The sequence below is a fragment of the Microcoleus sp. Pol10D4 genome (genome assembly GCF_036701555.1).
Taxonomy (GTDB): domain Bacteria; phylum Cyanobacteriota; class Cyanobacteriia; order Cyanobacteriales; family Microcoleaceae; genus Microcoleus.
In genome coordinates, this window is sequence record NZ_JAUBRA010000002.1 from 173,015 (window position 1) to 230,685 (window position 57,671).

The 57,671-nt window shown below is 44.6% G+C and carries 52 protein-coding genes and 2 pseudogenes (2 of these 54 running past the window's edge); 36 read left to right on the forward strand and 18 right to left on the reverse strand.

The genetic code is table 11. The features are described from left to right. Window positions 1–227: the start of a proline--tRNA ligase gene (gene proS, locus QUA36_RS02160; protein ID WP_333455272.1), read on the reverse strand. 1,579 nt of this gene lie to the left of the window's left edge; the window shows 227 of its 1,806 coding nt (coding positions 1–227); its start codon is at window positions 225–227; the stop codon falls past the left edge of the window. On the opposite strand from proS, the gene QUA36_RS02165 reads away from it, so the two are divergent. Continuing rightward, a complete protein-coding gene (locus QUA36_RS02165) occupies window positions 226–618 on the forward strand; it encodes a hypothetical protein (protein WP_333455274.1) in 393 nt (130 codons plus the stop codon). The two genes, proS and QUA36_RS02165, sit on opposite strands and share 2 nt — an antisense overlap. A 514-nt stretch (window positions 619–1,132) precedes the next feature. Continuing rightward, window positions 1,133–4,264, forward strand: a complete 3,132-nt coding sequence (locus QUA36_RS02170) for an MFS transporter (RefSeq protein ID WP_333455275.1) — start codon at window positions 1,133–1,135, stop codon at window positions 4,262–4,264. 98 nt (window positions 4,265–4,362) lie between these two features. On the opposite strand, the pseudogene QUA36_RS02175 reads toward QUA36_RS02170, so the two are convergent. Next, window positions 4,363–4,509 (reverse strand): annotated as a pseudogene (locus QUA36_RS02175) (Uma2 family endonuclease); the annotation flags it as partial. A 279-nt stretch (window positions 4,510–4,788) separates the two neighbouring features. Here QUA36_RS02175 and QUA36_RS02180 point away from each other — a divergent pair. Further along, window positions 4,789–5,268: an orange carotenoid protein N-terminal domain-containing protein gene (locus QUA36_RS02180; RefSeq protein ID WP_333455277.1), complete on the forward strand. Its 480-nt coding sequence runs from the start codon at window positions 4,789–4,791 to the stop codon at window positions 5,266–5,268. A 228-nt stretch (window positions 5,269–5,496) separates the two neighbouring features. Here QUA36_RS02180 and QUA36_RS02185 read toward each other — a convergent pair whose 3' ends face one another. The 3 genes from QUA36_RS02185 to QUA36_RS02195 form a co-directional block, all read right to left on the reverse strand. Further along, on the reverse strand, window positions 5,497–6,171 hold the full coding sequence (locus QUA36_RS02185; RefSeq protein ID WP_333455279.1) for an acetoacetate decarboxylase family protein: 675 nt from the start codon (window positions 6,169–6,171) through the stop codon (window positions 5,497–5,499). A 279-nt stretch (window positions 6,172–6,450) separates the two neighbouring features. Further along, window positions 6,451–7,932 carry an S-layer homology domain-containing protein gene (locus QUA36_RS02190; RefSeq protein WP_333455281.1) on the reverse strand — a complete coding sequence of 494 codons (1,482 nt, stop codon included), beginning with the start codon at window positions 7,930–7,932 and terminating at the stop codon, window positions 6,451–6,453. Between the two features lie 188 nt (window positions 7,933–8,120). Then, window positions 8,121–8,795: a polysaccharide deacetylase family protein gene (locus QUA36_RS02195; protein ID WP_333159114.1), complete on the reverse strand. Its 675-nt coding sequence runs from the start codon at window positions 8,793–8,795 to the stop codon at window positions 8,121–8,123. An 80-nt stretch (window positions 8,796–8,875) separates the two neighbouring features. Here QUA36_RS02195 and QUA36_RS02200 point away from each other — a divergent pair, with 80 nt between their 5' ends. The 7 genes from QUA36_RS02200 to QUA36_RS02230 all read left to right on the forward strand — a co-directional run bounded on the left by QUA36_RS02200 (window position 8,876) and on the right by QUA36_RS02230 (window position 13,925). Then, the gene (locus QUA36_RS02200; RefSeq protein WP_333455284.1) at window positions 8,876–9,169 is read left to right on the forward strand and encodes a DUF433 domain-containing protein; all 294 of its coding nucleotides are present in this window, start codon (window positions 8,876–8,878) and stop codon (window positions 9,167–9,169) included. Then, complete coding sequence (locus QUA36_RS02205; protein ID WP_333455286.1) at window positions 9,166–9,456, forward strand: DUF5615 family PIN-like protein; 291 nt, start codon at window positions 9,166–9,168, stop codon at window positions 9,454–9,456. The genes QUA36_RS02200 and QUA36_RS02205 overlap by 4 nt, the downstream gene beginning before the upstream one ends. Window positions 9,457–9,708: 252 nt before the next feature. Continuing rightward, entirely contained in the window at window positions 9,709–10,476 is a 768-nt protein-coding gene (locus QUA36_RS02210; RefSeq protein WP_333455288.1) for a ChaB family protein, read from the forward strand. Window positions 10,477–10,756: 280 nt separating this feature from the next. Further along, window positions 10,757–10,915, forward strand: coding sequence for a rubredoxin (gene rd / locus QUA36_RS02215; protein WP_333106888.1), 159 nt, complete (start codon window positions 10,757–10,759; stop codon window positions 10,913–10,915). Window positions 10,916–10,939: 24 nt separating this feature from the next. Continuing rightward, window positions 10,940–12,187, forward strand: a complete 1,248-nt coding sequence (locus tag QUA36_RS02220; protein WP_333455290.1) for an NAD(P)/FAD-dependent oxidoreductase — start codon at window positions 10,940–10,942, stop codon at window positions 12,185–12,187. 184 nt (window positions 12,188–12,371) lie between these two features. Beyond that, window positions 12,372–13,049 carry a hypothetical protein gene (locus QUA36_RS02225; RefSeq protein ID WP_333455292.1) on the forward strand — a complete coding sequence of 226 codons (678 nt, stop codon included), beginning with the start codon at window positions 12,372–12,374 and terminating at the stop codon, window positions 13,047–13,049. A 102-nt stretch (window positions 13,050–13,151) separates the two neighbouring features. Beyond that, window positions 13,152–13,925, forward strand: coding sequence for a class II aldolase/adducin family protein (locus tag QUA36_RS02230; RefSeq protein ID WP_333116814.1), 774 nt, complete (start codon window positions 13,152–13,154; stop codon window positions 13,923–13,925). A 111-nt stretch (window positions 13,926–14,036) separates the two neighbouring features. Here the strand turns inward: QUA36_RS02230 and QUA36_RS02235 are convergent, their stop codons facing one another. The 4 genes from QUA36_RS02235 to QUA36_RS02250 form a co-directional block, all read right to left on the reverse strand. After that, window positions 14,037–14,939: an Rpn family recombination-promoting nuclease/putative transposase gene (locus tag QUA36_RS02235; RefSeq protein ID WP_333455293.1), complete on the reverse strand. Its 903-nt coding sequence runs from the start codon at window positions 14,937–14,939 to the stop codon at window positions 14,037–14,039. A gap of 37 nt (window positions 14,940–14,976) precedes the next feature. After that, window positions 14,977–15,723 (reverse strand): HEAT repeat domain-containing protein, encoded by a 747-nt coding sequence (locus QUA36_RS02240; protein WP_333453567.1) that lies wholly within the window; start codon window positions 15,721–15,723, stop codon window positions 14,977–14,979. 337 nt (window positions 15,724–16,060) lie between these two features. After that, entirely contained in the window at window positions 16,061–16,597 is a 537-nt protein-coding gene (locus QUA36_RS02245; RefSeq protein WP_333159100.1) for a GNAT family N-acetyltransferase, read from the reverse strand. Between the two features lie 4 nt (window positions 16,598–16,601). After that, window positions 16,602–16,805 carry a hypothetical protein gene (locus QUA36_RS02250; RefSeq protein WP_333159098.1) on the reverse strand — a complete coding sequence of 68 codons (204 nt, stop codon included), beginning with the start codon at window positions 16,803–16,805 and terminating at the stop codon, window positions 16,602–16,604. A gap of 133 nt (window positions 16,806–16,938) precedes the next feature. Here QUA36_RS02250 and QUA36_RS02255 point away from each other — a divergent pair, with 133 nt between their 5' ends. Both QUA36_RS02255 and QUA36_RS02260 read left to right on the forward strand, forming a co-directional pair. Further along, a complete protein-coding gene (locus QUA36_RS02255; protein WP_333455296.1) occupies window positions 16,939–18,300 on the forward strand; it encodes a calcium-binding protein in 1,362 nt (453 codons plus the stop codon). Between the two features lie 215 nt (window positions 18,301–18,515). Then, window positions 18,516–19,874 carry a lipase family protein gene (locus QUA36_RS02260; RefSeq protein ID WP_333159094.1) on the forward strand — a complete coding sequence of 453 codons (1,359 nt, stop codon included), beginning with the start codon at window positions 18,516–18,518 and terminating at the stop codon, window positions 19,872–19,874. A gap of 216 nt (window positions 19,875–20,090) precedes the next feature. Here the strand turns inward: QUA36_RS02260 and QUA36_RS02265 are convergent, their stop codons facing one another. Both QUA36_RS02265 and QUA36_RS02270 read right to left on the reverse strand, forming a co-directional pair. Further along, window positions 20,091–21,455, reverse strand: coding sequence for an MFS transporter (locus QUA36_RS02265; protein ID WP_333455298.1), 1,365 nt, complete (start codon window positions 21,453–21,455; stop codon window positions 20,091–20,093). 134 nt (window positions 21,456–21,589) lie between these two features. After that, on the reverse strand, window positions 21,590–23,653 hold the full coding sequence (locus QUA36_RS02270; protein ID WP_333455300.1) for an Eco57I restriction-modification methylase domain-containing protein: 2,064 nt from the start codon (window positions 23,651–23,653) through the stop codon (window positions 21,590–21,592). 219 nt (window positions 23,654–23,872) lie between these two features. Between QUA36_RS02270 and QUA36_RS02275 the strand changes: the two genes are divergently transcribed. The 5 genes from QUA36_RS02275 to QUA36_RS02295 all read left to right on the forward strand — a co-directional run bounded on the left by QUA36_RS02275 (window position 23,873) and on the right by QUA36_RS02295 (window position 28,658). Beyond that, complete coding sequence (locus QUA36_RS02275; protein ID WP_333455302.1) at window positions 23,873–25,240, forward strand: AAA family ATPase; 1,368 nt, start codon at window positions 23,873–23,875, stop codon at window positions 25,238–25,240. Beyond that, window positions 25,237–26,037: a hypothetical protein gene (locus QUA36_RS02280; protein ID WP_333455303.1), complete on the forward strand. Its 801-nt coding sequence runs from the start codon at window positions 25,237–25,239 to the stop codon at window positions 26,035–26,037. The genes QUA36_RS02275 and QUA36_RS02280 overlap by 4 nt, the downstream gene beginning before the upstream one ends. Before the next feature lie 4 nt (window positions 26,038–26,041). Beyond that, window positions 26,042–26,191, forward strand: coding sequence for an alpha-E domain-containing protein (locus tag QUA36_RS02285; RefSeq protein WP_445243213.1), 150 nt, complete (start codon window positions 26,042–26,044; stop codon window positions 26,189–26,191). A 197-nt stretch (window positions 26,192–26,388) separates the two neighbouring features. Beyond that, on the forward strand, window positions 26,389–27,888 hold the full coding sequence (locus tag QUA36_RS02290; protein WP_333455304.1) for a family 10 glycosylhydrolase: 1,500 nt from the start codon (window positions 26,389–26,391) through the stop codon (window positions 27,886–27,888). A 185-nt stretch (window positions 27,889–28,073) separates the two neighbouring features. Next, entirely contained in the window at window positions 28,074–28,658 is a 585-nt protein-coding gene (locus tag QUA36_RS02295) for a Uma2 family endonuclease (protein ID WP_333455306.1), read from the forward strand. 155 nt (window positions 28,659–28,813) lie between these two features. On the opposite strand, the gene argF is transcribed toward QUA36_RS02295, so the two are convergent. After that, window positions 28,814–29,734 (reverse strand): ornithine carbamoyltransferase, encoded by a 921-nt coding sequence (gene argF, locus QUA36_RS02300; protein ID WP_333159079.1) that lies wholly within the window; start codon window positions 29,732–29,734, stop codon window positions 28,814–28,816. A gap of 99 nt (window positions 29,735–29,833) precedes the next feature. After that, entirely contained in the window at window positions 29,834–30,844 is a 1,011-nt protein-coding gene (dusB, locus tag QUA36_RS02305) for a tRNA dihydrouridine synthase DusB (RefSeq protein WP_333159077.1), read from the reverse strand. Window positions 30,845–31,307: 463 nt separating this feature from the next. Between dusB and QUA36_RS02310 the strand changes: the two genes are divergently transcribed. From QUA36_RS02310 to QUA36_RS02320, 3 genes are all read left to right on the forward strand, one after another. After that, on the forward strand, window positions 31,308–32,900 hold the full coding sequence (locus QUA36_RS02310; RefSeq protein ID WP_333452262.1) for a glucose-6-phosphate isomerase: 1,593 nt from the start codon (window positions 31,308–31,310) through the stop codon (window positions 32,898–32,900). A 63-nt stretch (window positions 32,901–32,963) separates the two neighbouring features. Continuing rightward, complete coding sequence (locus QUA36_RS02315) at window positions 32,964–33,698, forward strand: response regulator transcription factor (protein ID WP_333455308.1); 735 nt, start codon at window positions 32,964–32,966, stop codon at window positions 33,696–33,698. 58 nt (window positions 33,699–33,756) lie between these two features. Then, a complete protein-coding gene (locus tag QUA36_RS02320) occupies window positions 33,757–35,157 on the forward strand; it encodes a hypothetical protein (RefSeq protein WP_333455310.1) in 1,401 nt (466 codons plus the stop codon). Between the two features lies 1 nt (window position 35,158). Here QUA36_RS02320 and QUA36_RS02325 read toward each other — a convergent pair whose 3' ends face one another. The 5 genes from QUA36_RS02325 to QUA36_RS02345 form a co-directional block, all read right to left on the reverse strand. Then, window positions 35,159–35,659, reverse strand: coding sequence for a low molecular weight protein-tyrosine-phosphatase (locus tag QUA36_RS02325; protein ID WP_333455312.1), 501 nt, complete (start codon window positions 35,657–35,659; stop codon window positions 35,159–35,161). A gap of 196 nt (window positions 35,660–35,855) precedes the next feature. Continuing rightward, window positions 35,856–36,206 carry a YbaB/EbfC family nucleoid-associated protein gene (locus tag QUA36_RS02330; protein ID WP_006634273.1) on the reverse strand — a complete coding sequence of 117 codons (351 nt, stop codon included), beginning with the start codon at window positions 36,204–36,206 and terminating at the stop codon, window positions 35,856–35,858. 62 nt (window positions 36,207–36,268) lie between these two features. Continuing rightward, complete coding sequence (murB, locus tag QUA36_RS02335) at window positions 36,269–37,225, reverse strand: UDP-N-acetylmuramate dehydrogenase (RefSeq protein WP_333057143.1); 957 nt, start codon at window positions 37,223–37,225, stop codon at window positions 36,269–36,271. A 150-nt stretch (window positions 37,226–37,375) separates the two neighbouring features. Continuing rightward, on the reverse strand, window positions 37,376–38,932 hold the full coding sequence (gene murC / locus QUA36_RS02340; protein ID WP_333212974.1) for a UDP-N-acetylmuramate--L-alanine ligase: 1,557 nt from the start codon (window positions 38,930–38,932) through the stop codon (window positions 37,376–37,378). Between the two features lie 541 nt (window positions 38,933–39,473). After that, window positions 39,474–39,644 carry a hypothetical protein gene (locus QUA36_RS02345; RefSeq protein ID WP_333455313.1) on the reverse strand — a complete coding sequence of 57 codons (171 nt, stop codon included), beginning with the start codon at window positions 39,642–39,644 and terminating at the stop codon, window positions 39,474–39,476. Between the two features lie 249 nt (window positions 39,645–39,893). On the opposite strand from QUA36_RS02345, the gene nadD reads away from it, so the two are divergent. The 16 genes and pseudogenes from nadD to QUA36_RS02425 form a co-directional block, all read left to right on the forward strand. Next, the gene (gene nadD, locus QUA36_RS02350; RefSeq protein WP_333455315.1) at window positions 39,894–40,610 is read left to right on the forward strand and encodes a nicotinate (nicotinamide) nucleotide adenylyltransferase; all 717 of its coding nucleotides are present in this window, start codon (window positions 39,894–39,896) and stop codon (window positions 40,608–40,610) included. A gap of 191 nt (window positions 40,611–40,801) precedes the next feature. Further along, window positions 40,802–41,821: a type I glyceraldehyde-3-phosphate dehydrogenase gene (locus tag QUA36_RS02355; RefSeq protein WP_333364966.1), complete on the forward strand. Its 1,020-nt coding sequence runs from the start codon at window positions 40,802–40,804 to the stop codon at window positions 41,819–41,821. A gap of 417 nt (window positions 41,822–42,238) precedes the next feature. Beyond that, window positions 42,239–43,192, forward strand: coding sequence for a GDP-mannose 4,6-dehydratase (locus QUA36_RS02360; protein ID WP_333455318.1), 954 nt, complete (start codon window positions 42,239–42,241; stop codon window positions 43,190–43,192). A gap of 247 nt (window positions 43,193–43,439) precedes the next feature. After that, window positions 43,440–43,582, forward strand: a pseudogene (locus QUA36_RS02365) (IS1 family transposase); the annotation flags it as partial. Window positions 43,583–44,130: 548 nt separating this feature from the next. Next, window positions 44,131–45,864 (forward strand): tetratricopeptide repeat protein, encoded by a 1,734-nt coding sequence (locus tag QUA36_RS02370; protein ID WP_333455320.1) that lies wholly within the window; start codon window positions 44,131–44,133, stop codon window positions 45,862–45,864. Between the two features lie 380 nt (window positions 45,865–46,244). Next, on the forward strand, window positions 46,245–47,231 hold the full coding sequence (gene pseB / locus QUA36_RS02375) for a UDP-N-acetylglucosamine 4,6-dehydratase (inverting) (RefSeq protein WP_333455322.1): 987 nt from the start codon (window positions 46,245–46,247) through the stop codon (window positions 47,229–47,231). Then, window positions 47,231–48,397 (forward strand): UDP-4-amino-4,6-dideoxy-N-acetyl-beta-L-altrosamine transaminase, encoded by a 1,167-nt coding sequence (gene pseC / locus QUA36_RS02380; RefSeq protein ID WP_333455323.1) that lies wholly within the window; start codon window positions 47,231–47,233, stop codon window positions 48,395–48,397. The genes pseB and pseC overlap by 1 nt, the downstream gene beginning before the upstream one ends. Window positions 48,398–48,532: 135 nt before the next feature. Beyond that, window positions 48,533–49,018, forward strand: coding sequence for a pseudaminic acid biosynthesis-associated methylase (locus tag QUA36_RS02385; protein ID WP_333455325.1), 486 nt, complete (start codon window positions 48,533–48,535; stop codon window positions 49,016–49,018). 236 nt (window positions 49,019–49,254) lie between these two features. Further along, window positions 49,255–49,944, forward strand: coding sequence for a pseudaminic acid cytidylyltransferase (gene pseF / locus QUA36_RS02390; protein WP_333455327.1), 690 nt, complete (start codon window positions 49,255–49,257; stop codon window positions 49,942–49,944). 17 nt (window positions 49,945–49,961) lie between these two features. Continuing rightward, on the forward strand, window positions 49,962–50,936 hold the full coding sequence (locus tag QUA36_RS02395; protein ID WP_333455329.1) for a Gfo/Idh/MocA family oxidoreductase: 975 nt from the start codon (window positions 49,962–49,964) through the stop codon (window positions 50,934–50,936). A gap of 12 nt (window positions 50,937–50,948) precedes the next feature. Then, window positions 50,949–52,241, forward strand: a complete 1,293-nt coding sequence (locus QUA36_RS02400; RefSeq protein WP_333455331.1) for a DegT/DnrJ/EryC1/StrS family aminotransferase — start codon at window positions 50,949–50,951, stop codon at window positions 52,239–52,241. Continuing rightward, a complete protein-coding gene (locus QUA36_RS02405) occupies window positions 52,238–52,780 on the forward strand; it encodes a GNAT family N-acetyltransferase (protein ID WP_333455333.1) in 543 nt (180 codons plus the stop codon). Before QUA36_RS02400 ends, QUA36_RS02405 begins: the two co-directional genes overlap by 4 nt. Further along, window positions 52,770–53,690 (forward strand): hypothetical protein, encoded by a 921-nt coding sequence (locus QUA36_RS02410; protein ID WP_333455334.1) that lies wholly within the window; start codon window positions 52,770–52,772, stop codon window positions 53,688–53,690. The genes QUA36_RS02405 and QUA36_RS02410 overlap by 11 nt, the downstream gene beginning before the upstream one ends. Beyond that, a complete protein-coding gene (gene pseG, locus QUA36_RS02415; RefSeq protein WP_333455336.1) occupies window positions 53,671–55,158 on the forward strand; it encodes a UDP-2,4-diacetamido-2,4,6-trideoxy-beta-L-altropyranose hydrolase in 1,488 nt (495 codons plus the stop codon). Before QUA36_RS02410 ends, pseG begins: the two co-directional genes overlap by 20 nt. Before the next feature lie 9 nt (window positions 55,159–55,167). Beyond that, the gene (gene pseI / locus QUA36_RS02420; protein ID WP_333455338.1) at window positions 55,168–56,244 is read left to right on the forward strand and encodes a pseudaminic acid synthase; all 1,077 of its coding nucleotides are present in this window, start codon (window positions 55,168–55,170) and stop codon (window positions 56,242–56,244) included. 195 nt (window positions 56,245–56,439) lie between these two features. After that, window positions 56,440–57,671, forward strand: partial view of a hypothetical protein gene (locus QUA36_RS02425; RefSeq protein WP_333455340.1) — the 5' portion only. 283 nt of this gene lie beyond the right edge of the window; the window shows 1,232 of its 1,515 coding nt (coding positions 1–1,232); it begins with the start codon at window positions 56,440–56,442; its stop codon lies beyond the right edge, outside the window.

The following is a 57,671-nucleotide window of genomic DNA, read 5'->3' on the forward strand; positions in this document are numbered from 1 at the left end:
GGTTGCAATTGCGGGAGGAGGCATTCTTGAGCACCGGTAGCGTCCATTTCTTCGCGCACAATTTGAGATACTTTTTTGAGAACTCGCCACATTAAAGGTAGATAAGCGTAAATGCCGCTACCGATGCGCCGGATGTATCCGGCACGGAGTAATAGTTTGTGGCTAGGAATTTCTGCTTCTGCCGGGTCTTCGCGCAGGGTAACAAAAAGCATTTGAGAGAGTCGCATGGCTGATTTCCTTAAAATACCGGATGATTGTAATCTCAGATTAACTTCTGATATTATCAGAACTAAGCCTGATTTGATTAAATATATGAATAAAGTTTGGCAAAACTACGAAAAAGGTATGGCAGTATTTGATAATTGTCACTCTCCTACTGTGCAATCTCAGTGGCTTGCCTTAAAAGATGAAATAGGAGAATTTGTTCAAGAACCTAATTTAAGCGAAATTTGGGATATTGTTCATGCTGCTGGTCGATTGTTGTACAAACTAACCGGAATTCCATTCAATTTACTGGCCTATCCTACTGTTCGCAAACACAGTCAACGTTTCGAGGAGTACGGATGTATTCGCAGCATTCGCAACTGTGAGGGTAAATGCTGCGGCAAAAATCCGTAGGGTACGCTAGGGCGCACCCGATATCATGTTTGTTGAATTGCCTGCAATTAGATTTAGAAAACATCGATCGCACGCAAACGATAGTGCAGATCGAATGATCGCAATTACTAGCGCATTTTGAACCTAAAAATCAAACGGAATCCTCAACTAGGTAGCGCACTCTACGATATGTAGAGTGCAGCACATCACACTTTACTACTATTGAGAATTGGTGGGGAGCGCCCCCACATCCAACTTAAAACTTTTGGCGGACTCGGCTGCTATCAGTCTCAGAAAGACTGATTTCTGACTTTAGACGGATTTATTTTTTAGCTTCCACAAGCATAATAAGTAGTAAGGATGAGATCACTAGAGAACTGATTTACTACTCATCCCAATTTCACTAATAAGGCCTTCCGTAAGATAAAGCCCAACCAAAACAAACCATCATCTAAAGATTACAAAATCCCCTATAAAAAAGTTGGGGACAATTTTCGCTATGCCGAGTTAGGCATAAAAAGTTAGGAGGTAAATTATGTTTGAAAGCGAATTATTAATGTCGCTCTACAGTCCCAAATTCAATATTGCCCAAATGCCAGTAGAAATAGATGTGCCATTTGACCACCCCGATATCGGAGGGCTGATGTTTTTAAGCCCGCAGTTTTTCGTTGCATTAATCGCCGGAGTCATTATGGCTTTCGGGTTCCAATTCCTGTTAACAAATTTCTCGATCGCGGCCAAAATATCAAATTGGGACGAGGCTTTACCCGACGATGACGATGATGAATCTGAAAGTTTGGGGACTAAAGTTCGTAAGACTGAAGGTCTAGTCGGGGGTTGGATTTTAGTCACAGTTAACTTGGCTTTATTTTTGGCTTGTTTTCTAGCAGTCAAACTAACTTCAATTGCCAGCGTAGACGGAGCGGCAATTATTGGTGTGGTCATTTGGTCGGCGTACTTTTTAACGCTGGTGTGGCTCGGTTCTAGCGCCGTCGGTTCTATGATCGGTTCCTTGATAAAAACTGCTTTTTCAGGCGTTCAAGGCGTCATGGGTACTGCTGGTGCAGCGATCGGTGGCAAGATGGCCAGCGACCAAATGGTCAACACTGTAGAGGCATCTGTTGCCGCTGTCCGCCGCGAGTTGAGTTCGGCTGTAGACCCGGAGAGCATTCGCGAAACACTGCAAGATTATGTGGGTTCTTTGCAGTTACCGAAACTAGATGTTAAGGAAATTCGCGGTCAATTTGAAAAGTTGCTGGGCGATGCAGATATCAAATCTTTTGCGGGAAGCGACGTGCTGAAGAATGTTAACCGCCAGACTTTTGTCGATTTAGTTAAGAGTCGCACCGACTTTTCTCAAGAGGAAATAAATCACATTGCTGACCAACTCGAAGGCGTTTGGAAGCAAACTTTCGGCAAGCAGCAAGAGCATAAAGACCCGAATTTAGAGTTGGTTGATTTTCTCAAGTTTGCGGCTCCCGATTTGTTGAAGTCTGACGAACTCAACGCCAAGCTGTCTCAAATTCTGGAAATTAGGGAAAACAAATCAAAATCCGGCTCAGGCGGCATGAACCGAGCGATGCAGTTGGGTGTCGAAGCTCTTGTCGGCACTGTTTTGTCGCGGACTGATTTGTCGGATTTGGATGTTGAAAAAATCTCTGGCCAGTTACAACAACTGACAGCACAAGGGACTCAAAAAGCTAAATCTTTTGCTTCTCAGGTGGGCGATAAAGTGCCTGCACTCCCTTTCAATACAGCTAAGGCTGATGTGGAAAACTACTTGATGAATGCCCAACCGTGGCATCTCAACCGGGAGACAATCAAGCAGGAATTTAGGGATGTGATTTACGACCCGGAAGCTTCTCCTGGGGCTGTCTTGCGCCAGTTAGAGCTATTTAATCCCGATTATTTTGTAGGGATTCTGGGCCGCCGCGAGGGGTTTGCTCCTGAACAGGTGACGGAAATTGCCGAACAGCTTGAAGGTGTCCGACAAGAAGTGTTGGAAATTGTGCAAGCTGCTGCTGGTGAAGAACAGTCTCAAGATTTGCGGAGTCGGATTGAGAATTATTTGCGATCGACCGGCAAGGAGGAATTGAATCCTGAAGGTATCGAGCGGGATTTCCAAGCGCTTTTGGAAGATCGGGATGCTGGTTTTGAGGCTTTGCGCGATCGCCTTTCGCAGTTTAACCGCGATACTTTGGTGCAGTTGCTGGGTCAGCGGGAAGATTTCAGTCCAGAGGAAGCCGATCAGTTAATCGGGCGGCTCGAAAGTTCGCGCGATCGGGTGATTTCTAAAGCTCAAGAATTGCAAGAGCAAGCGCAGTCGAAAGCGCAAGAATTGCGGCAAAAGGTAGAAGAATATCTCCGCAATACTAATAAGGAAGAACTCAATCCTGAAGCGATCGAGCGCGAGTTTCAAACGCTGTTAAACGACCCGGAAGCCGGATTCCAAGCGCTGAGAGAACGCTTATCTCAATTCGACCGCGATACGCTGGTGCAGTTGCTGTCACAGCGCCAAGACCTTAGCGAAGAACAGATCAATCAGGCGATCGACCGGATCGAATCTGTGCGCGACAACATTATCCACGCGCCGCAAATAGTGGCAGATAGAGCTAAGCAACAGTACGAGGAAGTTACTGCAAAAATTGGCGAATACCTGCGGAATACAAACCTCGATGAACTTGATCCAGAAGGCATCAATCGGGATTTGACTAAATTGTTTGAAAATCCCAAAGAGGGTACTTTGGCACTTCGGGAAAGACTTTCTCAGGTCGATCGCGAAACTTTAGTCAAGTTGCTGTCGCAGCGGGAAGATTTGAGCGAAGAACAGATCAATCGGACGATCGATCGGGTGCAAGATTCGATTCGCAGCATCGTGAAATCGCCCCGCCGCTTGGCTTCTCGCGCTCAAAAAAGTGTACGGGATTTCCAAGGCAGTTTGGAAAATTACTTGCGGAATACGGACAAGGAAGAACTCAATCCTGAAAGCATCAAACGGGATTTGCAGTTGCTGTTTAGCGAGCCGGGAATGGGGATGCAAAGTTTGGGCGATCGCCTGAAGCACTTCGATCGATCGACTCTGGTAGCATTGTTGTCGCAGCGGGAAGACATCTCGTTCGATGAAGCTAACAGAATTGCCGACCAAATTGAATCTGTCCGCAACCAAATTGTCGAACAAGTTCAAATGGTTCAGGACAAGTTCCAGTCAACAATTGACGGTATTTTCGGAAAAATTCGGGATTACCTCAATTCGCTGGAGCGACCAGAGCTCAACTACGAGGGAATCAAGCGGGACTTACGCAAAGTGTTTGATGACCCGCAGGCAGGATTTGACGCGATTAAAGAGCGTTTAGGTGAGTTCGATCGCGATACTTTAGTTGCTCTGCTGAGTTCTCGTTCCGATATTTCCGAGACTGACGCTCACCGAATTGTTGACCAAATGGAAGGAGCACGGGACAGCGTTTTATTGCGCTCGGAACGCCTGCAATCTGAAGCCAAAAAACGCATCAAAGAACTCAAGAAAAAGACCAAGCAGCAAGCAGAAGATGCACGTGAAGCGGCAGCAGCCGCAGCTTGGTGGCTGTTCGGTACGGCTCTGACTTCTGTGGTTGTTTCCGCTTTGGCTGGAGCAATAGCAGTCAACGGGATTTCGGGTTTGTTTAGCTAGATTTTCAACGAGTTTGAAATAAAGTTCTCCTGATTCTAGGCTGGCCGTTTGCCAGCCTATTTCCTTTGGAATGATATCAAAGTTTTTTATAATTCAAAGTGAGCGGTACCTTTAGCAGCCCGGTTGACAAGTTCACCCTTGATTAGCTCAACTCGATCGTCCTCACTAAAGAACCCCAGTTCTGTCAGGCGGTGATATTCCGCTATGGTGAAGCGTTTTGCAGTTGCGATCGACTTAACAGCCACCTCAATACAGGTATGTTGCGATTATAGGCGATCGTCGATCGGCTAAACAATGCTAATCATGAGCTCCGGCAACAACAATCTTGTCAAATTTTCCTCATCCTTTGGTTGCAAATTTTCCCAATTTTGGTGAATTTACTCCCCAAACTTATGTCCGGGATCATATCTGCCTTAAGCAAGATTCTAGCATCACTATTTATTAGGTAGTTTAACTTAAGTAGCAAACAAAAGTTTTCTCACAAATAAGAAAACTGAGCAATACATATTATTTTGGAGGCTTGAATGACATTTACTACTACCGGTGCTTACGACCAAGGAAAAGCAGATATTCAGAGCTTGAGTGTAGACGACCAATTAGGTTTGCTGTGGTTTGTTTACACCGAAATGGGCAAGTCAATAACACCAGCGGCTCCCGGTGCTTCCGGTTCCGACATCGCTCAGGGTTTGTTCGATCAAGTCAAAGCGCTGCCCCACGAAGAACAACTACAAGTAATGCGCGACATTGCCTCAAAAGCCAATACTGAAATCAGCCGGATGTACGGCTCGATGAGCCCTGAAACTAAGCTGGCTTTTTGGTATTTCCTAGCAGTAGGAATGGACGAAGGAACTATTATTCCTATGCCTCCCGACTATCAACTTCCCGAAGCAGGAAAAGCTTTATTAGGAAAGATTCAGGGCATGGACTTTCAGCAACAAATTGATTTCCTTCGCGGTACAGTTTTAGTAATGGGTGCTGAAGCCGCTCCGGGGGCTGGCATTTAAAAATAGGACTTACGAAAAACAACCCGGTTTCTCGGAGAACATTGGGGGCGGTAACGACTCATTTAGGAAGAAACCCGGTTTTTAGCCGTTTTTTGATGCGTAAGTCCTCAAAAAGATTAGTAACTCGCTCAAACTAATACGCCGCGCCAGAAACCAGGCTTTTTCAAGAAACCCGGTTTCTGGCTGTTCTGTTTTTTTAGGTTTACGGCGAATACCCGCGCTTTACAGCTAATAACTGAATTCAAGGGATCTGTTTCCCACAACTTCCGGCGCAGCGACTGTTAAACGCATATCTTCGGAGCCAAAAGTTAGCAAGGGCTGGCCTAAGTTTAAACTGGCAAAAGGACTTTCTTCTGCCACTTCTAATTCGCCTTTAATCAAACCGATGCGAGACTGTAATACTCCTTTAAACAACAGCAAATTGCTGCTTTCAGTGCTAAAAACATTTCCGCTAAAAGGCAGCGGTAAAGCTAAAGTTTGCTTGCTGTAATTGAGACTGCACAGTTGACGGTTTCCTTGGCTAACTGTGACGCGGTAGCCTAGCGGTGCTGCCTTTACCGAATCGCTGCCTTCCCAACTAAATGTAGCTAATTCTTTAGGAAGTCCCCAAATTTCCCGCCCGCCGGCTACCGAGTTAGGATTGTCTACGTAAATATGGGAAATCCAAGCGCCCCATTTTCCTGTATAATTGGCGATCGCGCTAACTACAATTAACTCATTGTACTCCATCACCGAACCCAACCCGTAGGAGGATATATAAATGCCACCTAGGGTTTTTCCGGGCAATATAGAGACAATTTCTAACTCAGAGGGAACCAAGGGGCGCACTCGTGCCACATCTACCAATTGTAAAGTCTGAACAGCATAACCTTGCAGACTCCAAGGTGCAGGTGGATATACCATTTTAAGTGATTTAAGGTCTGATATTTTATATTTATTTTAGCTTGGCGCTTCAAAAAGCAACAATTTTTGGTATTTGTTCACAAGTTGTTAGTAATTTACTTTATTTAAACAAATTAATATGTGAGGATAAATTTGATGAATAGTTGACTTGGGTTATCTGTTGTATGGGGGCGGGTTTAGTAATGTTGTTAGTAGGAATTAGATATTATTCGTAAAACCCGCCCCTACAGATATTATTAGCGTTAATCCGCTTTAATCTGCGGTTAAAAACCTCCAAGTCTACTTACTAGCATAACCCGTACTTACCAAAAACTCCCGCAACTTCCCAAAGAATTGAGTGCGATCGCGTCCTTGATAAACCCTTTCCAACAACTGCCAACCTTCCGCCTCCTGACCCATGACATACTTGTTCGCCATGAAGGCTGCCAACACCCCTTTCACATCCCCATCTTCACTCAGACGCTTGTTAGATTCCAGCCAAAGCTCAGCAGAATTCGTGTATACTTCCACCGGATACTGTTTGCTAACATCTTGCATTTTACCTTGGCGGTACTCCCAAATTTGCAGCGGGAAGCGAGAATCAGCGTAATTGGTAAAAGCCTCGGAAAATCTGCCGTCCTGACTTTTGAACTCTGGGATATCATTTTTGCCCAAATCGACAATTTCGTAACTCACATTGCCCCAGAAATGCTTGATATGAGTGTATTTGTTAGCTGCCGAGTCGTAGCGGTAAATAAACGAATAATTGCAGCAGCGGACGCCGCTTTTGATTGAGACTAAATCTGCCAGCACTTCCGGTTCCTTGTCGCCGTCTAAATCACGGATTCGCAGCGATAAAAAACGTCCTTCTGATATGTCTTCGCTGGTTTTCTTGTCGGGATTATCTACTAGAGAACGAGTCGGAATTAGCACTGGTTCTTCTAATAAACTTTTACCGTCGCGGATAATTCTGATGCGGAGATTTTTAGCATTTTCTGCTTCTTTTACGAAAGAAACTTCCGCCCGAACTTTCCCCGCTTCCGAGGTTTCTGTTGTTCTCGGCGGGCCGATATTCGCCGGAACTTGGGCAATATATTGCCCAGGAATTAAGGCAGTTTGGCCGGGTTTGGCGATCGCCTGACAGAAAAAACTTGCGACTTCGGCGCGAGTAGCATTCCGAGTAGGTTCTAGCTGTTTAACAGCCGGATAATTCACCACAAGTTGTTTTTCTGTGGCAGCGGCGATCGCATTTCTTGCCAGTTCGGGAATGTCCGGCGCATCTTCAAAAGTCGCATCCAAAATCTCAGCCGCCGAGCCCGTAGGTGTATATTTCAAGCCGCTGGTTAAAGCTACCAAAACCTGCCAGCGGGTAACATTCAAAGTCGGGTTAAAAATACTGCCGCTGTAACCGGACATAAAACCCGTCTGATAAGCTTCTCGAATTGCTTTAAAACCCCAGTAATTTGTAGGAATATCTGCAAATTCGATCGGAGCTCGAACGGTTTTGGCATCGGGAAAAGCCATGCGAACCATCGCCGCAAACTCAGCACGGCTGACGGGGCGATTCGGGCGAAAAGTGCCGTCTTCGTAGTAGCCACTAATGATTTTTTTCTGTGCTAACTCCTCTATGCAAGCTTGCGCCCAATGGTCGTTAACATCCTTAAATTTGGCTTGAGCAAATGCCGGGGGTACATTCATACCCGGAAACACTAAATTTCCGATGATTATCCCCAGGGCTACCAGTAAACCGATGATAGCTTGCCATCTGTGCGATCGAATCATAGAACAGACTCCTCTACTTACAAATTGGCGATCGAAACCGAAGCAAATTTTATGGAATACCAGGTATTTTAACCTGTTTCTCTTAACATACTCATGACTTGCGCCTTCACAGCCGCGCAGTGATTCCGAGGATTGCAAAGCAATTTCAAACCTTGGCGATTACTGCGCTTGGGATTGCAGTGACACAATCAGGCAGAAACTTGTTCCCACAGTCGATCGACTGTCACGAATTTGTAACCTTTATACAAAAGCAATGGAATTATTTTATCCGCAGAAGCTGCCACATCTTCACCGCCGCAATAGCCGTCGTGCAGTACAATAATTGATCCGTTTTCCGTTTGCTGCACGATGCGACTAATAACTTTCCTCACCCCCGGCCGCACCCAATCTTCCGGGACAACACTCCACATAACAGGGCGGTATTCCCACTGTTGCAATAACTCTAATGTTCGCGGCGTAAAAATGCCGTTGGGCGGGCGCACGTCCAGGATTAATTTTGGGTCTAAATCGCAAGCTTTGGCAATTGCTTTCTGCGTGTCTTCTAAACTTTGTTTGAGTTCGTGGGTTTTGAGTTTGGGAAACGATATATGCTGATAGCCGTGGAGACCGATCCAGTGTCCGCGATCGTACACTTCCTTAGCCGTTTCTGGATGCCTGTCAACGCAAAAACCTAGCCAGAAAAAACTAGCTTTGATGTCGTATTTATCTAAAATTTTTAACAGTTGAGGTGTGTGCTGACGGTGCGGCCCGTCGTCAAATGTGAGGGCAATTTCTCGGCTGTTGATATCTCCCGTCCACAAACATCTGGGAAAAGCCGATTTGAGAATGGGATGAACGACAGGAAACAGGGGTGCTAATGGCATTGGTTAATGTTGCGAAAGTGCGATCGGGTAGAAATGAAGCTGCGTTACAATAGAATAAAGTTAACTCAATCGAGGTAAATATGACAACTGCCGTTGATATAGGAACGCTAATTGTCCACACGCCCGGAACTTGCGGCGGCCGCCCACGAATTGCAGGAACTAGAATTACGGTAGAGAACATTGCTATTGATTTTAATGCGGGATGGACTCCTGAAGTAATTGTTCAAAAGAGAACGCACTTGAATTTAGCACAGGTTTATGCAGCCTTAGCTTACTATTATGCGAACAAAAAGCAAATTGACGCGGAGATAGCAGCAGAAAATGCTGAGTGGGAGCGCTTGGAAGCAGACTCTATGGCAGGTAAGCTATCGTGAGTAAGATTCGTTCATATCTTGATGAGGATATTCACGAACAAGCTCTAATCTTAGCTATGCGAAATTCGGGTGTAGATGTGATAACAACCTCGGAGGCTAACAGGCTGAGTTTTTCAGATGAAGAACAGCTCATTTGGGCAACCGAGCAAGGGCGAGTCGTTTACAGTTTTAATAGGAGAAATTTCAGCCGTTTACACAATATCTGTATTGCAGAAGAGAGAAGTCATACTGGAATCATTCTTGCACAACAGCAGCGGTACTCGGTGCACAGTTGCGGGGACTTTTGAATTTGATTGCTGCTAAGTCAGCGGAGGAAATGATCGACCAACTGGAGTATCTTGGAACTTATATAAGAGATGAATAAAAATATGAAACAAACTTTAGTGATTGCCGAATACTTAATGGTTTAACTCCTTTGATATAGACTCAATCTAGCCACAGTGGATCGACCTCTATCTCGCGGTCGATGCGATCGCCCTGCGGTGTCCTCCTATACTGAAAACCAGCACTACTAATTCAAAAACCATCAAGGAGGAACAATGACCGAGGAATATTTAGCCGAACGAACAGTTTCAGCCGTATTTAAGGAAGAAGAACAATTAGACGGTGTAATTCGGCGGTTGCTCGATCGCGGAGTTTCCCGCGACCACATCTCAGTAATGGGAAAAAACTTTCAATCTAAAACTAAAATTGCCGGCTTTATTACTAAAAAAGATGTGATATTAGGCGGTCTGCGAAGCGGGGCGATTTTTGGTTCATTATTCGGTTCTTTTTTGGGTTTGCTAACAGGCGTCGGCGTGCTGTTTATTCCCTTTGTCGGTGCAGTAGTATCGGCGGGCCCGTTGGGTGCGGTACTTTTGGGTGCAGCTAGCGGCGCGATCGCAGGTTCGGCCGGTGCGGGTCTAGTTTCCGCTTTAGTCGCTTTGGGAATGCCGGAAGACAAAGCAACTATCTATCAAACCCGCGTTGAAGCAGGCGAATTTCTCGTGATGGCAGAAGTTCCCGCAGATAAATCGGGCGAATTTCAACTCTTGCTAGAAAGTGCAGGTGGCGAAGAAGTTTCAGTTAACGAAATGACGCTGCCGCGCGCCGTCAAAGGTCGCTGCAATAGTCCGGCAGACTTGTCTCCAGAAGTACGATCGCACCTGTCGGAAGCTGCTCAAAAAACCTTTATGGAATCCTACAACGCCGCATTTGACGAAAGTAACGACTCGATACAAGCGGAACACACCGCTTGGAACGCCATTCACCAGCAGTACGAAGAAGATGAAAACGGCGTTTGGACTAAGCCTTTAGCGAAAGTGTAGTCTTCCAATCGCAGTAAACTAATAAAAAATACACTCCAGCCTCTAGAACTGCGGTTCTAGAGGCTTTAACGATTTTAGATTTTAGATTTTAGATTTTAGATTTTAGATTTTATAATTGTGCAAGGCTTAATTAGATTTTAGATTTTATAATTGTGCAAAATTGAATTTTTAATAATTTGGGAATGGCAGAAAGTCGCATTACGTTTGGAAATTGGTATTGCACTAGGTTGCGTTGTCCAGTACAATCTAAAAGCTTACAATATAAAATTGAGTTAAGCAAATGCAAAAATACGTTTGTACAGTTTGCAATTACGTCTACGATCCAGAAGTAGGCGACCCCGACGGAGGCATAGATCCCGGTACTGCCTTTGAAGATATCCCCGACGATTGGGTTTGTCCCACTTGCGGGGCGGCAAAATCCGATTTTGAACCAGAATAAGCGAGAAAAAATTTGTCCGATCGAATGCTCAAAATTACAGTTATCGGTGGCGGTGCTGCTGGTTTTTTTAGTGCAATTACCTGTGCCAAAACCTACCCGCAGGCCCGCGTCACTTTACTAGAAGCTGGCCGGCAACTCCTGGCAAAAGTTCGCATCTCTGGCGGCGGGCGCTGCAACGTCACTCACGCTTGTTTTGACCCCGGTGTTTTAGTGCAGAATTACCCCAGAGGAGGGAAAGCTCTGCGCGGTGCTTTTACTCGATTTCAACCCCGCGATACTGTAGAATGGTTTGCAGGTCACGGTGTGAAATTGAAAACAGAAGAAGACGGGCGAATGTTTCCGATTACAGACGATTCGGCGACAATTGTTAACTGTTTGATCCGGGCTGCTGAGGATGCAGGCGTAAAAATTCGCACCGGCGATGCAGTAGTTTCAGTAAAGAAATTAACGGGCAACACCGCAGAGGGCGAAGAGGGGGACACCGGCCCTAGGTTTGAAATTGAGTTGAAGTCGGGGGAGAGTTTTAAGTGCGATCGCATTCTGCTCGCTACAGGCAGCAATCCGTCGGGTTATAAGTGGGCAAAAGAGTTAGGTAATACTGTAGAACTGCCCGTTCCTTCTCTATTTACTTTTAATATTTCCGACACCCGAATCAAAGATTTAGCCGGAATTTCTGTTCCTAATGCTAAGGTGAAATTGTCAGGAGCTAAATTAGAACAAAGCGGGCCTTTGCTAATTACTCACTGGGGTTTAAGCGGGCCTGCTGTACTCAAACTTTCGGCTTGGGGTGCGAGATTTTTGCACGATCGCCATTATAAGACTTCTGTGCTGATTAATTGGCTTCCCCAGTACAATGCGGAAGTTTTGCGGCAGCAACTGCTAGCGGTTAAGTCGCAGTTGTCGCACCGATTGATTGTTTCTAGTTGTCCGTTTCCGGTGCCGCGCCGCCTCTGGGAACGCTTGACAAGTTCGATCGGCATTGATGAGCAAAAACGCTGGGCTGACTTATCTAACAAAACCCTCGATCGCCTCCTGCAAGAACTCGTTCAAGGCGAATATCAGATTGCGGGAAAAGGCGCATTTAAAGAAGAGTTTGTCACCTGCGGCGGTGTCAACCTCAAAGAAGTCGATTTTAAAACAATGGAAAGCCGCCGCTGTCCCGGACTTTTCTTTGCGGGCGAAATCTTGGATATCGACGGCGTGACGGGCGGTTTCAACTTCCAAAGTGCCTGGACTACAGCGTGGTTGGCCGGGATCGCGATCGGCAAATGATACGATTTTAGATTTTAGATTGGGGAATATTTGTTCTGTAAAGGTTTGGGAGTTGCGATCGGGCGATCGGCTTGCCAATATTAAGTTTTGTGTTATTTTTGAATTAAGGCGCACCAAATGTGTGTCCACTTCAGCTTGTAGACACAATTCGCAGTTTTGCGTCCTTCAACATCGGGTGAGATACATGAAAAACTTGAATCTAAAAACCCTAAAGTTCGATCGCAACCTTGACAGCCATCTTGACTCACCTTTCATCGAAAAAAATGGCTTGCTGGAACTCAGCCCCAAATTTATCACTCCCGAATTTTTAACAACCTGGACGTTTGAAACACACCTGTACGACGAACAAGTTGCGATCGACCACTTTGTCATCACATTTCCTAGCCGCACCGAACTCGAAAAATACGCCGCATCTTTTTACCCCTTCGGTGCCAAAACAGTCGAAGGCCCAGACTTATTCCCGATCAACTTTTGTGCGGAAAACATTAATGTTCCCTCCGATTTGTGGCTGCATTTAATGACCTTATTAATGCCAGCGGGCGGCTTAGTAGTATTAGATGCGCCCCACGCAGCCGGCGACCAAAAAAACCGCTTTCAGCAAGAAAGAGGATTAGAAGCAGTTCACCACGTTGCGCTTCGAGTCGACAACGTGCAGAATGCTGCTAAAATATGGCAAAATAAAAACTTTAAACCGCTATCAGAGCGTCCTCTAGACTACGGCTCATTAACCCAGTGGTTTCTGCAAAACCCCGCCGGACAAATTATCGAATTAATCGAGCGCCACCCCGGCAATAACGCCACTTTCGACTGCAAAAACATCGCAGGTTTGCGCCTGAGTGAAGATAAAGTCAGTAGTCATTAGTCAGTAGTCATTAGTCAGTAGTCATTAGTTAACGTTTAACATTTAACAGTCAACAGTCAACAATGCCCAATGCCCAATTCCCAATGCCCAATTCCCAAATCTATGGTTGCAATAAAAATCCCCAAAGTCACCATTCAACCCCCAACATTCAACTCAATTGAAGAAGAACGCCGCCACCGCAAACAACGTTTAGCTGCGGCATTCCGATTATTTGCCCGCTTCGGATTCAGCGAAGGAATTGCCGGACACATCACCGTCCGCGACCCCGAACACCTCGACCATTTCTGGGTCAATTCTTTTGGAATGCACTTTAGTTTAATTCGAGTCAGCGATCTAATTTTAGTCAACCACAAAGGCGAAGTTGTTGAAGGAAATAAACCCGTAAACGAAGCAGCATTTGCCATTCATTCCCAAGTACACAGCGCCCGCCCCGACGTAATCGCAGCAGCCCACGCTCATTCTCCCTACGGCAAAAGTTGGTCGAGTTTGGGTCGTCTGCTTGACCCGCTGACTCAAGATGCTTGTTCTTTTTATGAAGACCAAAGTTTATTTGACGATTACACCGGAGTTGTTTTGGAAATCGAAGAAGCTAAACGCATAGCCAAAACTTTAGGTGAGAAAAAAGCTATTATTTTACAAAATCACGGACTGTTAACAGTAGGTCAAACAGTAGATGAAGCGGCTTGGTGGTTTATTGCAATGGAACGTTCTTGTCAAGCGCAGTTAATGGCCGAAGCAGCAGGAAAACCCATTCTCATCAAGCCAGAATGTGCGCGTTTAACACAGCAGCAAGTAGGGTCTCACCGCATGGGATGGTTTAGCTTTCAACCGCTTTATGACATGATAGTGCGTCGGGAACCCGACTTATTAGATTAGAAACTCGGCGGTTGAAACCGCTATTACACAAACACAGTCCGCCTGCGGCGAATCAAGAATGAAGGGGGTATTAAAGCCGGATTTAGTATCAGGACTGCAAAATTTATAAATTCATCCTGACACGGATTCCAGCCAAGCTATCAAATCCTCTTGACTGGTAAAATCTAACAAGATTTCTCCTAAATCCTCTAATTGTTCGAGAGATAACTGTTGGATGCGAGCTTGAATTTCCGGCGCAATTTCACCAGTGCGCCGCACGAGTAGATGCAGGATTAATGCTATTTGCCCCTCAATTATGCCTTCTTTGCGACTTTTAATAATAGCACCGCGCTGGTCTTCAAAAAACATTTCCCGCTTTTCCACTTCCTCTAATTCCTTAAGGGTTAAATTAGTTCGGCTGGCGATGGAAAAAGCTGTTTTAATTTCGGGAATCGATGCAAATTTTTCAGGCATTTCATCGAAGAGGGGAGCATTTTTGATAAAATAAATCCAGCTTTGAATTAGGTTTTCGACTTGTTCTAGTTCTTTGTTAAACTTGGGAAGTTCGACAAACACTAATTCGATTTCTCTGTTATAATACTCGAAGTTTTCTTCGAGTTCTTTAAATACAAAATGGGTGAGAAATTTTTCTGTATTTTCAAACAGAATAAAATCTGTAATTGTTAAAGCAATCAGAGGATTTAATTTAGAGTATCCTTCCCTGGGTCTGAGTTGAGTTGCGTAGGTTTTGGCGGCATTGTACACTACCCGTTTAGTAAAAGCTTCTACATTTATTACCTGCATTTCAATAATTACAGTTTTGTTGCCTGTAATTTTGGCTTTAACATCCAGGTAAGTGTCTTTTAATCCAGTAACGCTCGGCGCGGCGTAAGGGTCAATAATTTCTAAGTCTTCAATGGTTGGCTGTGCGTCATAGAGCATCGCATTGAGGAAGCTAATCAAAATTTCCTTGCTCTGGGGGGAACCAAAGATTTTTTTGAAACCAAAATCTGTTTTAGCACTGATGAAAGGCATAATTAATAGTGGGTAATTGGTAATGGGGGCGTTTAAATCATAAAAGTCCTTCCATTTCTAAATCTTCAATTATCTGCAATCCGCGCGGGTCGCCAACTCGCAAGAGCGAAGATTTAGCATCTTCCCGCACGCCCATGTCTTCATCTTCTTCTAAAGCTTCAATCAAACCGTCGATCGCCCCAGCGTACACTATATTATTCGGCAATTCGCGGGCCAGTTGCCCGATCGCCCAAGCGGAATTACTTCGCACAGCAGACACAGCATCTCCCCGCAGCGCTTCAATCAACGGCGGAATCGCCGCAATCACCACATAGTAACCAACTTTTGCCATTTGACCCAGAGAACTCGCCGCCCACAAACGCACCGCCGAAATATCTGTTCTCAGAGCATCAATTAAAGATGGCAAAGCGCGGTGATCCCTGCAATTTCCCAGGGCCCAAACTACCCCTTTGCGAACGTAACCGTTCCAGTCGCAGTTAAGCTGAAGAATCAGCGGTTCCACAGCATCGGGACTCGGATTTCGCCCCAACGCATAAGCCGCGCTCACCCGCACCAAGGGGCAACCGTCTCTCAATAAATTAATTAAATGCGAAATTGCTCGATCGTCCTGCAGTTCGCAAAAAGCCCGCGCCGCAATCATCCGGTGCTGAGGTTCCGGGGATTCCAGCAAAGGCAGCATTTCCTCTGGATCTGGCAGCGGGGGTTCGGAGTCATAAATTTGCTCCAAAGGGCTTTCCAGTTCCGTGTCAGTATCAAGGGCGTTGGAGTAGTCGTTATTGTTCATAAAAAAACTTTACCGCACAGAGGATGCTCCTAAGCAACTCAGTCAGCAGTCAGCACTCAGCAGTCAATAATTGTAGGGTGCACGCGCAGTACCTTACTACAAACAAATACCTCTGCTGTCACCTAAGTTGGTAGCGAGGACTTCAGTCCTCATAATTGCTGTCACCTAAGTTTGTAGTGAGGACTTCAGTCCTCATAATTTGGATGAATCAGGACTAAAATCCTTACTACAAACGAATATCTCTGCTGTTACTTAAGTTGGTAGTGAGCACTTCAGTCCTCATAATTGGGATGAATCAGGACTTTAGCCCTGATTCCAAACCAGTAGAATTTATATTTCAAAGGGATTTGAGCATCGAGAGGGAATGAGTTTGATAGCCTAATTTTTGATAGAGATTCACCGCAGGCTGATTGCTCAGAAATACTTGCAAACCAATTTGGCGATCACCTCTTTCCCGCGCCCAATTTTCAGCATGAATAACTAAAGCTGCACCGACTCCTAGACGGCGATGTTCCGGTGCTACGTACAGCAAAAAAATGTGAGCGTAGCGTTCTCCGGTGGTTTGGTCGATCGCATTTCCCAACCACAAACATCCGACAACCGATTGGAGATTTTGCGCCTGAGATTGGGGGTTGAGATACTGCGAGGGAAGCACGGGCAAAATTTCTGCCTCTTCTTGGCTGTTTTTCTGGCACTCTACCCACCAAACCGGCGTCTGGTTAGAAAAATACTGCTCGACAGTTTGAGCCAAATGTCCCAATTCCCCATCCGGGTAAAGCTCTCGGTATGTCCGGTGCATAAACTTTACCAGTTTTGCTCGATCGAGTCCCGATCCTGATCGCAGCCAGTAACCCGGTATCAGTTGAGCAGACATCAGATCACCGGACACCGAAAGCGGAATAATTTAGCCCCAAGAAAATTGGATTCACTACTGCCGCTTGCTTTTGGGGGATCGCTTCCTCAATCGGTGCCGGGGCAGCCATGTCAGCCGGCAAAAAGATGCGAGCGCTGACTGCTACTAGAGCCAGGAAAAATACTAATATCGCTATTAATGGAGCAATGTATTGACGAATGATTGCCATAACCGCAAAAACTTGATTATTGAGTTGATATTATCAAGTGTACCATAGAAATCTTGTCAGCTATAATGGTTGATTGGACACTTAGCTCAAGCCTGAGCGATCGCAAATACCAACAAACACAATATATAATATTATGGCTGCCTCGCCTGCTGTTTATGAAGCTCTGGCTAAATCAATTGTTTTTTTGAATCAAAAGCCGAGCGAGCAAAATGAAGTTTCGAGTTTCCTGGATACTAATGGCTACTATATCGATCGCATATTCGACGACCCAGAAACAAACTTTTATGCGATCGGGTTCGGTTCATCCAATCCCGAAAACCCGCCCGCCCTCGTATTTAAAGGTACAGACTTCATCGACGGCGACGCTATCTTTTCCGACTCGCGAGACATTGGTTTACCTGAATTTGAAAAGAACAAAGATAATATCCAAAATTGGCTCACAGAAATCGGTCAAAATACTGGTAAAAACCCCAACAAATTATTGCCCGATGTCATCGGACACAGTTGGGGCGGAGCAGTCGCTCAAATTGTAGCAACCGAATACACAACTCTGACCGGCGATATCTTTACTTTCAACTCTCCGGGAGTATCAGCGAGTACATTCAACACTTTTCGGAGAAATCTCAGCAGGGCAGGCAACAAAAATGTCACTCACTACATTGTCAGCGGAGATTTCGTCAGCTTGTTTGGGGAAGCATTTATCCCAGGTAAAGTATTTATCCAAAGTTTTACAGATCCGAGTATTAATCCCTTAACTGTTTTGGCAAAACATCGAACTGAAAATTTGTTAACTACGCCGCCCGTGGGTTTTTTGCAGAGGCAAATTTCCGTAGAACAATTAAACAGTCCCGAATTTACTTATAACAACGATTCAGATTTTAACGAGTTTATCGCTGCGATGAATTTCGCCCTGCCCAATGTGTCAGTAGCAATCAGAAGCAGAGGCGGTGCAGAGAGTGTGAGAACAGCACCAGAATTTTCTTTTGTGCAGTTGATCAGAGAAATGCAATACGGTTTAGCTCCCTTACAACCGAATTATTTATTAGGGGACGCTCGCAACAATACTGCTACGGGGGGCCCTGGAGAGGATACAGTTATCGGCAACGGCGGTAACGATACTCTCAGAGGCAATCGAGGTAATGACAGCATCATCGGTGGTGATGGCGACGATTTCTTGTACGGCGGCAGAGATAACGATTATTTCGAGGGTGGCGACGGAAACGATTTGGTTTCCGGCGAGTTTGGCAACGATTTTTTAATTGGCGGCGCGGGGCGCGATCGCTTTGTATTGGAATCAGGTGGCGGAGCCGATGTGATTTTAGATTTTCAAGATGGTGAAGATTTAATTACACTGTCGCGGGGTCTAACTTTTCCTCAAGTTACAGTAACCCAAGGTGTTGACGGAGCTTTAATTAGTATCCCGATTACTGGGGAAATTCTTGCAACTCTCAGAGGCGTAGTTGCCAGCGATATTACTCGGGTAGATTTTGTATAGCTTTAGGGCGAAAAAAATTGGTATTTTTGGTGGCGCGAAACAGGCATTGGTTTTGTAGCGAGATTATTTTTTTGTATAAAAAATTTTTCCTCAATTTTTCCTTAAAAAGCCACTAAAAATGACCAATTAATATGGTCAATAAACTAAGTTTATAGTAAACTGAGTTAAGTAGCTTAAAAACTAATTCCCCATCAAACGACAGGAAATAAAAAAATATGCCTTCCTCCCCCGCCGCTTACGAAACTATAGCCAAGCAAATTGTTTACATAGATAACAACCCCCAGTCTCAAACTTTAGTTCAAACGGGTTTGAGCGCTGCGGGCTACCAAATCGATCGCACTTTTGACGATCCCGGAACTGGATTTCACGCGATCGGCTTAATTTCCACCACTCCAGACAAACCGCCCGTTTTGGTATTTCGTGGCACTGACTCGCCCGTAGACGATATTGCCAACGCAGACCCGCGCGGCACCGGTTTCAACCAATTTGAATCCAACAAACAAGCATTAGGAAATTGGTTGACAGAAATCAGTCAAGATACAGCCAAAAACCCCAGCCGCTTGTCACCAGACCTTCTCGGACACAGCTTGGGGGGCGCCATAACCCAACTAGCCGCCACCGAATTTACATCTACTATCGGAGATGTTGTCACCTTCAATTCTCCGGGAGTTGCTCAGAGTACAGTCAATACATTCAAGCAGAAAGTCGGTCCAGGAAAAAATGTAACTCACTACATAGTTGAGGGCGATTTTGTTAGTTTGGGAGGAGAAGCTTTTCTCCCCGGAAAAGTAGTTCTTCAAACATTTACTAACCCGCTTATCAACCCGCTACTTGTCTTGGAAAAGCACACCCAAGGCGGTTTGTTAAGTTCTCCTCCTCCCGGCTTGACTCAGACCGAAATCTCTGTAGACCAGTTGAACCGCCCTGATTTCACTTTCACAGATTCAGATTATTTAGAACTGTTAGCTGGCTTAGACTTTGCACTGCCTGCCTTGGGAACATCGCTGGAATCGCGCAGCAGTTTAGAGCAATTAAGAACTGCTCCGGGAAGCTCCTTTTTAGCAAACGTTGTGGCAATGCAAACTGCTCTTGCTCCATCCCAAATTAATAATTTAGTAGGCGACGATGGCAACAATACAGCATCAGGTTTTGCAGAGGACGATATTATCACTGGCAATGGGGGAAGTGACACTCTCAGCGGCAACAAAGGCAACGATATTATCAGCGGTGGAAGCGGCAACGACTTGCTATTAGGCGGCAAAGGGGATGACAATTTGAGCGGTGGAGAAGGAGACGATACACTCATTGGCGCAATGGGTGCGGATCTCTTAATTGGTGGCGCTGGACGCGACGTATTGGTGTTAGGAGCAGGTGCCGGTACAGATACACTTGTAGACTTTCAAAAGGGTCAAGATTTAATCGGTTTGAGCGGAGGTTTGACCTTCAACCAAGTGAGAGTTACTGCAGGCGATTTTATAACGACGATTGAACTGGCCCGTAATGGCGAAGTTCTTGCCAGTATTCCGGGCATTCCAAGTAGTCCGCTAACAGCTAGTGATTTTATTGCGATTTAGTTCGCGGCTGGCAATACAGATATTCGGTAGGGACACAACAATGTTGTGTCCTTATTTTATCTTATGAACGCAAGCACACAGAATTTATACTCATTCCCTGATTAAAAACATAAATATTCCTGCAGGGGCGGGTTCACCGCAATCTCGAAAAAGTAGTGGAGACACTGGTAAACCCGCCCCACCCGGCTCTGATAATTATAGCGATGGGACTTGATATTAATCGAAATCGTCCAGTCCAGGCCTGGGCATGGATGCCAATTTTTTCTCATCGTCTAGGGGCAGAAAGAAAATGGTTAGCATACCGGGAATCACAGCCAGCGCGCTCATCAAAAAATAATTTTGATAGCCGAGACTCGCCTGCAAGTAGCCGCTAAAAACACCCGGAATCAGCACTCCTGCGGCCATAAAAGCCGTTGTAATTGCATAGTGAGATGCTTCGTATTCAGGGCGGACAGTCCGCATCAAGAACACTGTATAGGCAGCTACGCCAAGTCCGTAAGTAAATTGCTCGATCGAATTTACAGCATAAGCCCATTCAATCCCCGGTTGATTTATTGCCAACAGCCAATACAGCACGTTAGTCGAATTTTGCAGAATTGCCGTCGGCCACATCCATTTTTTCAATCCTTGTTTAGCAATCAAATAGCCGCCCAGCAAACCTCCTATTAACAGAAACATTACTCCTAAAGTACCGGATAATAAGCCCATATCCGACGTAGAAACTGCTAATCCTCCTTTCTCAACTTCATCCATTAAAAAGGGAGGAGCCATTTTAAACGTCAAGGCATCGCCCAAGCGAAAAATCAAGACGTAAGCCACAATCCAACCTATTTTATCTTGCTGAAAATAGGTTTTGAATGCTTCGATAAAGCTGGTTGTTCGTTGGGGGGCGCTGGATTCCAGAGCGTAATTTCTAGGATAGGGAAGATACCAGCGCTGAAAGAGATATATCAGCACAAACATAATCGCACAAATGCCAAAGGCTGTCGCCCATCCGTAGTTAAGCGCAGACACGCTAAAATCCGAACCTAAAAATGACAGTGGAATGTTTTGATATATTTTGGTGTCGCCTGTATTTCCGGTGACTAAATGCTGTTCTGCCAGTTTCCCCGCTAAGAATACCAATAAACCGCTACCGGCAATGACAGCACCTCTATAAGCCGTGTTGCGAACCCCGACAAATAGTGCTTGTTGGTCTTTATTTAGAGTGTTTAAATAAAATCCGTCAATGGCGATGTCGTGAGTAGCTGACACAAAGGCGATCGCGGTAAAGATAACAAGCGATATAATAATCGGTGCCGGCGTTAATACGCCAAAAGCTAGGAAAGCAAACAGGAAAGCACAAATGATTTCGGTTGTTAAAATCCATTTGCGTTTCGTGGAATACAAATCAACAACGGGCCCCCACAAACCTTTTAAAACCCAAGGAAAAGACAAAAGACTTGTCAAGCCGATGAGTTCGTTGCTGGTTCCCATACCTTTCAAAAAAATCACCGACATTAAATTAACGACGGTGTAAGGGAGACCTTGAGCGAAGTATAATACTGATACCCACAATCCAGCGTTATGCTTTTTTTCCATTGCAGAGATATTTTACCTAGTTACTTATTTGATTTACTGAGTGCGATCGACAATTCCGGTCAATTCAACCCCTGGCCTCACAGTATATGCCATTCCGATGCCAGCGGCTGCCATATAAATAGTGCATTTTAGCATCATTCATACTCAAAACTATTTTTATTTTTTGAATTAGCCTGCAATAATTTTTCTCCGTTAAAATGAACGAGGTAAGCGCGAACATTCTTTTCCCAGTCAGAAGTGTCATAAGTTCGCAGCAATTCCAAAGCTGTTTCTTCTATCTGATATGCAGTTTTTGGACTATTCACCGGACGTTCGGGACTGTCAGGATTAACAACAATTAAACCTGCATCTAGAAACTGATGCACCGTCTGGCGACGCACAGTTTCCCGCGTATTTGGTGCATATTTTTTACTGTACTCCTGATCCATAAATTCCATAATTGGTGTGATTCCCCGAAGTGGAGATTTTGCCAATTCCCAAGCATCCTTTGGCTTGAGGTCAAGCAAAGCCAGAAGAGTTAAGGCGGAACGTTCGTTAAGCTGACCTTTGGGAAAACCCAACGCTGCAAGTATTTCTAGAGATTCATCAATACGGTTCTTGATTGTCATTGGGCTATTTTCTAACGGATTTGTCGCGTTAAGCAGTTGTCTCTCGACAAGTTTATCAATCTCCCGCTGTGTAGGAAATATTTCTGTTATTTGAGCGCCAAGTAAAAGTAATTGCTCTAGATTAGGATACTTCAAATTCCGTAAATCCGTAGCATTAACTTGAGTGTGTCCGTTGAACAGTCGGAAAAACGCATCTACCAAACTCGAATTTAAATAAACGGCCAATCCCCGCGCCAGGGTGAGGTCTAATCCGCGTCCCTGTTGGTGAAAGTAATTCAAATGGTTCTCAAAACCCACGCTAGAACTATTAATTTTATTGGCATCCCAGACAACTGCAACAATTCGCTTTTTCTCTTCCTTTGAGGAGAAGCGCTTGCTCAAAACATAATGTTCGTTAGGTACGAGGAGTGCAGCAGTTTTTTCCGTGACAGCTAAAGCTTGATGCTTTCTCGTTGCTGTGGGATATTCAACACCGCCAGCCGAGAAGTGTGCGGGATAAATCAGCGGGACTGTACCGTTCTCAGGTTTTAGCCGCAAGTCAGAGCGAACACGAAAATCTACAACTTTTCCGGTAGAAACTGTTAAGCATAATCCCTCTAGGGTGCAAGTAAATTGAGCCATTTGCTCGACTACTTTCTGGCTGACAGAATCCGGTAAAATCCGAATAAATTGCTCGGAGTCTTGGGGATTAATTAGGGCGGTATAGGGCAGTTGGTGAGACAAAACCAGGTCGTCGCCCGCGCTGCTGCTTGAGGTAATTAGTACAGTCTCTGGCTGTTCTATTTGTTTGGTGGCTCGCACAATAATAGTTTCTTGCAGCACCGCATCATCGCGAAATGGCAACTGTCGGGATTCAAAGATGTGTAGTTGGCGTAAAGCCATCATTTGAAGGAATACTTTGCGGAAATCTCTAAAGTATAAACCGTTGCAAAAGCTGCGGGGAGTAATCGACACTAATTCACCGTTTAGTTTGAGCAGGTGAGCAGCAGCAACTGTGAAGCCAGCGTAGAGATTGCTGGTTTCTAGTCCTATAGAACGCAGCAAGGTGCGGGCTTGGGATTTAGCGTCTATCTTGGCATAGGGAGGATTGATAATTGCATGGGTAAATTCCCGTTTTACTGGTTGTGTAAATAGATTGGGCTGCAATATATCGGCGCTATCTTGAATAAAATCTATTTCGCGAATCTCACAGGTAAAAGATATCCCGAAGCGCTGACATTCAATACTGCACAATTCTAAAGTTTGCTTGAGGTATTCTATCAAAACAAGGTCAATTTCATAAGCTGTAACGTGCAGGCTGTGCGGTTTGTTTGGGCGCTGGCAAAGCTCGCAAACAACGGCTGCTAACAGGGAACCAATACCAGCCCCGGCATCTAAAAGCGATATATCGGGACAGTTAAATTCAAACATTCCCGCCATCAAACTTGCGACTGAGGAAGGTGTTAAAAATTGTCCCTTTTCTCCTCTCTGGCTTTGCTGCAACTTTCGGGTTGCTTCTTGGCGCCAGCCATCTACTCGATCGAGTAAATTGCTTGCAGTTGAGTAGCTGTTACCCGGAAGGGCTAGCGTTTGAAAGTGCGGTACTATCATTTGTTCAAAAAGTGCGTTAGCGAAACCCTCGAAGAGGATCGCCAGTTCAGTTTATTTTCGCCCAAAATTTCACCGATGTGCGAAAATGTCAAGCGCACTAGAAAATATATAACTTATCCAAAAGTATGTTGACTGTTCATATAGCTAGATCTGGAGGTAGCTAACGATGACACAAACTCAAACCAAGCGTTATGATTTTACTTAAGTATCTAGCTGTAAATGATGACAACTATCAACTGGAATAAAGTTTTAGATGGTATTCCCGACAATGCTAGTGAAGCCATCGTCAACTCTCAATTTGTGTCGGTTCTCATAGAAGCACTTGGATTCACTAAAAATGAAATGCAGTTTCCGCAGTTTCCAACAGGTCGAAGTGCTGATACAGTAGATTTCGCGGCTCGTAAAAATATTGGAACTGATAAGTTTTTGTTTTCTGGTGTCGATCCCTACTTACTTGTTGAAGGCAAGGGACGGGCAATAGCGACCGGGGCTAGAATTAACTTGGCAGAAGGTACTCCCAAATATAACACTACTAGGGAACAGATTAAAAAATATCTGCTATCTCCTAACTGCGAAAGGGCTCAATGGGGCATTATTACTAATGGCATTCATATCCAGTTATTTCGTAGGCATGGGAAAGTTGTAATTCCTGCAACTGCTTGCACTCTGATTAATAAAGGTAATATTAGTGCTATTGTCCAACATATCAAATCTTTGATTGACAACCCGCCCAAAGCATTGACGGTTTGTATCTATAACAATAAAGGAGGAGTGGGCAAAACGACAACAACGCTCAATTTAGCAGCAATTTTGCGAAAACATAAAAAGAATGTTCTCGTCGTTGATTTTGATTCACAAAGAGATTTAACTAGAAATCTTGGGCTAGACGTAGGAAATATTACTTTATCTGACTGTCTGACTGATACAAAAGCAGATGTCACCAAAACTGTTGTTCCTTTTAATCACAAAGACAAGCGAGGAAAAATTATACATTTTTTTGACGTGATTCCCTCAAGTGATGACATGGAAGAGTTTACAGATCAGCGTCTAGCTGAATCAAAAATTCAAAAAGGTGCAAAAAGATTGCGAGATATCCTTAAACCTTTTGTTTTTCAATATGATTACATATTGATTGATTGCCCTACCCAATGGTTATTTTTTAGCCAGAGCAGTCTTTATGCCTCTGATGTTGTTCTCATCCCTACGAAGCATAATGGATTAGCATCACTACACAATGCAGCTAGAGTGATTACGCAGTTTATTCCTGAAATTAAACAAGTAAGAGGAGATGGTGGGCCAATTGCCCTACCAATCTTTTTCAATGGAGAGAAGATTACAGATCCTGCCCTTCAGACAGCCAATCAGGAAATTGAAAAAATAATCGAGCGAGCTAAAAAAGATGGCTTGGATTTGCAACCGTATTATTGGCCTAAATCTACAACTGGAAAAGAAATTAAAACTATTTGCAGTATTCCCAGTTATGCTACTATTGCTAACGCTGCCTTCTCTCACATTCCCGCTGTATTTCTCAACAATATCGCTTTAGAGCACTATTCTGGTCTAATTAAGGAGTATTTCTTAAAATGAGTAAGTATGATGACATCGGTAAGCTGATGCACCTGCCATTAGCTGATATTGAACCTGGGGAACCATGCTCTGAATCTGAGTTTATCATCACCGCTGCAGCCGAGGCAGTTCTGCAAGCTGGCGGACACAATTGGATTCCTGTGATTGTTCAAGAAACAGGTGATTATCAATATCAAGTAGTCAGCAATTCCTTTATTTATGCAGTCGCTCAACAAGCTGAACTAGAGCGAGTCTGGTGCATAATCATTGAAGCCGAATCTAAAAACATTGAGCAAGCTAAAATTTTGGCAAGGGAAGTAATACCCAAAGTTAACCTTAGCACAGCATCAAGAGATACTATTCTTGCTGCACTTAGATATTTGGCTGCAGAACCCGGAAGTGCATTGAAGGGATTGGATGTCATTGTAGCGACTAATCGCATTTCAGCAGCCAATCGAGAAACCTGGTCAAACTTTAACCCTGTTACCAGCTTAAAATGTTCCATTACTAAGGGTAAAAAGTTAGATGCTTTAGCAAAAGTATTCTATCTCTCGCCGCCTGCTCCACTCGCGCCACCTCCGCCACCGCCTGAAGCAGTTAGTGTGAAACGTGCATCAAGAGATGAAATTTTCGATCGCCTCAATTACTTATCCACTAATAAAATAGGAGGCTTTGAAAATATTGATGCCGAAAAAACAGCAGATGCTATTTTCAACGCGAATAAAGGCAAATGGAAAAGCCTAACTCCAATTTCCAAACTTGAATGCGGCATTGATACAGCCAAAATGAAAATCATTAAAACCGTATTTAGCCTGTAAAACTATGTTAAGTGGTGTAGCGGATTCAATTTACTGGCTCAACCGCTATATTGAAATATCGGAAAATATCGCCCATTTTGGCGAGGTCAATTTTAATCTCATTCTCGACTCTCCCAGCGGTATTACTCAACTATTTACCGATCTGCCCACTTAATGTACCATTGTGCGAAAATGTCAAGCGGACGCTCAAACCAAAAGTCCGTAAAGGACTGTTAAACGCTCTCTCACACAATTCTGATGCGAAATACCAAAACATTCTTTTTGTCAAGCTTGTTCCTGATTGGCTTAACAATTAGTTTTCTGCTGACTCCTGGTTGGTTCTCCAACTTCCCATCCGGGGCAATCGCAACTATGCCCCCACAAACCCAAACCGCCGAATTTCGCGCCTTCTGGGTGGACGCTTTCAACCCCGGCTTCAAAACCCCTCAAGAAGTCACAAAATTGATCGCAGACGCGCAGCGGGCAAATGCCAACGCGATCGTCGCCCAAGTCCGCCGCCGTGGCGATGCTTTTTACACAAGTGCGATCGAACCCCGCACCCTCGATCCCAACGTTCCGGCGGGTTTCGATCCACTGCAAGATGTGATTGACAAAGCCCACGCCGCAGGCATTGAAGTATACGCTTGGATGGTGACGCTGCCAGTGGTTTCGGGCAGCAAACTTCCCGCCGGTCACGTTTGGCAACAACACGGGCCTTCGGCCCCGGGCCGCGACAATTGGGCAATGCTGACTTACGGGGGGGAATCACCCGGTTTCCTCGATCCCGGCCATCCAGACGCGGTAGATTATACTGTTTCCGTCTATTTGGACTTGCTCAAGCGCTACGATGTGGACGGCGTACAGTTGGATTACGTGCGCTACGGCGGGCCGACTTGGGGCTACAATCCGACTGCGATCGCCCGTTTCAATCAGCAAACAGGTCGATCGGGCAAACCCGCACCCAGTGATCCCGCGTGGATGCAGTGGCGGCGCGATCAGGTGACAAATTTAGTGCGGAAGCTTTATGTAGAAAGCCTTGCGATTAAACCGCGTGTTAAAATTACCGCCGCCACGATCGCCTGGGGAGACGGCCCGAAAAACGATGCAGGGTGGTATCAAACGCAGCCTTACAAAGAAGTATTGCAAGATTGGCGCGCTTGGCTGGAAGAAGGGATCGTAGACATGGCGATGCCGATGACTTACCAGCGCGAGTACAAACCATCGCAAAAAGTCGCTTATGACCACTGGATCGAGTACGCCAAAGACCACCAGTACAACCGCCAAATTGCGATCGGCCCCGGCAATTACCTCAACTACATTGAAGACACTCTAGGCCAGATTCGTCGCGCCGAACAGCCGTCTGCGAAAGGAAATCACGTCGCAGGTACGGTGCTCTATTCCTACGCTAGCAGCAACGTGTACACGAATGTGGAACTGCGATCGGGCGGTAGCGGTGATTTGCCCCGCCAGCCTTGGAAATACGTTCCCCAAAGCAACGATTTGTTTTATACCGCGCTTTCTGTGCCGAGTCAATACGTTGATGCTGCGACGGGCAAAACCTATGAAACTCAGCCTGTGTGGGCGACAGCAGCAGCCGTTCCCGATATGCCTTGGAAGTCGCGGCCGACTACAGGTGCGATCGCCGGAAATTTGCAGCGGTGCGCTCAAACTTGCGACGGTGCCAGCTTGACATTGCAGTCGATCGATGCTGCTGCCAAGGTGCGTCAACTGCGCGCCGATGGCAAAGGATGGTTTGGGGCGATCGAGCTTTCTCCTGGAACTTATCAGTTGAAAGTTGACGGTAGTCAAATTCAACAAACAGTTAATGTTGTCCCCGGTGAAGTCACCAAAATCAATTTCGGAGCATCTTAACTGGTCTACTCGTTACCAGGCTCTGCCTGGTAACGCAGATCCGAATGCTCTGCCTCAAATTTCCATAAAAGCTTGCGAGGCAGAGCCTCTAGATATCGGTTTCCAGGCAGAGCCTGGGAACCAGTTAATAGCATAAGCTAAAATAAAATCATCCCACATCAAATTATAAATTTATCAATCGAGATATGCTAACAACAGAAGCTGCTTTCACGCTCCGTAAATGGACAGTTAAAGAGTATCACAAGCTGGGAGAGATGGGATTTTTTCACCCAGAGGAACGAGTCGAATTACTTTCAGGAAATATCATCAAAATGAGTGCAAAAGGAACTGCTCACACTTCAGCCACGAGACGTACTGCCAGCGTGCTGAGCGTTCTTCTGGGAAATCAGGCTGCTGTTTATACCCAAGATCCGATCGCCCTTGATGACAATTCCGAACCCGAACCAGATATCGCCGTAGTCAGAATCGATTCTTTTGACTATGCGACTCACCATCCGACTCCCTCAGAGGTATATCTAATTATCGAAGTGGCAGACAGCAGCTTAACTTTCGATCGCGAAATTAAAGCTAAAATTTACGCGCGATCGGGAATTGCCGATTATTGGGTGCTAAATGTGGGCGATCGACAACTCCACGTTTTTCGAGAACCTACTGAAAATGGGTATCAAAGCGAAGTAATTCTTGGGGAAACTGCGAGCATTTCACCGCTGGAATTTCCCGCTTTCAATATCGCAATTCAGGCAATGTTGCCCCCTCTGGTATCAAATTGAAAACTGTTGTATCAATTGTCTTGATTTGTGAATTATGTTTTTTTTATTAACCGCAGAGGGCGCAGAGGGCGCAGAGAAAGAGAATAGAAGAGATAGAGATAATGGCTTTTCTCTTATTCTTCAGTCGGGCGATTCTTCTCTTCCCTTCTCTATTCCTAATCGCTTTCTAGAATGCTTGCGAGCAAAGCTTGCTGAGCGTGCATCCGATTTTCTGCCTGATCCCAAACGCGGGATTGACTGCCTTCAATCACTGCATCGGTAATCTCTTCATCCCGGTGTGCGGGCAAACAGTGCAATACAATTGCATTCTTATCTGCTAACTTCAGCAATTGTTCATTTACCTGATAGGGTTCAAACAAAGGAATCCTGATTTTTGCTTCCTCTTCCTGTCCCATACTCGCCCAAACATCAGTATAAATCACTTGAGCATTCTTCACAGCAGCTTCTGCGTCCGCCGTCACAGTAACTTCGGTTTTTCCATTAGCAATATTCTTAGCTTTTTTCACTATCTCAGCATTCGGCTGGAAATCTTGAGGGCAAGCAATTCTTACATTCATTCCCGTCATTGCACAGCCCAACATCAGCGAATTTGCCATATTATTGCCATCGCCAAAATAAGTCAAAGTAACCCCTTCCAACTTACCAAAACACTCTTTTACTGTCATTAAATCCGCCAGCACTTGACATGGGTGTTCGTCATCTGTCAGCGCATTAATCACAGGAATTTTCGCATAATTGGCAAAAGTTGCTAAGTCCTTTTGCTCGAAAGTCCGAATCGCCAAAATGTCTAAATATCTGTCTAAAACCCTGGCTGTATCTACCAAAGGTTCGCCGCGGCTGACTTGTGTAACGTTGGGATTGAGGTCAATCACTTGCCCTCCCAATTTATACATTGCCACCGTAAAACTTACCCGCGTTCGCGTTGAAGCTTTGGAAAATAACAAGCCGAGAACTTTATTGCGTTTCAGCTTGACCATTCCCGATTTTAAACTGGTTGCTAGATCCAGCAAATAATTTAATTCGTCAATGCTTAAATCTGCCAGACTTAATAAATCTCGCCCTTTTAAGGAATCCATGCTTTCCCCCACACACAAATTTTTAACTTTGTCTTAAATCTTAGCCCGCAGAGACTGGTTTTGTTTCTGTAATCCCTAGTTGGCCTCTGCGGGTAAGGTTTATGCGGGCAATTGCTCGATCGCGCGATCGATCGAATCGCAACCTTGTTCAACCGTTTCTACCACAGCCAACACGCCCCGCAATTCCCCAGCGCCGGGGAAACCCTTAGCATACCAGGTTAAGTGCTTGCGCGCTTGGCAGACACCGCTTTCACCTTTATATTCCCACAAAGCCCGCAAATGTTCCTTAGCACATTCGAGGCGTTCAATTGGTGTCGGAGCTATCTTTTCCACACCAGTTTTCAAGAAATAATCAACTTCTCCCACCAAAAAAGGATAGCCCAAAGTTCCCCGCGAACACATCACTCCATCAGCGCCGGTTTCTTCCAGACATCGCATCGCTGCTTCCACAGAAAAAATATCCCCGTTAGCAATAACTGGAATCGATAAAACTTCTTTCACGCGGCGAATCCACTCCCATTTGGCCGGGCCGGTGTAACCTTGCGATCGAGTCCGGCCGTGCACGGTAATCATTTTTGCTCCCGCATCTTCCATCCGCTTCGCAAATTCCAAAATATTAATTTCTTTATCAGTCCAACCAATCCTAGTTTTAACTGTGACAGGAACATCTACTGCTTCCACAACAGCCCGCACAATTGCCTCGGCCGTTTCCGGGTCTCGCAGCAGGGAAGAACCGCCGCCGTTTTTAGTAATTTTGTTAACCGGACACCCCATATTAATATCAACAGTATCCGCTCCTTCTGCCACTGCTTTCTGCGCCGCTTCTGCCAAGAAATCCGGCCGGCAGTCAAACAATTGAATGCTAATCGGACGCTCGTTTGGGTCAACTTCCATAATTCTCGGCAGTTGCTTCACGTAGTGCAAACCCGTAGCGTTCACCATTTCCGTGTACATCATCGAATCCGGCGCGTAGCGGCGCACCAGGCGGCGAAATACCAAATCGGTAACGCCGGATAAGGGTGATTGCAGGACGCGGCTTTTAACTTCAAAATCCCCGATTTTGAGGGGAGTTGCTAACCGTTCTTTTAATTCGGAAGATAGAGTAAGCATAGTCGATCGCACTTTTATTCTAATATCTGTATATTATACTACACTTCAGACTGTTGACCGTTGTTAACTATCTTTTTAGCAGATTATTGAGTGACAGTTAAAAGTATATTTAACCTCACCGCAATGCCTATTTTACAGAGCCCGATCGCCCAAATTTGAATATTGTGAAACCAGGGGCCAAACGCCAACGCCGACCACAGTTAAATTTCTGTGGCGCTTCGATCTATCTATGGGGTGTGACCATTAATGAGGGATCTACCTACTAAGAGTGTTGCCCAAGTCATATTTTTATTGTTAAATTCTGCCGGATGCTCTGCCTGCCTTCGGCTCCGGCTGCCTTTAGACGACTAATACTTAAATTTATTGGGATTCTGCAAAAGCCGTACATCAGATCGTTTTAAACTACAATTGGTGGATTCCTGACGACGCCGATCGAACATTAAAAAAATTGTAGAGAATTCCTATGGACGCCGCAGCACTCTGGCAACGCTATCAAGACTGGCTTTACTATCACGAGGGATTGGGACTTTACCTCGATATCAGCCGCATGGGATTCGACGACGCTTTCGCAGCAGCACTGAAGCCCAAATTTGACAAAGCTTTCAAAGACATGGCAGCTTTGGAAGCAGGTGCGATCGCCAATCCCGACGAAAACCGCATGGTGGGCCACTACTGGCTGCGAAACCCCGATTTAGCTCCCACTCCAGAATTAAAACAAGAAATAGTCGAAGGCATAGCACAAGTCGAAGCATTTGTCAAGAAAGTTCAAAACCGCGATATTAAACCGCCCTTTGCTCCGCAATTTACCGACATAATTTCGATCGGCATCGGCGGTTCCGCCCTGGGCCCCCAATTTGTCGCCGAAGCTTTATCCCCAGACATTCCGCCCCTAGCAATTCATTTTATCGACAACACAGATCCGGCTGGGATCGATCGAATTCTCAAAAAAATTAAAGACAAACTCGCCAGCACCCTAGTAATTACAATCTCCAAATCCGGCGGCACCCCCGAACCCCGCAACGGCATGATTGAAGTTCAAAAAGCCTTCGCCGCTCAAAAACTCGACTTCGCCAAACAGGCAGTTGCCATCACCGGAACAGACAGCAAACTAGACAAATTAGCCAAATCCGAAGGCTGGATTGCCAGCTTCCCGATGGCCGACTGGGTGGGAGGACGCACTTCGGAACTCTCAGCAGTAGGACTTTTGCCAGCAGCTTTGCAAGGCATCGACATTCGGGCGATGCTCGACGGCGCTAAAGTCATGGACGAAGCTACCAGAATTCCCGACATTAAAAATAATCCCGCCGCCCTTTTAGCCATGAGTTGGTATTTTGCCTGCAACGGACGGGGCGAAAAAGATATGGTAGTTTTGCCGTATAAAGATTCACTACTATTGTTCAGCCGCTACTTGCAGCAATTAGTCATGGAATCGATCGGCAAACAGGAAGATTTAGACGGCAATACAGTTCATCAAGGAATCGCAGTTTACGGCAACAAAGGCAGCACCGACCAACACGCTTACGTCCAGCAACTGCGTGACGGGGTGCCGAATTTCTTCCTAACATTTATCGAAGTTTTGCAAGACAGGCAAGGCATTTCCCCAGAAGTAGAAACCGGCGTCACTTCAGGAGATTATTTGTCTGGTTTGTTGCAGGGAACTCGACAAGCTTTGTACGAAAATCACCGAGATTCCATTACTGTCACAATTCCCCAAGTCAACCCTCGGACAGTAGGAGCATTAATCGCCCTCTACGAAAGAGCTGTAGGTTTTTACGGTTCCTTGGTAAATGTCAATGCCTATCACCAGCCAGGGGTTGAAGCAGGCAAAAAAGCAGCCGCTGCTGTATTGGACTTGCAGCAACGGGTACTGCAAGTGATCAAAGACGCCCAAAAACCTCTTTCTGTCGCAGAAATAGCCAAAAAAGCAGGAAAGCCAGAGCAAATCGAGACAATTTACAAAACTCTGCGGCATTTGGCAGCCAACGGGCGCGGCGTAGCTTTGGAGGGCAAATTAGGACAACCGGCTACTTTAACTGCAAGTTATCAAGAGAATTAAACAGTAGAATTAAACATTAAAAGTGAAATTAGTCACTTTTAATGTTTAATTTTTAATTCCCCCATGCCATTAACGATTCTGGTTGCTGACGACGATTTCGCGACTCGCTTGTCAATTACCGATTATCTAGAAATTACCGGATACTCTGTAATCGCTGCTGAGAACGGCAAAGAAGCTTTAGGCTTGGTAGATGAATTTCAGCCCCACTTGATTGTTACCGACATTACAATGCCCGAGATGGATGGCTACGAATTTGTGCGGCGAGTTCGGACTCGTCCCGCTTTCCGCTTGCTGCCGGTGATTTTTTTGACGGAACGCACGAGCACGCAAGAACGGATTCGCGGCTATCAGATGGGGTGCGACAATTATCTGGCCAAACCTTTTGAACTCCAGGAATTGGGGGCGGTTATTCGCTCTTTGCTCGATCGCTACGCTCTAATCGCTCAGGCTCCCTCTCGTTCCCCCGAACCCGAACCAACGCCAACAGAGGTACGCAGCAGAACTAATGGCCAGCCAGAAGCAGATTTTTTAACTCAAAAGTCAAACACAGGCGATTCCCTACGGGATAGCTCCGCTTCACGGGCATCTCCCAGCCAAAATGCTCCGAGTTTGACGCAGCGAGAGCGACAAGTGCTAGATTTGCTGACAGAAGGTCTTTCTAATATTCAAATAGGCTCCACACTCCACCTCAGCCCTCGAACGATCGAAAAGCACGTCAGCAGCTTGTTCAGAAAAACTGACAGCAACAACCGAGCAGAACTTGTTCGCTTTGCGATGGAACACCATTTAGTCAGATAACCGCCAACGCTCTGGGCAAGAAAATTACCTGCACTTACTACGCTGAATAAATAACATCATGGTCAACAATTACTTAAAAAATCAGAAAATTCTATATGCTGTAGCATTAGCAGCTTCTATAATTTTCTGTATTGCCATGACCTCCATGGGAATCACCAAGTATTACAGCGTTTTACAGGGTGGAAACAACTATAACGATTTCCCTACCAGCGGTTTCAGCCTCATCCGAGTTCTAATTAACGGTTCCTACTTGATAGCAACAGTTACATATATTATCTGGTTAATTCAAAAAAAACAGACAAGTTCCAGCTTTCTAGACATTTGCAAGTATGCAATCCCCTTTCTGGCACTTGCGCTCATAGCTTATCCCCAAAGCAGTGACATTTATATGTACTTGCATTACGGAGCGATGAGCTTACATAAAATTAATCCTTATCTGAATAATCCCGATACCTTAATTTCTAAGGTATCTCCCTTTCTCCACTGGGGACAAACTTCTACCTACGGCCCGGTTTCTTTATTCTTTTTTGCCCTATCAGCACTTGGTGTACCAATGAGTCCTTTACTAGCAGTTTATCTTTTTAAAATAATCTGCGTGTTGGTACACACACTCAATGCCTACTTAATTTGGCGCTTGCTAACAAATTCTGAGAAGCGTAACCTCATAACACTGGCTTATTTAGTCAATCCCATGCTATTGAATGAGCAAATAGCTAATGCTCACCTTGACGTTCTTCTTGCCAATACATTGATCGTTTTAATAGGATGTATTTATTACCAACGTTATGTTTTTGCAATTTTGGCAATTTGGGTAGGTTTTTTAATAAAAACCTTACCTATAATTTGGCTACCCTTAGTTGTTGCTTTCCTCTACAAGCAGCGTCGGTGGAAAGATTTAGCAGCATCAGTCTTGCTTTCTTTATTAATTATCGCGGTGATCACTTATACATTTATGCCAACCGTTTCAGCTTGGAGAAGTCTTTTAAATCCAGGAACCGCCGGGGCGACGGCTCGATCTTTTCACCATGCAATCAATTTATTTCTGAGTTTTTTGCCAAATATAAGTGTTAAAACTAGGGATAGTCTTCTATCATTACTCAAATATTTTGCGTATTTAAGCTGGATTGTTTACTATGCAGTCACGTTAATTAAAACATTCTTCCGCAAAAAAGATTCGGAAATTAATTTGGTATCAGATATTGGATGGACGACTCTCACTTTGTTTTTGTTTGCTACACCTTGGCTAATGCCTTGGTATCCATCTATTTTGTTGCCAATTGCTGCTTTGAGTATCAATTCTCCCCATTTTGTATTGACCAGTTTAACTTTTTCTTTGTCACCCAGTATCATTTTGGGAGCGGGATCTGGAACAACTGTGATCTCCCTAGTTACGAGTTTTGTTAGCGTTGTCCCCCCTACAGCATTGCTAATATTCGGGCGGAAAAAGACACTTTTTTAATTTAAATTGATTGCTGACCGCCAACTGTTAATTTTTCTTGACTGACAACGTACTCTAACAAACCCGCTTGAGCGTCCAGCAGCAAATCAATTACTCGATCAAATCCCTCCGGGCCACCGTAGTAAGGATCTGGCACTTCTTTAAGGTCGTATTTCTGGCAAAAATCGCACATCAGCCGCACTTTATCTTTATACTTTCCAGCCGCATCCAGGGCAAGAATATTACGATAATTTTCTCTATCCATGGCCAGAATCAAATCAAACTTTTCAAAATCGTTTTTGGAAAATTGGCGGGCTTCGCCTAGCAATTCAATGTCTCGCTTCCTCGCCGCCAATGCCATCCGCCTGTCAGGGGGGCTGCCAATGTGATAGCTAGCAGTTCCGGCAGAATCGCAGGTAATACGATCGCTCAAACCAGCTTCTTTAATTAAGTGATTCATAATGTTTTCTGCTGAGGGCGATCGGCAGATATTTCCGAGGCAGACAAACAATAATTTAGTCATTAGTCATTAGTTATTAGTTATTAGTTATTAGTCAGTCAACAGTCAACTGTGCTAATTTGTAGGGTACGTCGCTTTCAGAGTCAATCTGCAAGTTCCATCGAACATGGAGCAGCGACGCACCTTACTATAGCGGTTTCCAGAAAGTTTAATCAATCAGTCAACAGTCAACAGTCAACAATTGACTGATGACTAATGACTAACCGAAACCGGGGAGATTTAGTCCACCGGTGAGTTCTTCCATTTTCTCCCGCATCGTCATCGTAGACTTAGCGTAAGCATCCTGCATCGCCACCGTGACGAGTTCAGAAACCACATCAGCACCTTCACCGAGGGCATCCGGTGAGATTTCCACGCGGCGGGGTTCTTGGTTGCCGCTGAGAAAAACCTTGACCAAGCCGCCGCCGGCAGTTCCCTCAATTTCCATTACATCCAACTCTTCTTGGAGCTTTTTAGCTCCTTCTTGAACCTGCTGAGCTTTTTTGAAAGCTTCAGTCAGTTCTTTCATTTTTCCCAGGCCGAAGCCAAATCCTTGTCCTGATTTTGTCATAACTACTTTGTGATGGTGTGTGGGCTGGCAGTCTGCCGTTTCCGTATTACTTCAATGATGCCTTAGAAGGGAAACTCTCCCAGTATTCTAACTTCTGGCTCCAACAACAGCGACCACCGCTGCTCGACTTGCTGTTGAACGTGGCGGATCACTTGAAAAATATCATTGGCCGTTGCCGACCCGCAGTTAAGAATAAAATTAGCATGGCGCTGAGCTACTTGTGCGCCGCCGATCTGATATCCCTTCAGTCCCGCTTGTTCGATGAACCAACCGGCCGTCTTGGGGCCAGGGTTACGGAAGACTGAGCCACAGCTCGGTAAGTGGTAAGGTTGAGTTGTCCGCCGCTGGCTGAAATGGTCATTAGTTTCTGCCATTACTTGCGATCGGTCAAATCCCGGCTGTAACTGGAAAGTCGCTTCTGTTACTAGCCGATCGCCCCCTTGCAACACCGAAGTCCGGTAGCGGTACTCCAACTCTTGGGGAGTCAGAATTTCCACCTTGCCGCCGGGGGATAGGACGCGGGCATTGACTAGAATATCAGCAGTACAGCCTCTGTGAGCGCCTGCATTCATCACCACAGCCCCTCCCACCGTACCCGGTATGCCGACTGCCCATTCTAGACCTTTCCAGCCCCGTTTAGCCGCCAACCAAGCGAGGCGGGGAATTGACTCTCCCGCCCCCGCTGTCACTTGACCTGTTTCTGGATTAAAATTCACCTGTTTCAGGTAGCGAGTGCCGACGACCAAACCGGACAAACCCCGATCGCTCACCAACAAATTAGAACCCGCACCCAGCAGAGTCACCGGCACCCCTTCATCGTGTGCCCAGGCAAAACTCGCTTGCAAAGCCTCCATACTGCGGGGAGCCACGTACCACTCGGCGGGGCCGCCGACTCGGAACGAAGTCAGGCCCGCCAGCGAAACTTGGGAGTTAATCTTGCAATCAGTTCCCCGCAAAGAAATAGGAGAATACACTCGCCGATTGTCCTTAACAGAGGAGTCATTCGAGATAGTCACCATCTTGAAAATCCTTAAAAATACCTTCGCTCGAAGACGTGGTTGAAAATTCGTTTAGCTAACTTATGTGGCCGCTTTGAGCGAGCCGTCCGACAGAAGTTTCGGCACAACGTGCCACGCCATAATGTCGATCGACTCTACTCTGTTCGCGAGCTAATCGGGGCGATCGGCTTGTTGATAAAAAGCCATAACCTCTGGAATAATCTGATTCAGATTACCAGCGCCCAAAAACAGAGCCAAATCCCCCGGTTGCAGATTTTTGGTTAAAAACTTAGTGACTGACTCTAGGGAAGGCGCAAACTCAACATCTCGGCCTTCTTTAGCAATCAAATCAGCAACTTGCTGCCCGCTAATTTCTCCTAAATTTGGTTCCCCAGCACTATAAATATCGCAAGCCACAACCAAATCAGCATCCCCAAAAGATTGAGCAAATTCTGGCAAAAATGTCAGAGTCCGGCTGTAACGGTGGGGTTGAAAAATTGCAACCACTCTTCGGGATTTGGGATTTTTTTCGCTACCTTCGATCCGCAAGCGAGCCGCCGCCAAGGTGACACGAATTTCGCTAGGATGGTGAGCGTAGTCGTCCACAAACAGGATGTCATTGTGAAAACCCCGCACCTCAAAACGGCGGCGAGCTCCTTCAAAGCCAGCAATCGCTTTGGCAATGGCCGAAAACTCTAACCCCAACAATCGGCCCACTGCTACCGCAGCTAGTGCATTGCTGAGATTGTGTGTGCCCAGCAACTTCAACTCCATTTCCCCTAGGAAAGTTCCTCGCTCCCAAATCCGGGCCTTGGTGCTTTCTGCTCCGTACTCCACGTCCGAAGCCGTGTAGTCAGCACCGCTGTCCGGCTGCAAGCTGTAGCTGACATGAGGCTGAAGGGAATCTTTGACGATTTGATCGTCAATGCAGCCCACCAAGGTTTGACAGTTTTGGGCAAACACCTTAAATGTGTCTATTACCTGGTCAAGGGTATCGTAATGGTCTGGATGATCCAGTTCCACATTCGTCACTATGCCAATTTTGGCTACCAGCTTAACGAGAGAACCGTCGGATTCATCAGCCTCGGCCACTAAGTAGGGCCCTTCCCCCAAACGGGCATTGCCTTCCCAAGCATTTACCTCGCCTCCTACTACGATCGTCGGGTCTAGACCCGCCGCCATCAGCATGAAGCCGATTAAGCTGCTAGTAGTAGTTTTGCCATGAGTACCGGCTACGGCTATGCTTTGGTAATCTTGAATTAACGCTGCCAACACATCCGATCGATGAAAAATCGGACAGCCCAAATCTAAAGCAGCTCGATATTCGGCATTGGCTGGGTGAATAGCCGTCGAACATACTACTTGAGGCAATCCCGGAATTGCTTGGGCGCTTGAACCGTTGCCGTTCAATTGGAGAGCTTCGGCTGTCGCGACAGAAGTCCCTACCGTACCCCCGACTATCGAGGATACTGCCCTTTCCTGTTGCCCGCAGTCGGGACTGCTACCGTTAAGGGCCGTTTGAAATAGTTCAAAATTGCTGGCGTCTTGACTCCAAAAAATATGAGCTCCCATTCCTTGCAAGCGCTCGGTTATGTGACTCGATTTAATGTCGGAGCCGTACACAGGCAACTTGCGTTTAGCTAGAATGTAGGCAAGGGCTGACATCCCAATCCCACCAATGCCGATGAAATGAAATGGTCTACCGCTAAAATCAACAGAACTCGGCATCTTTGCTCCTCACACACCACACCACGCCAATAACACGCGATATCATATCAAGAATTGTTTTTTCAGGATACAGTTCGCTAGAGATTTTGTACAAAATTCTCTGCGCGTCCCTAGATTTGCGGGACTTGTAGAGATGTTTGTCTTGTATCCTATATGACTTAGTACCGAGTAGTTTTCCGGAACAGTCACAGCTCGAAAATTGCAGGTAACAGAAAACGGGGTCTGGGGTCGGGGTCAATAGACTAATTTTGGGTGATTGCATACTCCTGCATTCTTTCTATTTCGATCCGCCTGCTGTGCTGGGATACGGCAGCAAAAGCCCCACAACCTTTCTACCAAGATTGAGGGTAAAACCCATAAGGATTTACAAACACTACCACGAACAACAAAATTTCGCTCATTTTGTAGTCATTTATCTAGTTGTACGGTCATTTTTTCTTGAAAGTCAGAGATTGACACGAGCGCAGCTATAGTATATATTCTTACTTTATTGTATATATACAAGGTATGCAGTTAGTCGAAATAGTCGCAAAGCCATAGATCAAACCAAATCATTGGTTTGATAGAGAAGCCGATCGACGCTCTTGGCAGCCCTTAAAATTTTTACCACGGCGCTAAGTATATCTACCCTCAAAACTTTTTCGGTCGCCCACAAACGAATGCTCAGGTGGTCGATCGCGCACTCAAAACAAGTTGGGATTAATATTGGCAAGGTTAATCATCCAGTCCCGCACCCAATCCGACGCTGAAACCTGGTTTTTTAAGTCTTATTGAAGGCTTGAACGAATTAAGGGGGTTGAAAAAACCGGTTTCAGCGTCCAGGACGATCGTCGAAACTAGGGTCGTCCAGGGGTTTGTCCCCGATGTGAAGCGAGGGTTTTCTAATAAACGAGCTTATGGTTAAAAGTGTATAAACATAAAATTGGCGCGATGTCTGTATTAATCCTGATTTTGGGGAAATATGGGGAAAATAGCGATTTTGGGGGGGACTTTTGACCCGGTTCACTGGGGTCATGTGTTGGTAGCCGAGACGGCTGCGAGTCAATTTGCTCTCGATCGAGTTATTTGGGTACCGGATCGCTCTCCTCCTCACAAAGAACGCCCGGATTTGGCAAGTTTTGAGCAGCGGCGGGAAATGCTTGCTTTGGCGATCGCCGATCGCCCAGACTTCGTAATTTCGCCACGGTCGGTCAATCCCAGAGGCAGTTGTTTTGCGATCGACACCCTGCTGTATTTGCAAAAATTGTATCCCGGCGATCATCGCTGGTACTGGATTATTGGTAGTGACGCACTCCTTAGTCTTCCCAAATGGCACCGGTGCGCCGAAATTGCCGGGTTGTGCGACTGGTTGGTGGCCCCACGTCCGACTCACGGAGATCGAGTGACAGCAGAAAGCAGGGAGATTGGGGGACTGTCCGAGTGGGGAGATTGTCCTGGTGGAAAACCCCTCGATTGCGGGGGGGACAGGATGCAGGTTCAGACAAATACTGTTGGCCGGCGAGTTGCCGAACAAATGGCTCTTCTGGATGTGGAAATTCGCTGGCAGGTGCTGTCCATGCCTGCGATCGAGATTTCGTCGAGCCACATCCGCCGCTGCTGTGCCGAAAGGATCGACCTCCGCTACTTAGTCCCGGAAGTTGTCGGGACTTATATTGCAGCCCATCAGCTTTACCAGTAACCAGCGGCAGAAAGCCTAATGCCTTCTGCCTTGCAATTTCAGCCTTCTAGAAAAGTTCAAGCTTTTTTGATCGACACAAAAAGTTATAAAGGATCAACCTTTGCGATATGATCTTGTCTCATAAGTCAATTCTTAAATTTTTCCAAAATTTAAGCCTGAGCTAGGGGCTGCCATCATTAGGAGGTACTAAAGTGATTCGAGTCGCGATCAATGGTTTTGGACGTATCGGGCGCAGTTTTGCGCGCTGCTGGTTGGGCAGAGAAAACAGCCAGCTAGAGTTGGTAGCTATTAATGACACTTCCGATCCCAGAAGTAATGCTCACTTACTCAGATACGATTCCATGATGGGAACGTTGAAGAATGTGGACATCAGTGCGGATGAAAATTCCATTACCCTAAATGGGAAGACAGTTAAATGCGTGAGCGATCGCAACCCGCTAAACTTGCCTTGGAAAGATTGGGGTATTGATCTGATTATTGAATCGACCGGTGTCTTCGTTGACCAAGCTGGTGCATCGAAGCATATCACTGCCGGCGCTAAAAAAGTGCTAATTACCGCTCCCGGCAAGGGTTCTGAAGTTGGCACTTATGTGATGGGAGTCAACCACCACAACTACAAGCACAGTGACTACACAGTCATCAGCAATGCTAGCTGTACTACCAACTGTCTGGCTCCTGTACTGAAAGTGCTGCACGAAAATTTTGGCATCGTCAAAGGCATGATGACCACTACCCACAGCTATACTGGCGACCAGCGCTTGCTGGATGCCAGCCACCGCGATTTGCGGCGGGCCCGGGCTGCAGCAATGAATATTGTGCCGACTTCTACCGGAGCAGCCCAAGCTGTGGCTTTGGTGATTCCAGAATTGAAGGGCAAGTTAAATGGTATTGCCATGCGCGTGCCGACTCCCAATGTGTCCGTAGTGGATTTTGTGGCTCAGGTAGAGAAAAAGACTTTTACCGAGCAAGTAAATCAAGTGTTCCAAGAAGCTGCCTCTGGCTCCATGAAAGGGATTTTGGAGTACAACGATTTGCCTTTAGTTTCATCCGACTATCGCGGAAGTGATGCTTCTTCGATTCTGGATTCCAGCTTGACGCTGGTGATGGATGGCGACATGGTGAAGGTTTTGGCTTGGTACGACAATGAGTGGGGCTACAGTCAGCGGGTGGTTGACTTGGCTGAATTGGTCGCCGAACGTTGGGAAGCCTAGTACCCGAAGGCAGAAGGTATTAGTCATTCGGCAGAAGGTAAAAAATGCTGATATTTTTTACTTTTGAGTCGATTTCTAGCTGACTGGTTATTTCTGTTTTCGAGCGCGAGAGACTTTTGGCAGTCGATAGTTGGCGAGTAGAAGATGAAATATCGTAGGGACACGGGACTGCCCTGTCCCTACGATATTGGTAAGCTGCTACTCCCAGCTATCGAACTTTTTGCAATAATACTGCGATCGGGCTTTCGAGTCTGCTTGATGATAAATTTGTTGTTTGTTTGTAGTAACCGCTTAAACTTGCTGTGGTAAGTTTTCGGAAAATCCCAAAGATTAAAAAAATAAAAATACCGACGATAAAAGTTAAACAACTGGAAAAATAGCAACAGCTACGGTGTAGTTTTGCCAACAAAATCTGATATGAAAAAAGCGCTAATTTGTGGTGTATCAGGTCAAGACGGAACTTATTTAGCTAAACTTTTGCTCGATCGAGGTTATGAAGTTTGTGGCACCTCCAGGGACGCCCAAATGTCTAGTTTCGGAAACCTGGCCCGTTTGGGCATCCGAGACAGAGTAAAACTAGAATCCATGTCTCTCAACGATTTTCGCAGCGTCTTGCAAGTGCTTGCTAAAATAGAGCCAGATGAGGTGTACAATCTAGCAGGTCAAAGTTCCGTCGCTCTGTCTTTTGAACAACCCGTAGAAACCCTCGAAAGCATTGCCACAGGCACATTGAATCTCTTAGAAGCAATTAGGTTTACAGGCGGAAAAATCAAACTTTACAACGCCAGTTCCAGCGAATGTTTTGGGGATACCCGAGGCAGCCCAGCCGATGAAAATACGCCTTTTCGCCCCAGAAGTCCTTACGCGGTAGCGAAAGCAACCGCATTTTGGGAAGTAGCGAATTATCGGGAAGCGTACAATTTGTTTGCGTGTTCTGGTATTCTCTTCAATCACGAGTCGCCGCTGCGGCCGGAGAGGTTCGTCACCCAAAAAATTGTATCTGTGGTGTGCCGAATTGCTGCCGGCAGTTCCGAAAAACTGCATTTGGGAAATATTGCAGTGCAGCGGGACTGGGGTTGGGCGCCGGAATATGTGCAGGCGATGTATTTGATGTTGCAGCAGGAAGAACCTGACGATTATGTAATTGCTACGGGTGCAAGTTATCCTTTGGAAGAGTTTGTGCAGACAGCGTTTGTTTCTGCGGGTTTGGATTGGCAGGAACATTTAGTAACCGATGCGAGTCTCTACAGACCGACGGAGATTGCTGTAGGGAGGGGGAATCCGGGTAAGGCAAAAGAAAAATTGGGCTGGGAGGCGAAGTATAAAATGCCCGATGTGGTGCGGATGATGGTGGAAGCGAGGCAGATGTGAGGAAAAAGTATGGGGTGAAAAGATGGAGGCAGGATATCCAACGGCTAATGACTGGTATAAGGCTAATCACCGGGAGTAAAAAAAATATCACATTGTTTTCAAAACTTACATGACACGAGTAGAAGGAGAAAATACGGCTCTCCTGATTTTGAGGTGATAACCAAACCACATATCCTTACTCCGAGGGCATTACAGAATCGCAAACAGTTGTGCTTGATACCGTATACACCATAAACCCAGGAGAGCCGAAAATACTAGACTCAGACATCCGCATAGCTCGCTTAAAAAGAAAAAACCTATGTTATTCTAAGTCAGAACAAATGCTCAAACATTCAATTCGATTACTAATTTACTATTCTTTTGTTTAATAGTGTTCCCGTTCCCTATTAAATTAATCATTACGATTAAGTGAGATGAAGAGCGATCAATCGCGCTTATCATACCTTAATCCAGCCACGCCAATTTTTTGTGTGCAGAGTCCAGTGCTTCACTCTGATGCAGAAGTTGGGCTTTGAGTCAATGGGACGCGGGTAGAGCGCGATCGACCTTTCTAGTTTACCCGATCGCGCGTGTTGGTTGATCGATTGAGTGCGATCGTCTTCCTGTGTTGATTTTTGGGGTAATATCTATTGTTAAGCTCGATGGCTTATGGCTTGGGGGCCATCGCCCATCTATAATACCTGGTGCGTGCGGGAACATCCTCAGAGGGCTGAAGTCTGATATCCTTGGGAAAGCAACGGCTTGAGTTCATTTGAAGTTCATTGAGGGGGATCGGGTAAAATCCCCCCTAAATTTTGGTAAACTCCTGAAAAATCATTGTGGCAGTAGTTTCTCCCATAACGACTAGGAGCCAATAATTGTCGGTTGGTAATTAAAAACTTATTCAACCAACTAACTAGGTCAATTAATCAAAATAATACATTAAATTAGTTAGCTTTATGAAAGTAGTAAATTCTGATTATGAATTGCCCCCAAGTGACATGTATTGTGACAATATTCTATCTCAACTTCATCAAACTCAGGGGGAGTGGGACAATTTTCATCTGCCAGTGGATCAGACTCAAAGCCAATTGCAGAACTTGCAAGATCAGTACCAGCAAATTATAGGAGAACTCCAACAGGCTAAGTCTCAAAATCGCGCTTACCAAAATCAACTACAACAATTTCAAAAGGATACAGTAGTTAAATTAAATCAATTGTCCGAATTCTACGCAGCCCAAGGTCAACTCAATGACGCATCGATGTGTAAAAATTGGGGAAATCTCTTCCAGACTCTCGGCCAAATCGACGATGCAAAGTATTGGTACAACAAAGCCCTAGAAATCAATCCTAATTTTGCGACAGCTTTAGCGAACCTTGGCACTATGTACGCTCAACAGCAGCAGTGGCCAGAAGCGATTACCTGTTATCAAAAAGCGATCGCCATTCAGCCCAACTTACCTGGACTTTATCGTAACTTTGCCAAAGTTTTGTCGCAAACTGGGCAGCCAGAAGAAGCAGCAGAGTGCATATATTTGGCCTTGGCCCTCGAACCGGAAAAAGCTACAGCTTTTGAATACTTCAACTTAGGCAATATTCTGTTAGATAAAAATAAGCCGGAACGGGCAATTATCTGTCACCGTCGCGCCATTCATTTAAACCCGAATTTCGCTGCATCTCACTACAAATTAGGGGAAATATTGAAATCCTGCGGTCAGTGGGAAGAAGCTATAGTCCACTATCAAAAAGCCCTTGTAATCCAGCCAGACTTATCTGATGCTCACAATAAGTTAGGAGATTTATTTCAAGAGAAAGGACGTTTAGATGAAGCCGTAGGCGCTTATCAGTCAGCTTTGAACCACGCTCCTGATTTATTTTTGTATCATTACAATTTAGCCAAGGTTCTGCTAGAACAGGAAAAATGGGAAGAAGCTGCCCTTGCCTACGAACGCGCTACTGAACTAAACCAAAATTTTCCTTGGTCTTACTACAGCCTAGGGGACGTTCGTTTAAAACTAGAACAATGGGAAGAAGCTGCTGTTGCCTACCGCCGTGCTATTGAACTCAACCCCAATTTTTTCAGCTCACACCACAGCTTAGGTGATGCTCTTTTCAAATTAGAACAATGGGAGGAAGCCGCCGCAGCCTACAGTCACGCCAGCGAACTTAACCCAGATTTCTTTTGGTCTGGGTACAATTTAGGCCAAGCTTTTCTCAAGCTAGAAAAATGGGAAGAAGCTGTTGCCACTTATCAGCGCGTTATTGAACTCAACCCAGATTTCCCTTGGTCTTACAACTGTTTAGGGGAAGCTTGCCTCAAACTAGAAAAATGGGAAGAAGCTGTTACCGCTTACCAGCGCGTTATTGAGCTAAACCCTGACACCCCTTGGTGTTACTACCATTTAGGGGAAGCTCTGCTCAAACTGGAAAAATGGGAAGATGCCACCGCTATCTACCGCCAAGGCATTTCCCTAGCTCCTGACTTGCCTTGGCCTTACAGCAATTTAGGGGATGCCTTATTGAAACTGGGTAAATACGATGAAGCGATATCTTGTTACCGCCATGCCGTTGACTTAAACCCTGATATTGCCGAGATTTACTATAACTTAGGGGAAAGTTTAGCAAAACTCGGTCGGCTTGAAGAAGCGATATCTTGTTATCGCCGTGTTGTTGAGTTGACTTCGGACAAATGACAAAAGTAGGATATGTTATTAACTAACCCTACTTTTGTGAAGTAGGGGTAAATCCAGGAGTATGTGGAGGGAATATATCTGATGTTGCAGGAGCAGGAGGCGGAGGATTGTGCGATGGTCCCCACTGGCGTCAGTTCTGCCTTTTAGTAAAGACCTTGTTAAAAGTAGGAGATCAGGAACTGTTTATAGTTTGTTACCGTCCTGAGTTAGAGTTAGTGAACGGGGATGTGTATTATGGTTAAGGAGAACTATTGATGAAATCAGGCTAGCTAAAGAAGGCAATTTCTTCTTATGGTGATGCTCTGGCTCTACTTAGAGAGGAAACTGGCTTGCTGGTGCTGTTGATTAGCTAATTGTCTATAAACCTAAAAAGGAGTTAAATGTTTAACGATAAAACAATTTTGATTACGGGCGGTACAGGTTCATTTGGGAAACAATGTGTTGAAACTCTTCTGAGTCAGTATCAACCTAAAAAAATCATTGTGTATTCACGGGATGAACTAAAGCAGTTTGAGATGGCCCAAAAGTTTGACTCTCTGTTAATGCGTTACTTCATAGGAGATGTCAGGGATGAAAAACGTTTAGCACTGGCTATGCGAGAAGTCGATTATGTCATCCATGCCGCCGCACTTAAGCACATTCCAGTAGCAGAATACAATCCAATGGAGTGCATTAAGACCAACATTAATGGGGCGGATAACGTCATTAATGTGGCTCTGGAACAAGGGGTTGACAAAGTGATTGCTCTATCTACCGATAAAGCCGTTAACCCCATTAACCTCTATGGAGCGACAAAACTAGCCGCAGATAAATTATTTGTTGCAGCCAATAACCTCGCTGGAGATCGGAAAACTCGTTTTTCTGTTGTCCGCTATGGTAATGTTTTGGGTTCAAGGGGTTCCGTTGTTCCTTTTTTTCAGAAATTAATTCGAGAAGGAGCTACTGAAATCCCCATTACAGACCCACGGATGACTCGGTTTTGGATTACCCTCAATCAAGGCATTGATTTTGTCCTCAAGAATTTTACGAGGATGCAGGGGGGAGAAATTTTTGTCCCCAAAATCCCTTCTATGAAAATGACGGATATGGCAGAAGCTCTGGCACCTGGTGTCCCTCATAAAATTGTGGGCATTAGACCGGGTGAAAAACTCCATGAAGTCATGTGTCCCGTTGAGTCCTCCCACTTAACTTTAGAGTTTGATGACCATTATGTAATTAAGCCCACAATAGAATATTCCTACAGCCTTGATTATACTACTAATGCTTTAGGCGAGCAGGGTATTCCTGTGGCTCAAGATTTTGTTTATAGTTCAGATGTAAATCAAGAATGGTTGACTGCTCCCCAGTTATTAGAGATCCTGAAGTAATGAATAAGTTTATCCCATACGGTCGCCAAGATATATCTCAAGCCGATATTGATGCTGTGGTTGAGGTGTTACGGTCGGACTGGATTACTCAAGGCCCAGCGATAGAAAGATTCGAGAAATTAGTCGCCGACTATTGCGGGGCTAAATATGCGGTGGCGGTTTCCAGTGCTACGGCTGCCTTACATATCGCCTGTTTAGCTGCCGGATTGGGGCCCGGAGATATCCTCTGGACTTCTCCTAATACTTTTGTGGCTTCCGCTAACTGTGGGTTATACTGTGGTGCAGATGTCGATTTTGTCGATATTGACCCCCATACTTACAATCTGAGTGTGGAAGTGCTAGAGCAGAAACTCACTCAGGCTGAACAACAGGGAAAACTGCCGAAAGTGGTAGTTCCTGTTCATTTTGCGGGACAGTCTTGCGAGATGGAACGGATTTTTGCCCTGTCACGAAAGTATGGTTTCACTATTCTGGAGGATGCGTCTCATGCTATTGGGGCCAGATATCAGGATAATCCTGTCGGAAGTTGTTTATTTTCCGATATGGCCGTGTTCAGCTTTCATCCTGTGAAAATTATCACCACAGGGGAAGGGGGAATGGTGGTGACAAATCGAGCCGATTTGTACGAAAAGCTGATTCGCTTACGGACTCACGGGATTACCCGCAACCCTGAGTTAATGCAGGGTGAGTCTCACGGGTTGTGGTACTATCAGCAGCTAGAGTTGGGATTTAACTACCGGATGACGGACATTCAGGCAGCATTGGGTGCGAGTCAGATGCAGCGTTTAGATGAGTTTGTGTCACGTCGTCGATTTTTATCGGCACGGTACAATGAATTGCTACAGGATTTTCCTCTGGTTCTGCCTTGGCAACATCCTGATACTGAATCTAGTTGGCATCTTTACATTATTCGGTTAAAATTAGATAAAATTGCTAAAACTCATCGACAAGTCTTTGAGGAATTACGACAGGCTGGGATAGGGGTGAATTTGCACTATATTCCTGTTCATACTCAACCCTATTATCAAAAATTAGGCTTTAAGTGGGGAGACTTTCCTGATGCAGAACAATATTATCGAGAAGCGATGAGTATTCCACTATATTATGGGCTAACTGAGTCTGACCAGGATAGAGTGATTGCCGTATTACGGGAGGCTTTTTCATGAGTATCACTCAAAAACTAGACTCAATCCTAGATAATACTAAAACTGTATGCTGCTGTGACACCAGTGGTTAATGCTGGGTAATAACTTTAGTGTTTATTATGAAAACCTTGACAACTTGAAAACTCAGTATTAACAATGAATACATCTTATCCAAGTAAACTTAAAGTTATGAGTGAAATACAGCAACAAAAATTCCAAACTGAACAAGAAAATTTCTGGGCTGGTGAGTTTGGAACTAACTATATTTCTCGGAATGTAGGGGAGGAGTTACTGGGGTCTAACCTCGGATTCTTTTCCCATGTACTCAAGTCTGCTCAAAAAATAGAATCCTGCCTTGAGTTAGGTGCAAATGTGGGTATGAACCTACAAGCTCTAAGGCTTTTGTTTCCGGGGATGCGTCAATGTGGCATTGAAATCAATCCCGATGCAGCGGAAAAATTAGCAGATATAATTGGTATTCAAAATGTTTTTCGCGGTTCTATTTTAGATTTTTCATCATCGGAAAGTTTTGAACTGGTATTAATTAAGGGAGTTTTGATTCATATTAATCCAGAAATGCTCAGAACTGTGTACCAAAAACTTTACGATTATACCGAAGAATATATATTAATTAATATGTGAATATTATAATCCCACTCCCGTTGAAGTTAATTATAGAGGTCATGAATGCAAATTATTTAAGAGAGATTTTGCGGGTGAAATGCTCGATGCTTTTAACGACTTGAGACTGGTGGATTACGGATTTTTCTATCATCGTGATCCCGTCTTTCCACAAGGTGATGTGACCTGGTTTTTATTGCAAAAGGGGTAATAAAACTTTGAGATATGAATAATTTTGAGAAAGGGTTAGATTTTTTATGAACATTGCCATTATTCCCGCAAGGGGGGGAAGTAAACGTATTCCTCGCAAAAATATTAAAAACTTTTTAGGTAAGCCAATGATCGCATGGTCAATTGAGACGGCGATCGCATCCAGACTGTTTGATCGAATTATTGTTTCGACCGATGATCTGGAGATTGCTGAAGTTGCTAAAAATTACGGGGCTGAAGTTCCTTTTCTACGTCCTGCCGACTTATCCAATGATTATGCAGGAACAACTGAAGTAATTGCCCATGCAACTCAATGGCTTATTAATCAAGATTTATCAATTGCCGCTGTCTGTTGTATCTATGCAACTGCCCCTTTCTTGCAAGTCGAAGATTTGAGGCGGGGTTTACAAGCTTTAGAGTCTGGGAATTGGAGCTATGCCTTCTCAGCAACAGACTTTGCCGCACCGATTTTTCGAGCATTTACAGACACAAAAGAGGGCGGCATCGAGATGTTTTTTCCAGAACACTTTTTAACACGATCCCAGGACTTGCCGCGAGCCTTACATGATGCCGGACAATTTTATTGGGGACAGCCATCAGCTTGGCTAGATGGCAAACGTATTTTTGACCGTTATTCCATACCGATCATCATACCGAGATGGCGTGTACAAGATATTGATAGTGAAGAAGATTGGATATATGCAGAGATGATCGCACCGATGATCAAAGATACATAATGAGCACAAGCCCTAAAATGCTGAATGTATTAATTGTTGGCTGTGGTAATATTGCAGGTCGATTTGATATGAACCGACTCCCAACAGATTTGCCTCTTACCCATGCGGGAGCTTATCATCGCGATCGTCGTTTTCAGATTACGGCTTGTGTGGAGCCTAATGAGGCATTACGTTATGAATTCATGAAATTTTGGTCTATTCCAATTGGATTTCGCTCAATTGATGAAGTCTTGAATGGTAAGCATCAATTTGATGTTATTAGTATTTGTTCGCCGACCCACTGTCATGCCCATGATCTTGAGATGGCAATCAGTCTAAATCCTAAGTTGATTTTTTGTGAAAAGCCGATTACTTTATATTGTGCAGAAACAGAAAGATTGGTTGGGTTGTGTCAACAATTGAATATTTATCTGGCAGTAAACTATACTCGCCGTTGGGATCAAGATGTTACTCAACTACAAACAAAGATCCAAAATGATCAATGGGGTAAGTTAAGATCCGTTATTGGTTACTATAACAAAGGACTGTTAAATAATGGTTCACATTTGCTTGATCTACTCAACTTTTTGCTGGGTAAAATAAATATTATCAAAGTTGGCAAGCCAATTTATGATTTTTTTGACCATGATCCAACAGTGCCAATGTGGTTAGAAACTGAGGATGGATGTCCCATTCATCTTGTTGCTGGTCATGCCCAAGACTACGCACTCTTTGAAATTCAGTTTATCTTTGCTAAAGGGTTGTTAGTCATGGAGGATGGTGGGATGTTTTGGCGTAATCGTCAAGTGATCGATAGTGAAACTTTTAAAGGCTACCGAACGCTTACTGATAGCACAAAAAATGCAGGTCATTATCCCCATGCCATGCTCCAAGCGATTGATAATATCTATCGAGCTATTACTGGGAATGAATGCCTCTCTAGCACGGGAGAGACAGCCCTTACGAGTCAACTTTTTTGTGAACAAATTAAACAATCTATTTCTATTTCCTAGAAGTACAAAATTATGACATTAACCAATCAACAAAAACTTGCCCTATTTGGTGGCGATAAATTCATCCAAACGACTTTTAAGCGATATAATTCGATTGGTACAGAGGAAGTAATTGCTGCTAAACAGGTCATTGAAAGTGGCGTGTTATCTCAGTTTTTAGGAACTTGGCATGAGGATTTTTATGGTGGTCCTAAAGTTCAGGAATTTGAACGCGCCTGTGAGTCTTATTTTGGCGTTAAAAATGCAGTTACTGTCAATTCGTGGACTTCGGGATTGGTTGCGGCAGTTGGTGCATTATCAATTGAGCCGGGAGATGAAGTAATTGTTAGTCCTTGGACAATGTGTGCTAGTGCCACAGCCATTTTACATTGGAATGCTATTCCTGTTTTTGCTGATATTGAGCCAGAGACCTTTACTTTAGATCCTAAGTCCGTAGAAGCGAATATCACTCCCTATACTAAGGCAATTATGGCAGTGGATATTTTCGGACATTCGGCTGATATGGAAGCGTTAATGGCGATCGCCAGCAAATATAATCTAAAAGTTATTTCTGACAGTGCTCAAGCACCTGGGGCGATGTACAAAGGCAAGTATGCAGGGACAGTTGCCCATATTGGTGGATATAGCCTAAATTATCATAAGCATATTCATACTGGTGAAGGCGGTATTTTGGTCACCAATGATGATGAATTAGCGGAGCGAATGCGCCTAATTCGTAATCATGCGGAAGCAGTCGTTCAGGATAAGGGTGTTACTAATCTCACAAATATGATTGGTTATAATTTTCGTTTGGGTGAAATTGAATGTGCAATCGGCATTGAGCAGTTAAAGAAATTAGCAACATTAGTTGAGTCACGTCAACAGCTTGCGGATCGCCTCAGTTTAGGCTTGCAAGAACTTGCTGGACTGCGAGTACCTATTGTGAAATCTGATTGCACCCATGCTTATTATGTTTATCCTCTGGTACTTGATGTCAATTTACTTGGCGTGAAACGTGATAAGATTTGGGAAGCGTTGCAAGCGGAAGGAGTCCCTGTCGCGAGACATTATCAAAATTTGCATCTTTTACCTATGTATCAACAAAAGATTGCCTATGGCTCTCAAGGATTCCCTTGGACTTCAGAGATTTGCCACCGTGAAGTTAATTATGCTAGGGGGATTTGCCCTGTTGCAGAAGAGCTAAATGATACCTCTTATCTAAGCATTGGTATGTGTGTTTATGATTTAACCAATGACGATATCGATTTAATTATAGGAGCATTTAAAAAAGTGTGGAACTCTCTAGAGTACGTTGCGAGTCCATGAATAATCAAGTACATCGAGCGATGAGATGGCCGATTACCGGAAAAATTGTGACATTGGATCAATTTAGTCTTAAAAATATCACGCCTGAGTATATTAGCTGGCTCAATGATCCCCATGTTCTTCAATATAGTAATCAGAGATTTCGTCAACATACTCAAGAGAGTTGTTTAGCTTATTTTCACTCTTTTGAAAATTCTGATAATATTTTTGTTGCAGTGTATCAAGATTCAAAATTTATTGGTACAATGACGGCATATATTTCTAACATTCATCAAACTGCTGATCTCGGCATCATGATCGGCGATCGCGAACATTGGGGTAAGGGTATCGGTAAGGACGCATGGATAACGTTGATGCAAGGATTATTTGAGCAATGTAAGCTCCGGAAGATTACTGGCGGAACGTTGAGATGTAATCAAGCGATGGTTAAGATTATGATTGAGACTGGGATGCAACTCGATGGAATCAGAATTGCTCAGGAATTAGTTGAGGGTGTTCCAGTAGATATTTTACATTTTGCAAAATTTTATGATGCTTGAGTTTTTACCTTCCCCCCTAGCCGTCGTGATGTATGATGCTGGAGCGGCAAATCACATCACAGCTTGGTTCAGATCTTTATCGCATCAAAAAAGAGATTTAGCCATTCATGCCTGTGTGACTGGTCCTGCCAGTTCTCTTTGGCTCAACGCATTTCCTCACTCAAAAATCAGAAGTCTTACCGATGCTTTACTGAATTGTAAAATACTGATTAGTGGCACTGGTTGGCAATCTAATCTGGAACATGATGCGAGAAAATTAGCACGCAATTTAGGAATTAAGTCAGTTGCCGTTATTGATCATTGGACAAATTATCGTGATCGCTTTATCCGTGATGCAGAAGAAGTTTTACCGGATGAAATTTGGGTTACTGACGAATATGCAAAAAAACTAGCAACCGATCACTTTCCTAACTTACCAATCGTGCAATTACCAAATCTTTATCTGGAGAGCATTGTTAGCGAAGTGCGGTTAAGGGAAACCTCTGTGGTGACATCTGCAACAACAAGATTACTCTATGTTCTCGAGCCAATCCGTCAAGTTTGGGACAAAGGTGATCAGCCGGGGGAATTCCAAGCTTTAGATTTTTTTATTAACAATATCAACCTATTACAATGCGGGGAACATATCTCGATCAAACTGCGTCCGCACCCATCTGATCACCTTGGTAAATATGATCAATGGATCAACTCACAAAATAATTTAGATATCTCTTTAGATGACTCTTTAACTTTAGCAGAGGCGATCGCCTGGTCGAATGTTGTGGTGGGTTGTCAAACTTATGCTATGGTTATTGGACTGGCAGCTGGTAGGAAGGTTATTTGTTCAATTCCGCCGGGAGTGGCAACCTGTGTTTTGCCACAAACTGAAATTGTTAAGTTAGCTGAGCTTCATGCTGATAATTCGTACTGATACTTCTACACAAATAGGCACAGGCCATGTCATGCGCTGCTTGGCACTGGCTCAAGCATGGCAAGACACCCAGGGACAACCGATTTTTGTAATGACAACTTCCGTACCAGCCTTGAAGGAACGCCTGAAGTCAGAAGGAATGCAAGTTGTCCACTTGACAACAGAACCAGGAAGTTTAGAGGATGCCCAGCAAACGGCGACACTGGCTCATCAGTTTGGGGCAACTTGGGTTGTGGTTGACGGGTATCACTTCGGAGGTGAATATCAGCAAATTCTCAAACAGTCCAAATTGCATCTATTATTTATTGATGATTACGGACACGCGGAACATTATTATGCTGATTTTGTCCTCAATCAAAATATCTCTGCTGACGAGCAATGGTATAACAACCGAGAACCGTATACTCAGCTATTGCTGGGCACTCGTTATACCTTATTGCGGCGAGAGTTTTGGCAGTGGCGGGGTTGGCGGCGAACAGTGCCATCAGTGGCTAAAAAAGTTTTGGTCACTTTGGGAGGTGCAGACCCTGATAATTTTACACTAAAAGTCATTCAGTCTTTGCAGATTGTGGAAGTGGAGGAACTAGAGGCAGTCGTCGTTGTCGGGGGAAGTAACCCACACTATGAGAATCTAAAAAGGGCTGTGCAGGATTCACGTTATCCCATCCAGTTGCAACAGAATGTCACCAATATGCCAGGGTTGATGGCTTGGGCAGATGTGGCTATTTCGGCTGGAGGTACTACTTGCTGGGAATTAGCTTTTATGGGTTTGCCGAGTATTTTACTGATTTTGGCGGAGAATCAGAGGGCGATCGCTGAAAAACTAGCAACTCTTGATCAAGCAGTTAATCTGGGTTGGCATCAAGATGTTAAAGAGCAAGAAATTGCCTCGACACTTTCTCAACTTTTGCAATCAGCAGAACAGAGATCAAAAATGATTAAAGTTAGCCAAAAAATAGTAGATGGAGAAGGAAGCTCGAAAATTGTACGGAATTTAGAAGCAAATTCTATTCAACTAAGACCCGTAATAGAAGACGATTGTGAAATTCTGTGGCAATGGGCAAATGATCCAGTGATTCGTTCCGTATCGTTTTCCTCAGAGTATATCTCTTGGTCAGATCATTTTCAGTGGTTTGCATCCAAGCTGGGCGATCACAATTGCGTTTTTTATATTGCCCTTAACCCAGATAATGTACCTATTGGACAAGTGCGCTATGAAATTACCCATAAAGAAGCAACTATTTCTTTAGCACTGGCAGAATCTTTTCGAGGACAAGGTTATGGTAGTAACTTAATTTTTTTAGGCTGCAAAAAACTGGGTCAAAACTCAGTCATTAAAATAATTAATGCTTATATCAAACCCGATAATTTAGCATCTATAAGAGCTTTTTTAAAATCTGGTTTTAAAGAAGTAGGAAAAAAAATAGTTTACGATCAACAAGCCTTACATTTAATTAAAAATTTATAATCTAAATAAATGATGCAAAAACCGATTCTAATAGCAGATAAAAGAGTAGGTAATACTTTTCCCCCCTTTATCATTGCCGAAATGTCAGGCAATCACAACCAATCCTTAGAAAGAGCCTTAGAAATCGTAGAAGCGGCAGCCAGAACAGGCGCACATGGCCTCAAGCTGCAAACCTACACCGCCGATACGATGACCTTGAACATTAAGGAAGGGGAGTTTTTTATTGATGACCCCAACAGCCTATGGTACGGTTACAGTCTCTACGAACTCTATCAGCAAGCGCATACCCCTTGGGAATGGCACGAACCCATCCTGAAACGGTGTAAAGAATTGGGCATCATTGGCTTCAGCACCCCCTTTGATGCCACCGCTGTTGACTTCTTGGAGTCTTTAGATGTCCCTTGCTACAAAATCGCCTCCTTTGAAAATACCGACTTGCCCCTAATTCGCCAAGTCGCCAGCACCGGAAAACCCATGATAATTTCTACGGGTATGGCTACAGTAGCCGAATTAGATGAAACCGTCAGAACCGCCAGGGACGCGGGGTGTGAAGATATTATTTTACTCAAATGCACTAGCACCTATCCCGCAACCCCAGAAAACACCAATCTCCTGACCATTCCTCATCTGCGGGAACTCTTTGGGGTACAAGTTGGTCTATCTGACCACACAATGGGCATTGGTGCGGCAGTTGCCAGTGTAGCGCTGGGTGCTACCGTAATTGAAAAGCACTTTACCCTGCGTCGTGCTGATGGTGGTGTAGATTCGGCATTTTCAATGGAATCCGAAGAAATGGCCCAACTTGTGGTAGAATCTGAAAGATCTTGGCAAGCTTTAGGTCAAGTTCAGTATGGTTCCACTGAAGCTGAGAGAAAATCTTTGATGTTTCGTCGCAGTTTGTATGTGGCTAAAGACATGAAAGCTGGAGAGGTGTTTACACCGGAGAATCTGAAAACTGTACGTCCTGGATTGGGATTACCACCCAAATATTATGATGTTCTATTAGGGCAAGCCGTTAAGCGTGATATTCAAAGGGGTAAACCTGTAACATGGGATTGCCTACAACAGCCAGATCGATTACAATGATGAGACTCTAGGAGACTTCGGATGGGTGTTTATGATTTACTGAATAGAAGAAGTACGAGCCAATTTAGCCCGTTCAAAACTTTGGTTACAACAAGTAAAGTCTGATTTAGAAAAATACAAGTCAAATTAAGCTTCTTCTGTATTAATCAGGTTCAACCACAATAATAGATGTTAATTAAGTGTTAGGAGCAAAGCATGGAAATCAGCAAATTAGGTCTCAATCGATTCTACGGTCACTCTGCTATTATAAAAAATTACTGTGGATATCCAGAAGAATTACCTTTGCCTTTAGTCATCCAGCATGGAGGATCGGGATCCTGTAATATTTCTGCTGAAGTGACTACCGAATATTTATTTGATTATTGGGTCTGGGACGAAGCCGTAAAGGAAATGAATGTAAAAAAACACCATCTACCACCCCAGACAATTCACGTTTTAGGTTCTCCTTTTATTTATTTAGCTGATGAAGTGAAACCTTCATTGCCAGTTTGTGAAAGGAAAGGAACAATAGCATTTCCCAATCATTCAACTCCCTGTGCCCCAGCAATAGAAGGCTTTCAAGAGTACGCTCGCCAATTGCAAGCCTTACCAGATAAATTCCATCCGATAACTGTTTGTTTACATCCCTATGATATATCTCAAGGTTTGCACATCCCTTTTCAAGAAAATGGATTTACAGTAATTTCCTGCGTTCCCGATGTCCTTACACACTATGAAGATATCGTGAAGAATCCCGCGTTATTTTGGCAGCTTTATGCTCAGTCTTATTCGCCCTTTTACTTGACGAACTTTATTAAGTATTGTACGGAGAAAAAATATGCAACATCTAATTTTTCGTCAACACCTACTTATTACTCTATCTATCTGGGTCTTGAATTTTTCATGTACGGTAAGAAGACCCAGTATACTACTGGGGAGTATCATCTGTCTCCTCCAGAAGATGTGCAATATTTCCGACAGATGGAAACTACTTTAAGTCTCACAGATGAGGGTGAAGTCCCAGATTGGGACACTCAATGGGAAATCGCTTCTGGGCGATTGGGCGTTAAACATAAAATGGGAAAAGATGAACTGTTATCTTACTTAAAAAACTTATATCAATCTCGTCCTTATGTAGAAGGATTAAGGCAAAAGTTTGTTCTTCTTGATGAAACTCAAGCACAAGTGCAAACCATACAAGCTCAACTTCAGCAATCTACGATTCAAATTGAAGAAGTTAATGCTCAACTTCAGAAAATTCAATCAGAAAAAGATGCTTTACAGCTTCAACTTAACCAAGTGCACTCAGTGAAAGAGATATGTCAATTTGTACTGAAGCAAACTCAATCGCAATTCGAGCATTATTCCCCAGGTTTGGCTGACGAAAAATTCCAACCCAATGTACACAGTATTAACTCAGATATAGATGTTCTGAATCAATTATTTGA

Bases quoted from the DNA above. Each gene is read 5' to 3' on its own strand.
- QUA36_RS02260 (WP_333159094.1), top strand. From the start codon at position 18,516: ATGCCTTCCTCCCCCGCCGCTTACGAAACTATAGCCAAGCAAATTGTT.
- QUA36_RS02255 (WP_333455296.1), top strand. From the start codon at position 16,939: ATGGCTGCCTCGCCTGCTGTTTATGAAGCTCTGGCTAAATCAATTGTT.
- QUA36_RS02220 (WP_333455290.1), top strand. From the start codon at position 10,940: ATGCTCAAAATTACAGTTATCGGTGGCGGTGCTGCTGGTTTTTTTAGT.
- QUA36_RS02385 (WP_333455325.1), top strand. From the start codon at position 48,533: ATGAATACATCTTATCCAAGTAAACTTAAAGTTATGAGTGAAATACAG.
- QUA36_RS02185 (WP_333455279.1), bottom strand. From the start codon at position 6,171: ATGGTATATCCACCTGCACCTTGGAGTCTGCAAGGTTATGCTGTTCAG.
- QUA36_RS02270 (WP_333455300.1), bottom strand. From the start codon at position 23,653: ATGATAGTACCGCACTTTCAAACGCTAGCCCTTCCGGGTAACAGCTAC.
- nadD (WP_333455315.1), top strand. From the start codon at position 39,894: ATGGGGAAAATAGCGATTTTGGGGGGGACTTTTGACCCGGTTCACTGG.
- QUA36_RS02225 (WP_333455292.1), top strand. From the start codon at position 12,372: ATGAAAAACTTGAATCTAAAAACCCTAAAGTTCGATCGCAACCTTGAC.
- QUA36_RS02190 (WP_333455281.1), bottom strand. From the start codon at position 7,932: ATGATTCGATCGCACAGATGGCAAGCTATCATCGGTTTACTGGTAGCC.
- QUA36_RS02250 (WP_333159098.1), bottom strand. From the start codon at position 16,805: ATGGCAATCATTCGTCAATACATTGCTCCATTAATAGCGATATTAGTA.
- QUA36_RS02195 (WP_333159114.1), bottom strand. From the start codon at position 8,795: ATGCCATTAGCACCCCTGTTTCCTGTCGTTCATCCCATTCTCAAATCG.
- QUA36_RS02235 (WP_333455293.1), bottom strand. From the start codon at position 14,939: ATGCCTTTCATCAGTGCTAAAACAGATTTTGGTTTCAAAAAAATCTTT.
- QUA36_RS02210 (WP_333455288.1), top strand. From the start codon at position 9,709: ATGACCGAGGAATATTTAGCCGAACGAACAGTTTCAGCCGTATTTAAG.
- rd (WP_333106888.1), top strand. From the start codon at position 10,757: ATGCAAAAATACGTTTGTACAGTTTGCAATTACGTCTACGATCCAGAA.
- QUA36_RS02280 (WP_333455303.1), top strand. From the start codon at position 25,237: ATGAGTAAGTATGATGACATCGGTAAGCTGATGCACCTGCCATTAGCT.
- QUA36_RS02405 (WP_333455333.1), top strand. From the start codon at position 52,238: ATGAATAATCAAGTACATCGAGCGATGAGATGGCCGATTACCGGAAAA.
- QUA36_RS02265 (WP_333455298.1), bottom strand. From the start codon at position 21,455: ATGGAAAAAAAGCATAACGCTGGATTGTGGGTATCAGTATTATACTTC.
- QUA36_RS02170 (WP_333455275.1), top strand. From the start codon at position 1,133: ATGTTTGAAAGCGAATTATTAATGTCGCTCTACAGTCCCAAATTCAAT.
- QUA36_RS02410 (WP_333455334.1), top strand. From the start codon at position 52,770: ATGATGCTTGAGTTTTTACCTTCCCCCCTAGCCGTCGTGATGTATGAT.
- QUA36_RS02400 (WP_333455331.1), top strand. From the start codon at position 50,949: ATGACATTAACCAATCAACAAAAACTTGCCCTATTTGGTGGCGATAAA.
- argF (WP_333159079.1), bottom strand. From the start codon at position 29,734: ATGGATTCCTTAAAAGGGCGAGATTTATTAAGTCTGGCAGATTTAAGC.
- QUA36_RS02295 (WP_333455306.1), top strand. From the start codon at position 28,074: ATGCTAACAACAGAAGCTGCTTTCACGCTCCGTAAATGGACAGTTAAA.
- murB (WP_333057143.1), bottom strand. From the start codon at position 37,225: ATGGTGACTATCTCGAATGACTCCTCTGTTAAGGACAATCGGCGAGTG.
- QUA36_RS02310 (WP_333452262.1), top strand. From the start codon at position 31,308: ATGGACGCCGCAGCACTCTGGCAACGCTATCAAGACTGGCTTTACTAT.
- QUA36_RS02240 (WP_333453567.1), bottom strand. From the start codon at position 15,723: ATGAACAATAACGACTACTCCAACGCCCTTGATACTGACACGGAACTG.
- QUA36_RS02275 (WP_333455302.1), top strand. From the start codon at position 23,873: ATGATGACAACTATCAACTGGAATAAAGTTTTAGATGGTATTCCCGAC.
- QUA36_RS02325 (WP_333455312.1), bottom strand. From the start codon at position 35,659: ATGACTAAATTATTGTTTGTCTGCCTCGGAAATATCTGCCGATCGCCC.
- QUA36_RS02395 (WP_333455329.1), top strand. From the start codon at position 49,962: ATGCTGAATGTATTAATTGTTGGCTGTGGTAATATTGCAGGTCGATTT.
- QUA36_RS02320 (WP_333455310.1), top strand. From the start codon at position 33,757: ATGGTCAACAATTACTTAAAAAATCAGAAAATTCTATATGCTGTAGCA.
- QUA36_RS02245 (WP_333159100.1), bottom strand. From the start codon at position 16,597: ATGTCTGCTCAACTGATACCGGGTTACTGGCTGCGATCAGGATCGGGA.
- dusB (WP_333159077.1), bottom strand. From the start codon at position 30,844: ATGCTTACTCTATCTTCCGAATTAAAAGAACGGTTAGCAACTCCCCTC.
- QUA36_RS02200 (WP_333455284.1), top strand. From the start codon at position 8,876: ATGACAACTGCCGTTGATATAGGAACGCTAATTGTCCACACGCCCGGA.
- QUA36_RS02290 (WP_333455304.1), top strand. From the start codon at position 26,389: ATGCCCCCACAAACCCAAACCGCCGAATTTCGCGCCTTCTGGGTGGAC.
- murC (WP_333212974.1), bottom strand. From the start codon at position 38,932: ATGCCGAGTTCTGTTGATTTTAGCGGTAGACCATTTCATTTCATCGGC.
- QUA36_RS02360 (WP_333455318.1), top strand. From the start codon at position 42,239: ATGAAAAAAGCGCTAATTTGTGGTGTATCAGGTCAAGACGGAACTTAT.
- pseF (WP_333455327.1), top strand. From the start codon at position 49,255: ATGAACATTGCCATTATTCCCGCAAGGGGGGGAAGTAAACGTATTCCT.
- pseI (WP_333455338.1), top strand. From the start codon at position 55,168: ATGATGCAAAAACCGATTCTAATAGCAGATAAAAGAGTAGGTAATACT.
- QUA36_RS02230 (WP_333116814.1), top strand. From the start codon at position 13,152: ATGGTTGCAATAAAAATCCCCAAAGTCACCATTCAACCCCCAACATTC.
- QUA36_RS02315 (WP_333455308.1), top strand. From the start codon at position 32,964: ATGCCATTAACGATTCTGGTTGCTGACGACGATTTCGCGACTCGCTTG.
- QUA36_RS02180 (WP_333455277.1), top strand. From the start codon at position 4,789: ATGACATTTACTACTACCGGTGCTTACGACCAAGGAAAAGCAGATATT.
- QUA36_RS02370 (WP_333455320.1), top strand. From the start codon at position 44,131: ATGAAAGTAGTAAATTCTGATTATGAATTGCCCCCAAGTGACATGTAT.
- pseB (WP_333455322.1), top strand. From the start codon at position 46,245: ATGTTTAACGATAAAACAATTTTGATTACGGGCGGTACAGGTTCATTT.
- pseG (WP_333455336.1), top strand. From the start codon at position 53,671: ATGCTGATAATTCGTACTGATACTTCTACACAAATAGGCACAGGCCAT.
- pseC (WP_333455323.1), top strand. From the start codon at position 47,231: ATGAATAAGTTTATCCCATACGGTCGCCAAGATATATCTCAAGCCGAT.
- QUA36_RS02330 (WP_006634273.1), bottom strand. From the start codon at position 36,206: ATGACAAAATCAGGACAAGGATTTGGCTTCGGCCTGGGAAAAATGAAA.
- QUA36_RS02285 (WP_445243213.1), top strand. From the start codon at position 26,042: ATGTTAAGTGGTGTAGCGGATTCAATTTACTGGCTCAACCGCTATATT.
- QUA36_RS02165 (WP_333455274.1), top strand. From the start codon at position 226: ATGGCTGATTTCCTTAAAATACCGGATGATTGTAATCTCAGATTAACT.